This window comes from Actinotalea solisilvae, assembly GCF_016464425.1.
In the GTDB taxonomy this organism is placed as follows: Bacteria; Actinomycetota; Actinomycetes; order Actinomycetales; family Cellulomonadaceae; genus Actinotalea; species Actinotalea solisilvae.
Genome location: NZ_JADDKQ010000006.1, coordinates 113,828 through 171,498, shown reverse-complemented (window position 1 = coordinate 171,498; position 57,671 = coordinate 113,828). Strand labels below are relative to the sequence as shown.

Here is a 57,671-nt window from a genome sequence, read left to right as displayed (position 1 = left end):
TGCCCGTGCCGCCGAACGCCTCGTGCACCGCCTGCGCGGAGTGGGGCAGGAACGGCGAGAGCAGGGTGCGGCAGTCGCTGATGGCCTGGGCGGCGGTGTGCAGCACGGTCCCGAGGCGCTCGCGCTGGTCCGGGCCCTTGAGCTTCCACGGCTCGGTCTCGGACAGGTAGCGGTTGGCCTCGGTGACCAGGCGCATCGCCTCGCTGACGGCCGCGCGCTGGCGGTGCGCGCCGACGAGGTCGCCGACGGTCGTGAACCCCTGCCGGGTCGCGTCGAGCAGCGCGGTGTCGACGGGCTCGGGCGACGCGGCCGGCGGGATCTCGCCGAAGTTCTTGTGGATGAGGTTCGCAGTGCGGTTGACGAGGTTGCCCCAGCCGGCGACGAGCTCGTCGTTGGTCCGGCGCTGGAACTCCGCCCACGTGAAGTCCGTGTCCTGGTTCTCGGGGCCCGCGACCGAGATGAAGTAGCGCAGGGCGTCCGGCTGGTAGCGCGCGAGCATGTCCCGCACGTAGATGACGACGCCGCGCGACGACGAGAACTGCTTGCCCTCCATGGTGAGGAACTCGCTCGAGACGACCTCGGTCGGCAGGTTGAGGTTGCCGAACCGCCCCGGCTGCCCGCCGCGGGAACCGCGGCCGTCGTAGCCGAGCAGCTCGGCCGGCCAGATCTGGGAGTGGAAGGTGATGTTGTCCTTGCCCATGAAGTAGTACGAGCGCGCCTGCTCGTCGTTCCACCAGGCGCGCCAGGCGTCGACGTCGCCCGTGCGCCGGGCCCACTCGACCGACGCCGAGAGGTAGCCGATGACGGCGTCGAACCACACGTAGAGGCGCTTGTTCGGGTTGTCCGACCAGCCGTCGATCGGGACCGGGATGCCCCAGTCGATGTCGCGCGTCATGGCCCGCGGGCGCACGTCGGCGAGCAGGTTGAGCGAGAACTTGAGCACGTTGGGCCGCCACGCGTCGCGCGTGCGCAGCCAGGCCTCGAGCGCGTCGACGAGCGCCGGCAGGTCGAGGAAGAACTGGTTGGACTCGACGAAGGTCGGCGTCTCGCCGTTGATCCGGCTGCGCGGGTTCCTGAGGTCGATCGGGTCGAGCTGGTTGCCGCAGTTGTCGCACTGGTCGCCGCGGGCGCCGTCGTACCCGCAGATCGGGCACGTGCCCTCGATGTAGCGGTCGGGCAGGGTGCGGCCGGTCGAGGGCGAGATCGCGCTCATGGTCGACTTCTCGACCATGTAGCCGTTCTGGTGGACGGTCCGGAACATCTCCTGCGCGACGGCGTGGTGGTTGCGCGTCGTCGTGCGCGTGAAGAGGTCGTAGGAGAGGCCCAGCTTGGTGAGGTCCTCGACGATGACGCGGTTGTAGCGGTCGGCGAGCTCCTGCGCGGTGGCGCCCTCCTTGTCCGCCTGGACCAGGATCGGCGTGCCGTGCTCGTCGGTGCCCGAGACCATCAGCACGTCGTGGCCCGCCATGCGCATGTACCGGCTGAAGACGTCGGAGGGGACGCCGAACCCGGCGACGTGTCCGATGTGGCGGGGGCCGTTGGCGTAGGGCCAGGCGACCGCCGAGAGGATGTGGGCCATGGGGCCAGATCCTAGTGAGCGGACGCGCGCCGGCCCGCCGAGGTCCGCGGACGCCCGGGCGGCGTGAGGACCGCGCGGGCGGCCGGTGCCGGCCTCACCCGGGCGCCGGCGGCAGGAGGCGGACGAGCCGGTCGTCACCTGGGCGCGCCTCGCCGCGGCCGTCGGTGTTCTGCGTGAGGACCCACAGGGCGCCGTCCGGGCCCGCGACGACGTCGCGCAGCCGCCCGAGGTCGAGCGACGCGGTGGGCTCCGCGTCGGGGGTCGCCGCGTCGACGAGGCCGACGGTCCACAGGCGCGCGCCGCGCAGGGCCGCGACGTGCACGGCGTCGCCCGCGACCGCGATCCCGCTCGGCGAGGCCTCGTCGGTGGTCCAGGTGACGAACGGGTCCACGAGGCCCTCGCGACCGCCGACGCCCTCGACGAGCGGCCAGCCGTAGTTGGCACCGGGCTCGATCCGGTTGAGCTCGTCGGTCGTGTCCTGGCCGAGCTCGCTCGCGAGCAGCGTGCCGTCGGGCGTCCACGCCAGGCCCTGGACGTTGCGGTGCCCGAGGCTCCACACCACGCTGCCCGGGTCCGGGTTGCCGGGCGCGGGCTCGCCGTCGGCGGTGAGGCGGAGGATCTTGCCCGCGAGGCTGGTCGGGTCCTGCGCGGAGGCCGGGTCACCCGCGTCGCCCGTGCCGACGTAGAGGCGGCCGTCCGGGCCGAAGGCGAGGCGTCCGCCGTCGTGGTTGCGGGCCGCGGGGATGCCCGTGAGCACGGGCTCGAGCGCGCCGAGCGTCGCGTCCTCCTCGAGGCGCGCGCGCACGACCTCGTTCCCGGCCGCGGTCGTGCGGTAGAGGTAGACCAGCCGGTCCTGGGCGACGTCGGGCGAGACGGCCACGCCCAGCAGCCCACCCTCGCCCTCGGCGCGGGTGGAGGCGACGAGCTCCTCCGCGCCCGGTCCGGTGAGGGCAGCGGCCCCCTCGGCGGTGACGAGCAGCACCTGAGCGGGGTCGCGCAGGGTCACGAGGAACGCCCCGCCGGGGAGGAACGCCAGGCCCCACGGGGTGACGAGGCCCGTGAGCACGTCGGTGGGCTCGGCCGTCGCGGGCGCGAGGGCGGGCCCGGCGGGGAACGCCGCGGCGTCGGCGGACGGGCTCGGGGCCGCGGTCGCGTCGTCGGTCGCGTCGTCGGTCGCGGCACCGCCGGGCGTGTGCAGCGAGGGCTCGGGCGCCGGCGCCGTGCAGGCGCCGAGGCCGGTGAGGAGCGCGACGCCCGCGGCGGCGACCGCGGCCCGCCCCCACCGCCCCGCGCACCCGCCGACGTCCACGTCCCCACCCTCCCCCGCGCCCCGGCCCCCCACAACCGACGCGGCCCGGCCACCCGCCGGCGCCCGGCAGTGCGGAGTGCGGTGCGCGGGGCGCGCGGCGCACGGGGCAGCAGTGACGCATCGTGCGCCGTCGAGCTCCGCCGAGTGCTCTCCCGCCCCATCGGTCACGAGCGCCGCACGACCCGTCGACGGACCGCATCGCGGTCGTCCAGCTGCGCGAGCACGCTGCAGACCTCGAGGACGGCGCGGGCCGTCTCGTGGACGGCGTCGTCGTAGGCGAACCGCAGCACCGGGAGCCCGAGGAGGGTCGCCGTCCGGTCCCGGCGGCGGTCCTCGCGGAACGCGCGACGGTCGCCGTGGTAGGCGAACCCGTCCACCTCGACGAGCAGCACGCCCTCCACGAGCAGGTCCACGCGGCCGACGCCCTCCACCACGACCTGCGGCTCGACGCGCAGGCCTGCTCCCGTCAGACCGAGCCTCAGGAACGTCTCGGGCAGCGACTCGCTCCGCGCGTCGGCGAGGCGCAGGACACGGTCGAACGTCACCTTGCCCGCCCGCGGCCGGTACCGAGCCAGGTCGGTCGGGTCCGCCAGGAGGCGGAGCCGCAGTGCGGCGTCGGTCGCGGCGACGACCTCCCGCAGAGGGAGGCAGCCGACGGCATGCGCCAGTGCGAGCGCCACGGGCGCGACCAGGCGGTGCCGAGTCGTCGGGGCCGTGGCGTCCCAGTGCAGCACCGTCGCAGCGGGGAGCAGGCCTGCCCTGGGCGCCCCGCGCCGGCGAGGGAGGCACACGTGCGGGGCGGGTCTGCTGTCGAGCAGGGGCAGACCGGCGGCCGCGAGCGCCGAGACGCAGGTCACCGCCCCGCCCACCCGGCGGGCCGCGACCACCGCGGGTGCGGTTCCCGGCAGCGCGTAGAGGCCGGTGCCCTGCCGGCTCACAGCACCCGTGTCCACCAGAGCACGGAGCTGCCGGGCGTCGACCGACGTCCGGACGAGCTCCGACCTGCGAAGGCAACCGTCCGCGGCACGCAGGCGTTCCACGAGGTCCACGCCCGCAGGATGTCGACGTCGCGCCGGGGCGTCGGCGACGGACCCCCCGACCTGTGGACGGCCGACATCCGGATCCACCGGGGACGACTGGCCGTCCCGGAGGCGCGCCGGCCCGGCACGGACGTGCGGCGCACGGTGCAGGAGTGAGAGGAGTGGTCCTCTGGTCGGCGCGGACGGCCCCGGCGGCACCGCGAGCACCATGCGCCGCACGTCCGGGCAGGCGCCGCGAGGCGGCGGGCTGGCTCCTAGGGTGGAGGGATGAGCCTCGAGACCTCGTCCGCGCGCAGGGCGCTGCTCGTCGTCGACGTGCAGCCGACGTTCTGCGAGGGGGGTGCGCTGCCGGTCGCCGGCGGGGACGCCGTCGCGCGGGCCATCGCCGAGCACGCGCGCGACCGCCGCGCCGAGTACGCGCTCGTCGTGACCACGCAGGACTGGCACGTCGACCCGGGCCGCCACTTCGCGACGCCGCCCGAGGAGCCGGACTACGTCGACACGTGGCCGCCGCACGGCGTCGCCGGGACGGCGGAGGCCGAGCTGCACCCCGCGCTCGCCGACCTGCGCCCCGACGCGAGCGTCCGCAAGGGCGCGTACCAGGCGGCCTACTCGGGCTTCGAGGGCACCGACGACGACGGCCGCGACCTGGCCACGATCCTGCGCGAGGCGGGCGTCACGGAGGTGGACGTCGTCGGGATCGCCGAGTCACACTGCGTGCGGGCGACGGCGCTCGACGCGATCGGGCTCGGCCTGCGGACGCGCGTCCTCACCGACCTCACCGTGCCGGTCACGCCCGAGCAGGGCGCCGCGGCGCGGGCCGAGCTCGCGGCCGCAGGCGCCGTGCTCGTCCCCTCGACCGCCTGACCCGCACGCCGCTCCCGGGGCGCTCCGCACCATCGCCCCGGCGCCCGACCGCCGGCGCTCCCCGAGCCGGGTGCTCAGGCCGAGAACGCGCGCCCCGTGCCCGCGACCGCCTCGGCGACGGCCGCGGCGAGGGGCTCGACGTCGTCCGCGGCGAGGGGCCCGACCGTGATCCGCACCCCCGGCGCCGACGCGAGCCGGTAGAGCGACCCGGGCGCGACGGCGATGCCGCGGTCACGGAGCGCCGCGACCGTGCGCGTCTCGTCGCGCACGGGGACCCACACGTTCACGCCGGTGCGCCCGGACGCCGGGACGCCGTGGCGCGCGAGCGCCGCCACCAGGGCGCTGCGCCGCGCCGCGTACTCGTCGCGGGCGCGGGCCACCTCGGCCCGGACGGCGGGGTCGGTCCAGAGCTCGACGACGAGGCGCTGGAGCAGCGTCGACACCCAGCCCGCGCCCAGCCGCATGCGGCCCACCACACGCGCGACGGTCGCCTCGTCGCCGGCCAGGACGGCGAGCCGCAGGTCGGGGCCGTAGGGCTTGGACACCGACCGGACGAACGCCCAGGCGTCCGTGGCGCCGGCGAGCGGGCGCAGCGGGACGGGCGAGAGCTCGGCGGCATGGTCGTCCTCGACGAGCAGCGTGGCCGGGTGCCGCGCGAGCACGTCGCGCAGCGCGGCCGCGCGCGCGGCGCCGACGGCGGCACCCGTGGGGTTGTGGGCGCGGGCCGTGACGACGACGGCGCGCGCGCCCCGGTCGAGCGCGCGTCGCAGGCCGTCGGGCGTGGGGCCGTCGTCGTCGACCGGGATTGGCACGGGCTCGAGCCCGAGCGCGGCGACGAGGTCGAGCAGGTTCGCCCAGCCCGGGTCCTCGACCGCGACCCGGTCCCCCGGCCGCAGGTGCGCCGAGAGCAGGCGCTCGATCGCGTCCAGCGCGCCGGACGTCACCGTCAGGCCGGCGTCCGGCACGACGACGCCGTCGGCCGCGAGCCGCGTGCGGGCGAGGTCGCGGAGGGCGGGCAGCACGCCCGCCTCGCGGTACCCGCCCGGCGGGCCGGCGGTGGCGGCGACGCGCGCGAGGGCCGCGGCGTGGTCGGGCAGCAGTCGCGGGTCGGGCGCGCCGGAGGCGAGGTCGAGCGTCCCGTCCGGGACCGCGAGGTCGCGCGACGCCCGGCTGTCGACGGCGGGCCGGTGCCGGACGCGCGTCCCGGCGCGGCCCGCCGTGCTCACCACGCCGCGACGCCGGAGCTCGCCGTACGCCTTCGCCACGGTCGCCGCACTGACGCCGAGGTCGGACGCGAGCGCGCGGACCGTGGGCAGCGCGTGCCCCGGCGCGAGGGCGCCGGTGCGCACGGCCTGCTCGACGTCGGCGGCGATCTCCGCGGACGTCGATCCCGAGTACCGGTATTGTTCTGGCACAGACACGTCTTTGTTATAGCACAAAGGACAGCGAGGAGCATCGTGACCGCGACGACGACGCCCAGCCCCGCCACCGGCACGGCCCGGGCGACCGGGACGACGAGGACCTACGAGCGCACCGCGCGCACGACCGCGACCCGCACGCGGGACCGCATGAGCTACGACCGCGCCGCCGCCCACGCCGTGCTCGACGAGGCCTGGCACTGCGACCTCGCCTTCGTCGTCGACGGCGAGCCGCGCGTGCTGCCCACGCTCCACGTCCGCATCGGCGACGTGCTCTACGTCCACGGCTCGACGGGCGGGCGTCCCCTGCTCGCGGCCCGCGGCGAGGGGCTGCGCGTGTGCGCGTCGGTGACGATCCTCGACGGCATCGTCTACGGCCGCTCCCAGTTCCACCACAGCGCCAACTACCGCTCCGTCGTCGTCCACGGGGTCGCGACGCTCGTGGCCGACGACGACGCCAAGCGCGCCGTGCTGCACGCGCTCGTCGAGCGGACCGGCGCCGGGCGGGCGGCGGACAGCCGGCCGCCCAGCCGGCGGGAGCTCGCCGAGACCGCGGTCCTCGCGCTCCCGCTCGAGGAGGTGTCGGTCCGCGCGCGCACGGGCGGCGTGCGTGACGAGCCCGAGGACCTCGCCCTGCCGCACTGGGCCGGCGTCGTGCCGCTCCGGACCGTGGCGGGTGCGCCCGAGACGGACCCCGACGTCACCGCCCCGGTGCCCGCCTACCTGCGCTGACGCCCACGCGCCGCGGCCGCCTCGGGTGCGGCGGGGACGCGGGGGCCGGCCCGGCCGCGCGGCGCCGTCAGCCCTGGCGGCCCGCGAGCGCGGCCGCGTAGAGCTCGCGCTTGGCGACGCCCGCGGCCTCCGCCACCGCGGCGACGGCGTCCTTGAGGCGCTCGCCGCCGTCCGCGCGCGCGAGCACCTCCGCGACGAGGTCGCGCGTCGAGGCGGGCGCGGCCACCGGTGCGCCGCCCACGACGACGGCGATCTCCCCGCGCACCTCGCGGTCGGACCACGCGACGAGCTCGGCGAGCGACCCGCGCACGACCTCCTCGTACGTCTTGGTCAGCTCGCGGCACACCGCGGCGGGGCGGTCGTCGCCGAACGCGTGCGCCATCGCCGCGAGCGTCGCACCGAGGCGGTGTGGCGCCTCGAAGAAGACCATCGTGCGCCGCTCGCGCTCGAGCTCGGCGAGCACGCGCGACCGCTCGCCGGCCTTGCGCGGGGGGAAGCCCTCGAACGTGAACCGGTCGGTCGGCAGGCCCGAGACGGCGAGCGCGGCGAGGACGGCGCTCGGCCCCGGCGCCGTCGTCACGGGGAGGCCCGCCTCGACCGCGGCGCGCACGAGGCCGAACCCCGGGTCCGACACCGTGGGCATGCCGGCGTCGGACACCACGAGGACCGTCCCGCCCCCGCGCACGACGTCGAGCAGCTCGGCCGCGCGCGACGCCTCGTTGTGCTCGTGGTGGCTGACGACCCGCCCGGTGGGCCGGACGCCCAGGCGCTGCGCGAGCGCCGCGAGCCGCCGCGTGTCCTCCGCGGCGACGACGTCGGCCTCCACGAGCAGGCGGCGCAGGCGCGGGGAGGCGTCCTCGGCGTCGCCGATGGGCGTGGCCGCCAGCACGATCCGGCCCGTCGTCATGCCCGCCAGGCTAGGCCGTCCGGCGGGCGTGCCCGCCACGCAGGGCCGCGTGTCCTAGCCTGACCGCGTGCCGCTCACCGACCGCGCCCCGCGCCCGGTCGCCGAGCGCCACGCCGCACCCGCCGTCCGTACCGGGGTGGGCGCGCTCGAGCGCCTCGGCGGCTGGCCCGCGACGCTCGCGGTCGCCGGCGTGGCCGCGGCGCTCCGCCTCCCGGCGCTCGACCGTCCCCGCGCGCTCGTGTTCGACGAGACGTACTACGTCAAGGACGCCTGGACGCTGCTCCAGCTCGGCTACGAGGGCCAGTGGCCCGCGGACCCCGACCCGGCGTTCGAGGCGGGCGACGTCGACTCCTACCTCACCGAGCCGAGCTACGTCGTGCACCCGCCCGTGGGCAAGTGGGTCATCGCGGCGGGGATGCGCCTGCTCGGCGCGCAGGACCCGGTCGGCTGGCGCCTGGGCACCGTGGTGGCCGGCGTCCTCGCCGTCGTCCTGCTCGTCCGGGTCGGCCGCCGCCTGCTCGGCTCGACCGCGCTCGGCGCGCTCGCCGGGCTGCTCCTCGCGCTCGACGGCACGGCGATCGTCCTCTCGCGCACCGCGCTGCTCGACGGTGTCCTCACCACGCTCGTCCTCGCCGGCGCGGCCGCGCTGCTCGTCGACCGCGACCGTGCGGCGGCACGCCTCGCCGCGGCGACCGGGCCGCCGCGCGCGCCCGCCCGCTGGGGACCGTGGTCCCTGTGGCGACCGTGGCGCGTCGTCGCGGGCGTGATGCTCGGGCTCGCGGTGGGGACCAAGTGGAGCGCGCTGTGGTTCGTCGCGCTGCTCGGCCTCCTCACGGTCGCGTGGGACGCGTCCGCCCGGCGCCGGGCCGGCGTCGTGCTGTGGTGGCAGGGCACCCTGCTGCGCGACACCGTGCCCGCCTTCGTGGCCCTCGTGCCGGTCGCCGCGGTGACGTACGTCGCGACCTGGGCGGGCTGGCTCGGGACGTCGGGCGGCTACGGCCGGTCCTGGGCGGCCGACCACCCGGGCGAGGGCGTGACATGGCTGCCCGAGCCGCTGCGCGCGCTGTGGCAGTACCACCAGCAGATGTGGACGTTCCACACGACGCTCGACGCCGAGCACCCCTACGCCGCGCACCCCGCGGGCTGGCTGCTCCAGCTGCGGCCGACGTCGTTCTTCTACGAGGCGCCCGGCCCGGCGCAGCAGGTGTGCGGCGCGGACCGCTGCTCGCAGGCCGTGACGTCGCTCGGCAACCCGTTCGTCTGGTGGCTGGGCGTCGCCGCGGTCGTCGCGTGCGTGTGGTGGGCCGTGCGGCGCCGGGACGCGCGCGCGGCCGTCGTCGTCGGCGGGGTGGCCGCGGGCTGGCTGCCGTGGTTCGCCTACACCGAGCGCGCGATCTTCACCTTCTACGCCGTCGTCCTGCTCCCGTGGCTCGCGCTCGGCGTGGCGCACGCCGTCGGGCGGCTCCTCGCCTGGGCCGACGACGAGCCGCGGCGCTCGACCGTGCGCACGGGCCTCGTCGCGCTCGCGGTCCTCGTGCTCGCCGCGACGGTGTTCTTCTGGCCGGTGTGGACCGGCCAGGTCGTCACCTTCCGGATGTGGCAGCTGCGCCAGTGGCTGCCGCGCTGGGTGTGAGTCCCGGCGGGTGAGCCGTCAGCGTCCCGCGGACCAGGGCACCTGTGGCGAGCGGTACCACGTGTACCCGCGCTCGTCCCACCGGGCCGTCTGCCGCGGCAGGCGCGCCGCGAACGAGTCCCACCCTCGGGCGTCCGCACGCGACCACGCCACCTCGGCCACCGCGGCGAGCCGCGGCAGCAGGAGGAGGAACAGGTCCTCGGACGTCCGCACGGTCTCCGTCCACAGCGCCGCCTCGACGCCCAGGACCCGGTCCGCGGGGACCCCGGGCAGCACGTCGAGCGGCTCCCACTCGTAGCTGTCCCGCACCTCGACGTGCCCGGCCCACTCGAGGCCGACGGGCGTCGCCGCGTCGTAGCGCATGTCGAGGTAGACCCGGGTCGCGGGCGAGAGCACGACGCGGGCGCCGTGCGCCGCCGCGCGCGTCACCTCCTCCGCGCCCTCCCGCTCGTCCCAGTACTGCACGACGGCGCTCGCGAGCGCCTCCTCCAGCGCGGGACCCTCGCCCGGCGCAGGCGGGCCGTCGAGCGCGGACGCGACCTCCTGCCAGCCCACGACCGTCTTGCCCGCCGCGGCGAGCTCCTCGACCGCGGCGCGCACGAGGGCGCGGTACTCGGCGGGCTCCATGGTGAGGACCTCGTCGCCCCCGACGTGCACCCACGGCCCGGGCGTCATCGCCGCGACGTCGCCCAGCACGTCGTGCAGGAACGGGCGGGTCGCGGGCAGGTCGACGTGCAGGCGGCTGAAGCCGACGTCGATGCCCGTGTAGGCGCGCGCGGGGCGGCCGCTCGGCGTCAGCTCGCCCAGCGCGTGGAGCGCGGCGTTGACGTGCCCGGGCAGGTCGATCTCGGGCACGACCGTCACGTGCCGCGACGCCGCGTAGCCGAGCAGCTGCGCCCAGTCCTGGCTCGAGTAGTACCCGCCCGGGTCCCCGCCCACGGCGGTGAGGCCCGACACCGCGGCGAGCGCGGGCCGCGACGGCACGTCGAGGCGCCAGCCCTGGTCGTCCGTGAGATGCAGGTGCAGCACGTTGAGCTTGAGCGACGCCATGAGGTCGAGGACCCGGAGCAGGTCGGGGACGCCGAAGAAGTGGCGCGCGACGTCGAGGCACAGGCCGCGCCAGGCGAACCGCGGGTGGTCGACGACGAGCTGCGGCGCGACGGTCCACGTCGCGGGCTCCGCGCCGGGCACGGCGCACTGCTGGAGCGTGTGCGCGGCGTGGAGGAGGCCGGCGCCCGAGACGGCGGTGAGCACCGCGCGGTCGGCCGTCACGTCGATCCGGTACGCCTCGTGCGCGAGCGACGCATCGGTGCCCGCGGGCACCCCGACCGTCGCGGCGTCCGCGAGCGCGAGGACGACGGAGCCGGGCGTCCCGTCGTCCTCGTGCAGGACGGCCACGGGCACGTCGCTCAGGCGGTGCAGCCGGCTCGCGGCCATGACCGCGACGGCGACGGCCTCGGTGCTGCCGTCGGTCACGACGCGCACGCCCGGGCCGATGACGAACGGGTCACCGGTGCGGGCCTCGACGTGCGCCGGCACCGGGACCGCGAGGTCACGCGCGGTGCCCGGCTGCTCGCTCTCGGACGACGGCGCCACGACCCCGCCCGTAGGCGTGCCCTCTGCCAACCGGGCTCCTCCCCGACGCGCCGCGGACCCATCGACCCGCGGCTCCCGGCCCCCTGCGGCGCGGTGCAGGAAGCCTAGCCGAGCGCGCCGACAGGCCGGGCGGACGGCGAAGGCCCCGCATCCGGACGGATGCGGGGCCTTCGGTGGTGGAGCTGAGGGGATTCGAACCCCTGACCTTCTCATTGCGAACGAGACGCGCTACCAACTGCGCCACAGCCCCGGAAGCGAGGACAAGATTAGCACCCGTCGAGGGGTGCCACGTCACTCGCCCGACGCGCGGCGCCGTGCCAGCACGGCGTCGAGGTCGAGGCCACCCGTCGCAGGGGCGCGCTCGGCGCGGCTGGCGGACGCGGCGGGGCGCTCGGCCGTGCTGTGGTCGGTCGTGGCCCGCGCAGCGGGGGCCTCGACGTCCGACGGGGCGGGCAGCGGGGCCGGCTCAGGGCGGCGCGCCTCGGGCTTGAGCGTGTACGTCGGGCGCGGCACCGGCACGGGGAGCCACGCGGGACCGGGCGCCGGGGTCTCCGCCTCGCGGCGCGGCGCGGGCGCCGTCGCGCGGGCGGCCGGAGCCGACGCGGCCGCGACGGTCGCCGCGGCCTCGGCGAGGGCGACCGACATGCCTGCCGCCACGGGGACGCGCGGCACGCGTGCCATGACCTCGGTCACCGCGTCGGACGGGCGCACCGCGCGCCCGACGACGCTCGGCGCCCGGCGCGGCGCGGGCAGGCGGTAGGGCTCACCCTCCTCCCACGCGGCGTCGGCGCGCGCCGCGGCGACCACGGCGCGACGACCGGCGACGAGGACGGCGGCCAGCAGGACCGAGGGCACGATCCCGACGGCGACGGGCAGGGTCAGCAGGGGCACGAGCACCCACGCGACCGGGACGGCGACGAGCAGCAGGGCCGTCAGCGCCGCGCGCCGCCGCGCGGACGCGGACCGGCGGGCGAGGTGCGCCGCGCGTCCCGCGTGCTCGGCCGCGGACCGGCGCACCAGGTCGGCGGCGACGCGGTCGCTCAGTCCGTGCGGTCGCTCCATCGGGCTCACTCCTCGTCGTGCGCGCTCGTCGTGTCTCGCCGGGTGCAGCCGGAGCGGCTCGGTGCGTCCGGGGACCGGGGCCACGCCGTGCGACCCCCGCCCCGCCGAGCCGTCCGCCCGACGCCCGGGCGCCCTGCCCGCGCGCGCCGGCCGGAGCACGTGGACCACGCGCAGACGCTCCGAGAAGCGGTCGTCGGCGCGGGCCTCGAGCAGCTGCTGGCGGTGGCGCAGGTGGTGCGGCACCAGGTATGCGATCCAGAGCCCGGCCACGGCGATCACCACGATCCCGGCCTGGTTCACGGCACGACGGTAGGTCCGCGGCGCGCGCCGCGACCGGACGGTGGGCGGCGTGTCGGCCGACGAACTACACCCGTGTGGTTCCGCGGCGCGCGACGGTCAGGGCGTGCGGCTCGCCCGCCACCGCGCGAGGAGCCCCTCGGGCACCTCCTCGGTCGTGACCGCGAAGGTGCGGTGGTCGCACCACTGGCCCTGGATGTGCAGGAACCGCTCACGCACGCCCTCGTCGCGCAGCCCGAGCTTGGCGACGACGCGCAGGCTCGGCTCGTTCTCCGGCCGGATGTTGATCTCGATGCGGTGCAGGCCCACGGGGCCGAAGCAGTGGTCGACGGCCATCGCGACCGCGGTCGGCATGATGCCGCGCCCCGCGACGTGCTGGCTGATCCAGTAGCCGATGCTGCCCGAGCACAGGGAGCCCCGGACGATCGTCGACACGGTGAGCTGCCCGACGAGCTCGCCCCGGTACTCCACGACGAACGGGAGCGCGGACCCCTGCCGGGCCTGCGCCGCGAGCGTCCGGACGAACTCGGGGAAGCTCGGCGGCTGACCCGTGAACGGCTCGGGCGACGTCGCCTCCCACGGCTCGAGCCAGGCCGCGTTGCGCATGCGTGCGGCGAGCCACGCGCGCGCGTCGCGCCGCCGGAGCGGCCGCAGCACGACGTCGCCCTCGCGCAGCACGACGGGCCAGCCCCGTGCCATCAGCCCTCCAGCACGAGGCACGCGAGCGTGTCCCCCGCGCGCACCACGGTCGTGTCCTCGCCGACGACGGCCAGGGCGTTCGCCGTCGCGAGGTCGGTGAGCGCGGGCGCCGCCGGGTCCCCCACGGGAGCCACGACGTACCCCTCCGTCGGCGAGCCGGTGACCGTCGCCGGGACGAACTGGCGCAGGCCACGCGGCGAGGCCCACGACCGCGCCGCCGCGGCGCGCACGGACGGCCGGAAGAGCTCGGGCTGGCCCGCCATCGCGCGCAGCGCCGGCCGGACGAACACCTCGAAGGACACGAGGGCCTCGACCGGGTGGCCGGGGAGGGCGAACACCGGCACCCCCGCGTCGCGGCCCCCGCCGGCGCCGGCGTCGCCCCTGCCGTCACCGCCGTCCCCGCCGTCACTGCCCTCCCGCAGCGTCGACGTGCCCCCGCCCGACGCCGGCCAGAGCGCCTCCTCGTCCGACGGCAGCACCGTGCCGAACCCCTGGCGCCGGCCGGGCGTCATCGCGACCTGGTCGAAGCGCACGGTGCCCAGCGGCGCGAGCACGTCGGTCACCGTGTCCCACGGCCCGTCGCTCAGCCCGCCCGTGAGCAGGAGGAGGTCCGCCCGGACGAGCTGGTCGGCGAGGACCTCGCGCAGCGCGTTGCGGTCGTCGCCCACCGGCCCGACGCGCACGGCCGTCGCTCCCGCCTCCCGCACCGCGGCGGCGAGCGCGTGCGCGTCGGCGTCGTGCACGGTCCCGGGGCGCGCGAGGCGGCCGGGCTCGACGAGCTCGTCCCCCACGGTCACGACGACGACGCGCGGCGCGGGGTGCACGCGCACGCGGCCCCGGCCCACGGCCGCGGCGAGGGACAGGTGCCGGGCCCCGAGCCGCGTGCCCTCCCGCAGGACGACGCTCCCGGCCGCGGCGTCGTGGCCCACCCGCCGGACGTTCTCGCCCGGGTCGGCCCCGCCGCGCACGACGACGCGCGCCCGGCCCCGGTCCGTCCGGGCGAGCGGCACGACCGCGTCGGCCCCCTGCGGGAGCGGGCCGCCGGCCGCGACGAGGACCGTCGCGCCGGGCACGAGCCGCAGCGCCACGGGCGCCGTGACGGGCGCGTCGTCGACGACCGGCAGCGTGACGTCGGGCACGGGGGCGGGGCCGCCGCGCGCGCCGACGTCGGCGGCGCGGACCGCGTAGCCGTCCCGTGCGGCGACCGCGCGCGCCGGCACGTCGGCCGGCGCGGTCACGTCCTCGGCGAGGATGCACCCGTCGGCGTCCGCGAGCACCACGTCCAGCGGGACCACGGGCCGGGCGGCGTCGAGGACCGCGGCCAGGTGCTCGGAGACTGATCTCATAGACCGGCCATCATGTCAGCGTCTGCACGTACTCCGTGAGCCAGGCGCGCAGGTCGGGGCCGAGGTCCGGCCGGTCGGCGGCGATCCGCACGACGGCCTTGAGGTAGTCGAGCCGGTCCCCCGTGTCGTAGCGCCGGCCGCGGAAGACGACGCCGTACACGCCGCCCCCCTGCTCGGCCGGCATGCCGGCGAGCGTCGCGAGCGCGTCGGTGAGCTGGATCTCCCCGCCGCGCCCCGGCTCCGTGCGGTCGAGCACGTCGAACACCGCCGGGCTGAGCACGTAGCGCCCGATGACGGCGAGGTTGCTCGGCGCGTCCGCCGCGTCGGGCTTCTCGACCAGGCCGGTGATCCGGACCTGGTCGGCGTCGTCGCCCTCGAGGGGCTCGACCGCCGCGCACCCGTAGAGGTGCACCTGCTCCGGGTCCACCTCGAGGAGCGCGACGACCGAGCCGCCCGTGCGCTGCTGGAGGGCGATCATCGTCGGCAGGACCGGGTCCCGCTCGTCGATGAGGTCGTCGCCCAGGAGGACCGCGAAGGGCTCGTCGCCGACGTGGTGGCGCGCGCACAGCACCGCGTGGCCGAGGCCCTTGGGCTGGCCCTGGCGCACGAAGTGCACGTTCGCGAGCTCGGTCGAACGGCGGACCTCGGCGAGACGCTTCTCGTCGCCCTTGGCCTCGAGCGCGGTCTCGAGCTCCGGGACGGAGTCGAAGTGGTCGGCGAGCGTGCGCTTCGACCGGCCGGTGATCATGAGGACGTCCTCGAGCCCCGCGGCGACGGCCTCCTCCACCACGTACTGGATGGCGGGCTTGTCGACGACCGGCAGCATCTCCTTCGGGGTGGACTTGGTCGCGGGCAGGAACCTCGTCCCGAGTCCGGCGGCAGGGATGACGGCTTTGCGGATGCTCATGGCGGGAGGCTAGTCCGATCGGGGGACACGGGCGTCTCCGGGAGGTGAACGCCGGGGGTCGGGGGCGCGTGACGTCCGCCACGTCGCGCGGGGCGTCCGGCTGCCCGGACGCCGGGCCCCCCGGCCGGCCCCCGCCCCGCCGTCGCCGCGCCCCGGACCGTCCACGGACCGTCGGTCCGTGACCCCCTGAGGAGTTCTTTGCGATGATGTGACCATGAGCAGCACCGGCCAACCCTTCCCGGACCGCATGGCGCGGCTCAGCCCGGCGGAGCTCAAGGAGCAGCTGCGCCGCGCGATCCGCGCCGAGCGCGACCGCGCGACGCCGCGCGCCCGGGCCCGTGCCGCGGCCGGGTTCGCCCACGTCGTCGGCGACCTCCCGCAGGTGCGCGAGGCGTCCGTGGTCGCGGCCTACGTCGCCCGGCCGGCCGAGCCGGGCACCGTCCCGCTGCTCGAGCGCCTGGCGCGGCGCGGCACGAAGGTCCTCCTGCCGGTGCTCGGCACCGGCCTGCAGCGGGACTGGGCCTGGTTCACCACGGCCGAGGACCTCCGCGTGCGCGCGCCCGGCCGCCCGCCCGAGCCGTCCGGCCCCACCGTGGGCGCCGAGGCGGTCGCCGAGGCCGACGCGGTCATCGCACCCGCGCTCGCGGTCGACACCTCGGGCGCCCGGCTCGGCCAGGGCGGCGGCTGGTACGACCGGGTCCTCACCCACGTCGGCCCCCGCACGCCCGTCGTCGCCATGGTGTTCGACGACGAGGTCTACGACGCCGCGACGCACCCGCTCCCCCACGAGCCCCACGACCACCGCGTCGACATCATCGCCACGCCGACGGGCTGGCAGTGGGTCGAGGGCACCCCGCGCCGGCCCGACGGCGCCTGAGCCGGCCGTCGCAGCGGACCGCGCGGCGGTCGCCGCCGCCCGTCCCGGGACCGAGGTCCCGCGGACCTAGGGCCCTTTCGGGCCCCCTCCGGTGCGGCGGACAGTGGACGCAGAGCCCGGTGCGACCGGGTTCCCGGGCGGCGGAGACACCGCACCCGGCCCGTCCTGGGGAGGTCCTCATGTCGAACACCGCCGTCTCGACCCGCGCCCCCGCCGCACGCGCGACGGTCTACCAGGAGGAGGTCGTCACGAGCGGCCTCGCCCGCAAGGTCCTCGCCGTCGCGCGCATCACGATCGGCTTCACGTTCCTCTGGGCGTTCCTCGACAAGACGTTCGGCCTCGGGTTCGCGACCCCCGCCGAGCGCGCCTGGCTCAACGGCGGCACCCCCGCCCAGGGCTTCATCAAGGGCATCGAGGGACCGTTCGCGGGGTTCTTCCAGGTCTTCGCCAACCCGTTCGGCGACATCCTGTTCATGGTCGGCCTGCTCGGCATCGGCGTCGCGCTCGTGCTGGGCGCCGGGCTGCGCATCGCCGCCGTCACCGGCACGCTGCTCATGCTCTTCATGTACCTCGCCGAGGCGCCGTTCGCGCTCGGCGGCAACAACCCCGTGGTCGACTCGCACTGGCACGAGGCGCTGCTGCTGATCATCGCGGCCGTCACGCTCTCGGGCGACACGTGGGGGGTCGGGCGGACCTGGGGCCGCATGGTCGGCAACAGCTGGCTGCGCTGACCCGTCGCACGACCGGGGCGGGTGCCGTGACGGCACCCGCCCCGGTCGTGCGTCCCGCGCTCGTGCGTCAGGCGCCGCCCTCCGTCAGGCGTCGCCGGCCGTGGGGCGCAGGACCAGCTCGCGCACCGCGGCCTCCGCGACCGCCTCACGGCTGAACGGCCACGGGAACGTCTCCCCCGCGGCCCAGGCGCCGAACTGGTCGGTGTAGTGGACGCTGCCCGGGTGGCCCGACGCGCCCGTGAGGTTGACCCAGGTGGACGCGTCGAGGTCCCCGAGGTCGACGACCATGCGCATCGACGGCGCCGACGTGACGGCGAACGACCCGCTCGCGGCGTCCCACGCGGTCGCGTCCACGATCGACGACCCGCCGCCCACAGGCTGGGGGGTGGGGTTGACCAGCCGCCGGACCAGTGTCGGCACGCCCTCGCCGCCGAGGACGGGGTGCCCCGGGGCCGCCGTGTGCAGCCGCCCCCACTGCCAGTCGCCCGCGTCCTTGCCGAGGTCGACCGTGAGACGCAGGCGCGCCGTCGTGAGCGAGCGGGACAGGATCTCGTCGCGGCTCTCGACGACGTTGACCGTGCGCCGGTCGTCCCACCACGGGTTGTCCGGCTGCTCGAGCAGGCGCACGACCACCTCGAGCCACCGGCTGTCGCCGCTCGGCCACGCCTCCTCGGGCAGGTCGTCCCAGAAGGTCAGCTCGAGGACCGTCGCCCACACGGCGGAGAAGTAGGCCGCGGCCGCCGACTCGGGGACCTGCTCGTGGTCCCAGTCCCGCAGGAGGTCGACGCCCTCCTCGGTGAAGTCGTCGGCCACGGGCGCCTCGAGCAGCGCCGGCACCAGTGCGTCCGCGTAGGGGCTCCACGTGTCGGACTGGAAGCTCGACATGGCTCCCGCGTCGAGCGGGATCCCCGCCGTCACTGCCTCCTCGATGAGGGCGCGGATGCGCTGGGCGCGGTAGCCGTAGTCCCAGTCGCTCGTGAGGAACGGCCCCTGGCCGGCGGCGGTGACCGCCTGGTTCGCGGCGACGACGTAGCCCTCGGCGGGGTTGACGACGGCCGGCAGGCTCGCCGGGTCCACGACGCCCTGCCAGTCGTAGCGCGAGTCCCAGCCGGGGCGGGGCCAGGTGCCGTCGGTGGGGACGGGCGCGTCCGCGACGCGCTGGCGCACGGGGATGCGGCCAGGGGCCTGGTAGCCGATGTCGCCGTCGACGGTCGCGAAGACGATGTTCTGCGACGGCACGTCGAAGAGCGCCGCGGCCTCGGCGACGTCGGCGGCGTCGCGCGCGGTCATCATCGCGATGACCGCGTCGGCCGTGCGGCCCGGCTCGAGCGCGGTCCAGCCCAGCGCGATCTCGGGCACGCCGCGACCGCCCTCGGGCATCGGCGCGGCGACGAGGCGTCCGACGTCGAGCGCGTCGGAGACGATCGGGCCGTGCACGGTCGAGCGGACCTCGATCTCGACCGGCTCGCCGCCGTTGACCTCGATGACCTCGGTGCGCGTGTCGAACGGCACCTGCTCGCCGTCGCGCAGGTAGGTGCCCTCGTCGGGGTCCGTGCGCTCGACGAAGAAGTCCGTGACGTCGGCACCGAGGTTCGTGAGCCCCCAGGCGAGGTCGGCGTTGTGGCCGATGATGACGCCCGGGTACCCGGCGAACGTGAAGCCGGAGACCTCGAAGGGGCAGTCCGGGCCGACCTCGGTGCAGTAGAGACCCATCTGGGCCCAGATCCCCGGGGCCGAGATCGACAGGTGCGGGTCGTTGGCGAGCAGCGGCAGCCCGGACACGGTGTGCTCGCCGGACACGACCCACGAGTTGGAGCCCGTGCCGTCGCCCTCCCCGAGCAGGTGGGGGACGGCCGCGAGCGCGGCCTCGGCCGCGTCGAGCGCCTCCTGGACGCCGGGCGAGAGCAGCACGGTGGGCTCGGTCGCCGCGGCCTGGTCGGCGCCGTCGGCCGCGGGATCGACGGGCGCGGACACCGCGGCGACGGCGCCCACGATCGGCAGGTTCGTCTCCTGCGGGTACCGCGGGAAGAGCTCGTTGACCCGCGCGACGTCGCGCACGGTCGAGTACGTGAGGGCGCGCGCGAGCTCGTCGTCGTAGTTGCCGCGCAGGTCCCAGGCCATGGCCTTGAGCCAGACCAGCGAGTCGATGGGGTCCCACTCCTCGGGCGCCGCGACGTCGACCTGCAGGCCGAGCACCGTGTACTCCACGCCGAGGGCCTCCGCGGGGCGCTCGGCGAGATAGGCGTTGACGCCCTCGGCGTACGCCTCGAAGTACGAGCGCGTCTCGGCGTCGAGGCCCGACCACTCCTCCTCGGCGACGTCGCGCCAGCCGAAGGTGCGGATCACCGTGTCCGCGGCGAGCGCGTCCTCGCTCTCCCCGACGAGCTCGGACAGGCGCCCGGCGGTGACGTGGCGCCGGTAGTCCATCTCGAAGAAGCGGTCCTGCGCGTGGACGTAGCCCTGCGCGCGGAAGAGGTCCTCGGCGGTCGAGGCGTAGAGGCTCGGCACGCCGCGGGCGTCCCGCTGCACCGTCACCTCGGCGTCGAGTCCGGGGAGGTCGGCGCCGCCCGCGTCGTCCGGGAGGGGACGGCGGACCACGGTCGCCACGAGCGCGACGACCACCACGAGGGCGAGCACGACGACGGCCGCGGTACCGACGAGGAGGCGCAGGGCACGACGACGAGGCACGCGGCGAGCCTATCCGCCGAGGGGGGCGCCCCCGGTCCGGGCTCCCGGCGACGCGCCCGGCGCGCACGTCGTACCATTGGCACTCGGATGAGGCGAGTGCCAGCCTCCCGGCGCCCCGGGGCGGGCGCCGGCGGAGCGGCCGTCGCCGCCGACGACCTGGAGGAACCAGTGCCCACCTACTCGTACGCGTGCACGGTCTGCGACCACCGCTTCGACGCGCAGCAGGCCTTCAGCGACGCCGCCCTGACCGAGTGCCCGCAGTGCCAGGGCCGTCTGCGCAAGCTCTTCGGCAACGTCGGGGTCGTCTTCAAGGGCTCGGGCTTCTACCGGACCGACGCGCGCAAGGACGGCAAGAGCCCGGCCGCGTCGGGCTCGTCGTCCGGCGGCACGTCCACGAGCACGGGCTCGACGCCGGCCCCCGCGCCGGCGACCGCGGGTGCGGCCTCGTCCTCGGGCGGCTCGTCGTCGGGCGGCTCCTCGTCGGGCAGCTCCTCCTCGGGCGGCTCGTCCTCGGGCGGCTCGGCGGGCGGGTCCTCGTCCGGCGCGGGCGCGACCGCCGCGCGCTGACCCGCGGGCGGCCGCACCGAGGCACGCCGGCGTCGTCCCCAGGCCGGCGCGGCGTCGCGCCGTCCCCAGGCCGGACGGTCCTCGCGCGGCCAGCCCCGGCGACGCGCCTAGCGTCGCCGGGTGCCCGCCGCCCGACCCCCCCGACTGCTGACCCTGCGCGTCCTCGCGTGGCGCGCGCGGCGAGCGACCGCCCTGCTCGCCGTCGCGGTGCTCGCGCTCGCCGTGGCGCGGACGCTCGCGCCGCCGCCCCCGCCGACCGTCGACGTCGTCGTCCTGGCACGTGACGTCGCGGCAGGGTCCGCCCTCGAGGCCGCGGACGTGCGCGTGCAGGCCGTCCCGCGGTGCTGCGTGCCCGCGGCCGCCCTGACGGCCGAGGACGCCGTGGTCGGACGCACCGTCCTCGTCAGCGCGCCGGCGGGCCTGCCCGTGGTCGACGGGCTGCTCGCGGGGGACCGGTTCGACGTCGACCCGCCCCCGGGCACGGTCGTGGTCCCGGTCCGCCTCGGCGGGGCGACGGCGCCGCTCCTGCGACCCGGCGACCGCGTCGACCTCGTCCCGACGGCTGGGTCGTGGGACGCCACGGTCCCCCGGGACGGGCCCTGCTCCGCCGTGCCCGAGGTCGGCTGCCAGGCGCCCGTGGGGGGCACCACGCCCGTGCTCGCCCGTGGCGCGCTCGTGCTCGAGGTGCCCGAGGCGGCGGCGGGAGGCGCGCTCGGCCTCGCGGCTCCCGCGGGCGAGCCGTCGGCGGTGGTCGCCGTCACGCCCGAGGAGGGCCGCGCCCTGGCGTCGGCGTCCGCCGCCGGCGCCCTCGGCGCGGTGCTCGTGGGGTGATCGCCACGAGCAACGCCCATCGGGGAGGCGCGGTGCGGCGCCGCGCCGCGCCGGACGGAGCCTGGTCGGGCCGCGGCGCGGGTGGGAGGATCCGAGCGCCAGCGTGCCCGTCACCCGGAAGGACCTCTCGTGATCACCGGCTTCAAGAACTTCATCCTGCGCGGCAACGTGGTCGACCTGGCGGTCGCCGTCGTCATCGGCGCGGCCTTCGGCGCGGTCGTCACCGCCCTCGTCGACGGGCTGCTCAACCCGATCGTGGCGCTCATCGTCGGCGACACGGACCTCACGCAGGTCCTCACGTGGGCGGTCGGACCGAACGACACCGTGATCTCGATCGGCCTCATCCTCGACGCGCTGCTCAAGTTCGTGCTCGTGGCGCTCGCGATCTACCTCTTCATCATCGTTCCCATGAACCGCCTCGCCGAGCGCCGCAAGGCGGGCGCGGAGCCCGAGCCGCAGGCGCCGGCCGAGGACGTCCTCCTGCTCCAGGAGATCCGCGACCTGCTCGCCGCGCGTCGCGACGTCTGAGCGGACCCGCCGCCGGGCCCGCCTACCAGTGGGGCGGGACGTCCCGGAGCAGGCGCTCGTCGTTGCCCGGGGGCGTCTCGCCCCAGCCCGTGTCGTCGTCGTCCGCGCTGCGCCGCGGCACGACCGGCTCTGCCGGCCCGGACGTCCCCCCGGGGGCGTCCGGCGTCGGCGGGACGCCGCCCGTCGCGCGGCGGTGACGCCGACGGCGCGGCGCGGCGTCGGCCCCGCCCTCGGCGGAGGGCACCGTGGTCACCGCGACCGCTGCACCGCGCCGTGCACCGCGGCGTCCACGCGCGAGCCGCGCCGGGTCAGACCGAGCTCGGCGCGGAGCGCGGCGGCGAGCTCGTCGGCCGTGCGCGGCACGCCGTCGGAGCGGATCCACGTCATGAGGTCGTCGAGCTGGTCGTCGCTGTAGGCGGCGATCGGCAGGCCGGGCTCGACGTCGGGCCGCGGGCCGCGGCTCCCTTCCGCCGTCGGCACCTCGAAGAGCGGGTCCATGGTCGGCGTCCGGTCCGCGGCCGTCGGCGCGATCCGCTCCGCGACCGGACGCCGCGACGTCGTGCGCACGGGCGCACCCGACGCGCGCGGATGGGCCGCGGCGCGCGCGGCCGGCGCGGGGGCAGTCGCTTCGGGCGCCTCGGGCGCCTCGACGACCGACGTGCCGGCGACCGCCGCGGGCTCCGGCACGGCAGCGCGCTCGGGCAGAGCGGCCGGCTCGGGCAGAGCGGCGGTCTCGGGCACGGCGGCATCGAGCGTCTCGGCGCCCGTACCCGTGTCCGCGTCCGCGGGCTCGTGCTCCGCGACCACCTCGGGCACCGTGACGCGCGGACGCGGGCGCGGGGTGGCCGCGCGGCGGCGCCGGTACGCGTCGGCGACGGCGGCGGCCACGGCGTCGGTCTCGCCCTGCGGGTCGAGGAACGCCGCAGCCGACCAGACCTGGACGACCGTCCAGCCGAGGCGCTCGAGCCGCTCGGGGAGCTGGCGGTCGCGGACGCGCACGCTCGGCTCGCCCACGTACGCCTCGTCGTCGGTGAGGACGGCCACGAGCATGGTGTCGGGCAGGTCGGGGTGGCCGACGACGAGCGGGATGCGCGTGCCCTCGATCCCGTGGTCGAGGTCGACGGTGAGGCCCGTGCGCCACAGGCGCTCGGCGAGGTCGAGCACGAGACGGTCCGGCTCGGGCCCGTGCGGCGCGGGCCGGGGCCGGGTGCCGTCCGGACCCGCGGCGGTGCGCGCGGCCGCGAGGGCGAGCAGCTCGGCGAGCATCCTCGCGCCCGGGGCGCGCAGGCGCTCCGCGTCGAGCTCGTCCGGGCCGAAGCACGAGACGACCGTGAGCCGGCGTCGGACCGCGCCGAGCGCCTCGAGCAGCAGCCCGGCCCCGCCCGGCTCGCTCAGCGCACCGAAGCGGTGGAGCACGCGTCCGTGCGGGGTCCGCCCGAAGCCCAGCGAGAGGACGACGGCCTCGCGGCTGAGCCCCTGCGCCGCGGCGACGTCGACGACCGCGAACGGCTCGGGGTGGTCCGCACGGAAGAACCCGCCGAGCGAGGGGTTGTCGCGTACCTCGGCCATGACGGCGTCGCGGACCGCCTCGGCGTGGACGGGTGACGCCGTGACCACGGCCAGCGACTCCTCGGGCCGGGTCAGCGCGTGCTCGACGACGAGGTCCACCACGTGCTCGACCTCGGCGCGCGTCGCCTCGACCGCGCCCGACGCCGCGGGCATGCCCGAGCCGTCGACGACGTCGAGCCGCAGCAGCGCGGCGACCGAGGGCAGCGGCGTGGCGACGAGCCGGCCCGCGTAGCCGTGGTCGGCGAGGAACTGCGTGAGGTGCGGGTCGCGCCGCGACGAGTCGGCGTGCAGCGGGATGGACGGCAGCACGGCCGCGAGCTCGGTCATCGCGGTGCCCGACGCGCACCGCGTGTCCCCGACGACGACGACCTGGCGCCCGCGGGACAGCGCGGCCACCACCGTCTCGAGCGGCAGGTGGTTCGCGGCGTCGAGGACCACGAGGTCCTCGGTGCGGCGCGGCGGCAGGAGGTGCGGCACGAGCATGGGCGCCGAGACGAGGCACGGGCGCAGGTAGCGGGTCACCGCCGGGTACCGCTCGACGGCGTGACGCAGGCTCGTGAAGCGGTCCTCGACGATCTCGCCGAACAGGGCCTGGGCCTCGTCGTCGGCGGCGCGCAGGCGCGTGCGCAGGTTCTCGCGAGCGGCGGCGCGGTACAGCAGCGCGCGGTCCTGGAGGTGGCGCAGGTCGAGCGTGCGGAACTCGGCGACGAGGCGGGCGAGCGCCGTGCCGTCGTAGCCGGCGAGCGCGGGGTCGAGCGCGAGGACCTGCTCGAGCACGGTGCTCCACCACGCGAGCTCGAGCTCGGCGGTGACCATGACGGCCGGGACCTGGCGCTCGGCGAGGTCGGCGAGCAGCGGCCCGAGGCCCTGCCGGTCGAGCGCGCGCACGAGCGCGGTGCGCTCGGGCAGCGTCGCGAGCGCGGACCGGTCCTGGTGCAGGCGCCGCAGGCGGTCGGTGATCTCGGACCACGGCAGGTCGACGAGCGCGCCGCCGCCCGCCGTCCCCGCGAGCACGGCGCCGGTGGCCTCGAGGTCCGCGCGGACCTGCGCGAAGTCGTGCTCGATCTGCGCGAGGCCCTCGGGGATGCGGGGCCAGCCGCCCGCGGGGCAGTGCGCCTGCCACAGCTCGCGCTGCGCCTGGACGTCGACGAGCGCGGCGTGCAGGTCGGCGACGGGGCGTCCGGGCCGCACCATGTCCTTGGCCTGCCGCCGCAGCCGGCGTCGCAGGCTGCCGCTCATCTCGATGCCGCGCTCCTCGCGCCAGCCCTTCGGCGCGGTCGCGGCGACCAGGTCCGCAGCCGAGCGCTCGAACACGAGCGGCTGGAAGACGTCGAGCGCGTCGCGCACGCCGCCGAGCATCGTGAGCTGCTCGGCCCACTGCGCCGGGGTCCGGGCGGGCGTGAGCCCCGTGGCCTCCGCGACCCGCTCGACCTCGGCCTCGAGCTGGGGCAGCGAGACCTCGAGCAGCCGTCCGATGCGGTCGACGGCGGCCTGCGCGCGGTCCGCGGTGGGCAGGTCCGCGCCGTACCAGGGCGTCGTCCGGGAGCTCGCGGAGAACGCGCCGAGGCCGGCGGCGCGCACCAGGTCCGTGGCCGCCTGCGCGCGCCGCTCCCCCGTGAGCGACTCCGCCACGGGCGGGGTGAGGCGCACGGTGGTCTGCGGCGCGGGCCGCACGGACGTGAGCCGCGCGAGGGCCTGGAGCGCGTCGTACGCGGACGTCCCCCACGGCTCGCGCTGGGCGTGCAGGCCCTCGATGTAGCCGCGCAGCCGGCGCCGCCGGTCGAGCAGCTCGCGCTGGACGATCGCGACCTTCTCGCCGTCGACGGGCACGGGCTCGACCGTCATCGCCGAGAGCAGGCGCCGGGCCGAGCTCGCGCGCCAGCCGGAGTCGGGCGCGACGTCGAGCACGAGCTCCTCGAGACCGAGGCCCGCGAGGCGGTCGGTGAGGGCCTGCGCTGCCCGCCGGTGGCCCGGCACGTAGAGCACCGTGCGTCCGCTCGCCGCGGCGTCCGCGACGACGGCGGCGAGCGTGCCCGCCACGTCGCTGCCCGCGGGCGCGTCGACGAGCAGGTGGTGGCCCGCGGCGACGGCGTCGAGCACGTACTCCTGGACCGGGTCGAGGTCGCCGACGCCGCGCTCCTGGTCGAGCGGGCGGTCGCCGCGCAGCGGGACGGGCAGGGGGTGGCCGAGCGCGTCGATCGCCCGCTGGTCCCCGGCGAGGGCCGCGACCAGCTCGTGCTGGGCGAGCGTGGCCGCGTGCGCGTCGAGGTCGGCCACGAGCGCCTGCTCGGGGTGCACGAACGTGCCCACGAGCAGCCGGTCCTCGAGCCGGAAGCCGTCGAGCACGGCGGCGCCGAGCGACGCCAGCCGCTCGAGCGCGGGCTGGGGGTCGAAGCCCGACGCCATGAACGCGCCGCGCGCGAGCGCGGCGGGGTCGAGCAGCGCGCCGTGGCTGCGCAGCGCGGTCGCGAGCAGCGGGTTGATCTCGAGGGACGGCTCGAGCACGAGGTCGTAGTCGCTCTCGCCGCGCCCGCGCGGGGTCACCGCGACCGGGCGCAGCAGCACGGGGGCGCGCACGGTGCGCGTCGCACCCACGGGGGCCTCGCCCGACGACGCCGGCGCGGCGCGCGTCACCGCGGCGAGGCGGGCGACGTCGTCGGCGTCCGGGGCGGGGGCGGCGTCGTCGGCCGGGACCGGCTCGGTCCACGTCGCGATGCCGATCGCGAGGAACGCCGACGCGATGCCGTAGCGCTGCGCGTGCTGGTCCGCGAGCGCGCCGACGGCGCGCGCCCGCCGCTTCGCGGTGGACAGCGCCGACCCCTCGCGGACGAGGTTCGAGAGGCGGGTGGCACGCCCCGCGAAGAGCTGCGCGATGCCCGACGGGTGGGCGGCGGACAGGTCGAGCTGCGCATCGCCGAGGCGGTCGACGTCGGCGAGGGCGGAGTGGCCGCCCCGGGCGACGAGGCGCGAGCGCCAGTCCTCCCGCAGGCGGTCGACGAGCTGGGCCGTCGTCGGGACCGGCACCGCGACGGGCGCGGGCCGGGACGACGCCTCGGGCGCGGACGGGGTGGACGCGGCGGGGCCGGACCCGGGGCGCTCGCCGTCGGGTCCCGGGGCGTGCCGGCGCTCGGGAGCTGTCACGGCGTCCACGCTAACCGCGGGAGGTCGCGGGCGGCGGCTGCCGCGCCGCTCCGACGCGACGGGACGTAGTCTCACCCGGTCCACGACGTGCGACGGGGCCTGCACGGGCGCCGGGCCGGTGCGGCCTGGGTGCGCCGGGACGCTGCGGTGCAGAGGGGCCGGCCGATCCCCGACAGGGACCTGATCCCGGACATAGAACAGTGCGCACCGCGCAGGGGGCAGGCGATGCGCACTGTCAGGGCCCAGTGTGCCCGTCGCGGCGAGCCGGGTCAATCGGTTCGTTGAACTCTCGACCACCCGGACCACGGCCGCACCCCGCGGGTGCCGGCCGACCCCGCTCAGCCGACCGGCTGCGTGATGTCCCCGCCGCACGTGGCCGGGGACCACAGCCCGAGCCCGGCCGCCGCCGCGCGGTCCTGCGCGTCGCGCAGGACCGTCTGCATCTCGTACGGACCGTCGAAGGTCGCCTCGACGGCGAAGCCCTCCTCGACCATGACCTGGTTGAACAGGAGGCCGTCCGGCAGCCACACGTAGTCGAGCTCGCGCCCGTACCGGTCGACCCGGTCCTGGAGGGGGTCGCCGCGCACGGTCACCTGGGTCCCGGCGAGCAGCTCGGTGGCGCGCGCGCTCGCCTCGGGGCCGAAGCACTGGACGGGCCGGCGCGGGTCGACCGTCTCGGCCGTGTCGATCCCGAGCACGCGGACCTTCGTCTCGCCCTCGGGCCGCAGGATGACGAGGGTGTCGCCGTCGACCACCCGGACCACGGCGAAGGGCCCCTCGACGACCGCCGGCTCCGCCCGGGGCACCGTGACCGACGGCGTGCCCGCCTCGGGCAGGCCGAGGGCCTCCCGCAGCCACGACTCCCTCGCGACGCCGAGGACGACGAGCGCGGCGAGCACGAGCAGGACGGGGACGAGGCCACCGCGCCGCCGACGCCGGCTCACGGCGTCCGCCCCGTCGGCGCGCCGCCCGCCGGCCGCGGTCGGTGCAGGGTCGCGGTGCGGCAGGTGGTCACGCCCCCAGCATCGGTGGTCGCGGGCGACGCCTTGAGCGCGACGCGCCCGGCCGGAGCGCCCGCCGGCGTCGGCTCGCGCGCGCATGACCCCTGACCCATGCTCGTGCGATGGCCACCACCTCCCCGGACCTCACCGCCCTCGTCCTCGTCGGCTCGCTGAAGTCGTCGTCGGACCCGTCCAGCAGCGAGCGGCTCGGCACGCAGGTGCTCGAGGCGCTCGGCGAGCACGGCGTGACCGGCACGGTGGTCCGGCTCGCGGACCACGACGTCAGGCCGGGCGTCGAGGTCGACATGGGCGACGGCGACGCCTGGCCCGCGATCCGCCGCCAGGTGCTCGCCGCGGACATCCTCGTCGTCGCCACGCCCATCTGGATGGGTCAGCCGTCGAGCGTCACCAAGCGCGCGCTCGAGCGCCTCGACGCCGAGCTGTCGGAGACCGACGACCAGGGCCGCATGCTCACGTCGGGCAAGGTCGCCGCGGTCGCCGTCGTGGGCAACGAGGACGGCGCGCACCACACGAGCGCCGAGATCTTCCAGGCCCTCAACGACGTCGGCTTCACGCTCGCCGCCGGCGCGGTGACCTACTGGGTCGGCGAGGCCATGGGCGACGTCGACTACACGGACCTCGAGGAGACGCCCGAGAAGGTCGCCCGGACCACGAAGGCGCTCGCGGCGAGCACCGCGCACCTCGCGCGCCTGCTGCGCCAGTCGCCCTACCCGCCCGCCTGACGCGGCGGCACGTCAGGTGTCGCCCGCAGCGCCCGGCAGGGCCGCGGCGACCGCTCGCGCTGCCGCCTCGCCGCTCCGCCACGCTCCCTCGAGGTACGGCCCGCCGAGGTAGTCGCCTGCGAGCGCGAGCCCGGGAGCGGCCGACGGTGCCCACGCGGGCTGCGGGCGGCGGCGCAGCGACCCGACCTCGAACCGCGGCAGCGCCCGCGACCACCGCCAGACGTCGACGGGCTCCGCCCTCCGCGCCCACTCGCACCCCGCGCGTGCGAGCGCGTCGAGCGCCCGCCCGGCGAGCCCGGCGTCGTCGAGGCCGTCCGCGTCCGCCGCGCCCGCGTCGGAGAGGAAGACCCGGACGAGCCCGGGCGCGCCGACCACGGGCGTGACGGCCGCGAGGGCCGGCGCCCAGCCGTCGCGGAAGAGGAGGGTGGCGCCCGGCGCGTCACCGCCCGGCACGCGGCACACGACGACGGCGGTGCGCGAGTAGCCGACGGAGGCCAGCGCCCGGGCGACGCCCGGCGCGGCGTCGCCGAGCAGCCGTGCGGCGACGTCGGCCGTGGTCGCGCAGACGACGCCGTCGGCGTCGACCCCACCGCCGCCCGCGAGCGCGACGCGCCAGCCCGGTCCGCGCCCGCTCCCCCGACGGTCCAGCGCCACCACCTCGCTGCCGACGCGCACGGCGAGCGGCGCGGCGAGTGCCCCGGTGAGCCGGTCGAGCCCGCCGCTGACGCGGTGCACGGTCCGCGCGCGCAGCGCGACGCGCAGGACGACGAGCAGGAGCGCCTGCGACGTGGTCGGCAGCTCCCAGTAGAGGAGCCCCCGCAGCAGGGGACCGACGAGCGCGGCCGCGACCTCGCGCCCGGCGGGGCCGGCGAGGAGCTCCGCGACGGACGCGTCGTCGAGCGGGGCGGCGCGCGCGAGGTCGTGCGCGTCGAGCAGCCGGTGGTGCCGCACGACCGGCACGGCGAGGGCCGCGAGACCGGCGCACCCCCGGGCCGTGAGCACGCCGGACGTGAGGACCGTTCCGGCGCTCACGGGGTGCGTCCCGCGCGCGTCGACGACGGCGCCGCGCAGCCCCGAGGCGGGCAGGTCGCCGCCGAGGCCGCACGCGCGCGCCGCCGCGAGCACGCGGTCGCAGAACGGCGCGACGAACTGCGCGCCGACGTCGACCGGGACCCCCTCGTGCCGGTGCGTGCGCACGCGGCCGCCCGGCCGGGCCGCTGCCTCGAGCACGACGACGTCCGCCCCGGCCGCGGCCAGGGTGCGCGCGGCGGCGAGGCCCGCGACCCCGGCGCCCACGACGACGACGCGCGCCCCCGCCACGCCCTGCCCCGCGGCGTCGGACGCGCTCACAGGAGTGCCAGGGCGGCGATGCCGGCGAACCACGCGAGCCGCAGGAGGCCGAACGGCCGGCGGAGGTCGCCAGGCTCGCGTCCCCGCACGAGGAGGACGGCCGCCGCGAGCGTCGGGACGCCGGCCCCGACCCCCATGACCAGGAGGTACGCGACCGGGTCCGCGCCGAGGCGCGACGCGAGCAGCGCCGCCGCGACGAACGCCACCCCGCACGCCGCGCCGACCCGCGCGGCGGGGCGCAGGCCGACGGTCGTCGCGAGCGTCCGCAGGCCCGCCGCGCGGTCGCCGTCGCGGTCGAGGCCCGTCTTGACGACCTCGAAGCCCGCCATGAACACCGCGACGAGCAGCTGGGCCGTGAGCGCGCGCGGCCCGACGGCGCCGCCGGCCGCCGCCCCGACGAGGAGCGGGGTGCTCGTGAGGAGCGCGACGACCACGTTGCCGAGGCCGACCGTGCCCTTCAACCAGCGCGAGTACGCCCACGAGAGGCCGACGAGGGCCGCGGCCCCGGCGAGGAAGGCGGCGCCCAGCGCCGCGCCCGCCCCGAGCGACGTGGCGGCCGCGACGAGCGCGACGGCGCGCGCCGCGGGGACCCCCACGGTGCCCGCGGGCAGCGGCCGGTGGGGCTTGCCGAGGCGGTCGACCTCGACGTCGGCGAGGTCGTTGACGACCTGGGCGAAGGCGACCGCGCCGGCGACGAGCGCGACGCCGAGCGCGACCCGGCCCGCGGGACCCGGACCGCCGCCCAGGCGCGCACCCACGACCGTGAGGACGGCGGCCGCGACGACCGACCCCGTGCGGAGCAGCACGGAGTACGCCCGGACGCGGTCGACGAGCGTCGGTGCGGGACGGAGGCCGGCGGACGCGGTCACGCGGGCGCCCCGGACGACCCGACCGCGGGCACCGCGGGGGCCGGGCCGGGCGCCGCCCGGGCCCCGCCCCGCGCACCCCCGGCCAGCGCGCGCAGCCGGTCCCGGACCCAGCCGCTGCCCGCCCAGGGCGCGACGCCGAGCACGACGAGCAGCACGGCGGCCGGCGCGCCCACCGGGACGGCCGCGAACGGCAGGAGCTCCAGGACGAGGATGTGCGCGAGCCCGGCGGCCCACGACACGGTCACCGCGTGCGGCCGGACGAGGGCGAGCACCAGCGCCGCGAGCGCGAGGCCGCCCGCGACGACCACCACGAGCACGCGCACGGGCGACGTGCGGCCGCCGGCGACCAGCGCGCCGAGGACCGCCCCCACGACCGCGAGGTGCAGCACGACGCCGTACGCCACCAGGGCACGCGGCACGCGCACCCGGCCTCCCGCCGCGGTCGCGCCGAGCACGATCGCCGTCGTGCGCGCGCCGTGCCGCTCGTCGTTCGCGAGGTCGCGCCCCGCGCCGACGACGCCGTTGATGAGCACGACGGCAAGGGCGACCGCGAGGGCGACCCACCCGGTGACCGGCGTCGCGCTGCCTGCGAGGGAAGCACCGCACCACACGAGGCAGGCCCACCCCGCGCCCTGGACGGCGTCGGTGACCGGCGGGATCGCGGCCCGCTTGCCCCACACGTCGTAGGCGCCGAGCAGCGCGAGCGCCGCGGCCGCCGCGACGACCGCCTCGGGGCGCGGGGCGGCGACCAGCAGGGTGGCCCCGGCGGCCACGAGCGAGACCGCGAGCGCGGCGCGCGGCGTCACCGTGCCGAGCACGAGCGGGCTCGACGCGCGCCGCGGCTCGGTCCGGTCGAGCGGCAGGTCCACGAGGTCGTTCCACACGTAGACGGCGACGTGCAGCGCCGTGGCCACGACGAGCGCGCGGACGGCCGCCGACGCGGTCGGCGCCGTGGCCGCGCCGGGCGCCACCGTCCTGGGCGACCCGCCGACGTCGGCGGACAGCACGCCGAGGAGGACGAACGCCCAGCTCACGCCGAGCACCGAGCCCCGCGCGAGGCGCAGCGCGGTCCCGACCCCTCGCCCGACCGCACCCCGGAGGCTCACGTCGTCCACCGCACGAGCTCGTACTCCGCGTCGCGCAGCATCGTCATGCCGTCGCGCGTCCAGCGCCGGGCCCACTCGTCGATGGACGGCGCCTCGAGGAAGTGCGTGAAGACCGTCGTGCACAGGCCCTGCCGCATCTTCGGGTAGTGCAGGGACTGGTGGACCCCGTTGGTGAACATGCCGAGGAGCTCGAGCACCGCGCGGCTCCCTCCGACGTCGAGCCGCCCGTAGACCTCGTCGAGGACCCCGCGCTCGCCCCTGCCCAGCAGCCACGCGCGCGTGCGCAGGGGGTGGACGCCCGCGACGAGCACGAGGGCCGGCAGCGCCTGCGGCAGCGTCAGCACGCCGCGCTCGACGAGGCCGCCGAGCGTCCCCAGCACGGCGTCGGGGTGGTAGAGCCCGACCGCGCCGAGGCCGCGCAGGCAGCACTCGCGTGCGGCGTCGTCGGGCGCCTCGGTGAGCACCTTCTCGTGCAGCGTCATGGGCAGGCCCGCCTTGGCGTAGGCGAGGCCGAGCGGGACGTACGCGAGGTGGAGGCCGTGCAGCGGCCCCGCCTCCGTGTGGTCGTCGTGCGTGCCCGCGGTGCACGCCGCAGTCACCTCCTCGAGCAGCGGCACCCAGGCGGGCGGCGTCCCCGGGAGCACGACGGCGTGGGAGAGCAGCAGCCAGCGCCGGGCCCGCGCGTCGGTGCCCTCGAGCAGCCGCCGGACCAGCGGCGCGGTCGTCGCCGGGTGCGCGACGCCGTGCACGCCGAGCGTCAGCGCGGCGAGGATGCGCAGCAGGGTGACGTCCGACGCGAGCAGCGTGCGCAGGTCCGCCTCGAGCGGCACGACGTCGACCGCGGGGTCGAGCGCCGGCACCACGCGCCGCGCCGCGTCGGCCCCGGGCAGCCCCGGGCCGGGGGTGACGTCGCCGTCGGCGAAGATGCCGCCGATGCGCAGCGAGAGCTCGCGCACCACGCCACGCTCGACGAGGACCTTGTCGAGGTGCAGGCGGTCGAGCGTGCCGAGGTGCAGCCGGTCCACGAGGAGGTGCTTCCACAGGTCGCTCGTCAGGTGCGTGACGGCCGGGTCGCTGCACCCGTTGATGTAGTTGGTCACGGTGACCTGGCCGAAGAAGGCGACCACCGCGAGCGAGCGGAGGGGCTCGGTGACCGAGATGCCGTCGATCATCTGGAGGAGCACCTCGCGGATGAGGCGCTGCGGCTCCGCGGTCCCGTTGGCGTAGAGCGCGAAGGCCGCGGCGCTCGCGCGCTCGCCCGCGCCGCCGTCGTCGTCCTGCTCGCGCGGACGGCCCGTGAGCCGGCGCAGCGCCGCGACCGTGGCCGCGCCGCCCGGCGGGCGGGCCGCGAGGATGGCGCAGAAGGCGGCGGCCTGGTGGCTCGCCGACAGCAGGCACGTCGCGTGCAGCGCGATGGCCTGCAGCTCGGTGTCGTCCTCGAGCGCGAGCGCGACGAGGAGGTGCTCGGCGGCGGTCTCGTCGTGCGCGACGTAGCCCGTGAGCACGTCGAACACGGCCCCGCGCAGCACCGGCACGTCGGTCGTCGCGAGGAACCGGACGAGGTCCTCGACGCGCGCCGTGTCCCCGCGCGTGAGGAGGACCCGGACGAGGTCCCGGTACGGCTGGCCGACGAGGACGGCGTCCGGCACCGACGCGGACAGCGCCGCCGTCCACCCCGCGGTGCACAGCCGCGCGGTGAGCGCCGCGAGCAGCGGGTCGTCGTCCGGGCCGCGCGCGAGCAGCTCCTCGAGGTGCGCGGGCGCGTGGACGAGGCCGTAGGTGCCGCCGCGGTCCGGACGCGCGAGCGCGGCGTCGTCGAGCGCGAGCGTCGTCGTCACGACGCGGCGGTGGGCGGCCGCCTCCTGCACGAGGAGCGGGTTCGCCCGACCCGAGGTCAGGGTCGCGCGCCGCAGCATCGCCCCGAGGGACGGGTGGGTGAGGCGCACGCCCTGCTCGTCGGCGACGACGAGCTGCTGGAGCTGGTCGAGGAGGAAGCCGAGCCGCGCCTGGTCCCAGCCGAGCCACGCCTCGAGGGCCGCCCGGGGCACGGGCGCGCGCGCGACCGCGAGCTGGGCGAGCAGCGGCTCGACGTCGGCCGTCCACTGCGCGCGCCACGTGTCGCCGTACTGGCGCTCGAGCACGCGCCGCACGTGCCGCAGGAAGGACTCGTCGAGGTCGCCGGGGAGCACGAGGTCCCGGCCCTCGGCGCCGGGCGTCGCCGCGAGCTCGTCGGCGGCGTGCCGCGCGTAGAGGAAGTTCCCCGCCGCCGCGGCGACGACGCGCTCGACGACGTCGGCGTCGACCGCGACCGCCGCGAGCTGCCGCCCGAGGAAGCCGCGCACGTCGTCGTCGACCTGGGGCCGGCGGGCGGCGCTCGACAGGTCGAGCCGCCGGACGCCCTCGACGTCGGCGAGCGCCCCGAGGAGCTCGGCGTCGTCGGGCCCGGCCAGCAGCAGCCGGACCGGGACGTCGAGTGCCGCGAGGCGCCGCACGAGCGCGAGCGTCGTCGGCTCGGGGCCCGCGCCGGCCTCGTCCAACCCGTCGACGAGGATCGTCGCGGGCCCGCCGCCCGCCTGCCGGAGCGCCGCGCGCAGGGGCGCGAGCAGCACGACGTCGAACAGGTCCCCGACGGGCAGCACGCCGAGCGCGACGGGGTCGCCCGGCGGCGCCACCCAGCCGGGCACCGTCGCCGCGAGCTGCGCCGCGACCTCGCGCACGAAGGCGCGGGGGTCCGTGGACGCCCCGGCGAGCGAGGCCGCGCTCACCTGGACCGCGTGCCACGCCGACCGGACGCGCTCGAGCGTCGCGGCGAGGGCGGCGTCCTCGGGCGGGTCGCCCTGGCCGGCGAGCCACGCGGTCAGGACCGACTTGCCCGTGCCGTGGTCCCCCGTGAGCAGCAGGAGCGGCGAGCCGGTGTCGAGCCACGCGGCGACCTCGCGAGCGACCCACGCGCGCGGCTCGAACCGGGGCGCGGGCGGCACGACGCCCTGCGGCACGTGGTCGCGCACGCGCGTGACCGCGGCCGGCCCGCCGCCGGGCACGACGACGGGCGCGGGGGTCTCGAACAGGCGCGCGCGGCTGCGCGCGTAGAGCACCGGGGTGACCCACTCGGGGCCGCGGACGAGCGCCTGGCGGCCGTACGCGACCGCCTGGTCCACGAGGGCGCCGGCCGCGAGCCGCTGGTAGAGCGCGGCCGCGAAGGCGACGGCGTTGACGTCGGTGATCGGGAACTGCATCGCGACCGCGGCGGGCACGCCGGCCAGGACGAGCTGCTGCGCGACCCCGTTCTTGGGGTGGTGCTGGGGCACCTCGCCCGTCCGGCAGCCGTTGAGGACCGCGAGCCGCAGCGTCGGCGCGGCGACGAGGAGCGTCGCGAGCGTCGTCGCGTCGACCTCGTCCCACGTCCCGTCCGGCTTGTCGAGGGCGAGGACGTGGCCCGTCTCGCCCTCGTCGCCGTGCCCGATGAAGTGCAGCACGTGCCACTCCTCGAGGAGCGCGGCGCGCAGCGCGTCGACGGTGGGCGGCGTGACGCGGCCGACGACGACGTCGTCCCCCAGCGGCGCGAGCGCGGCCTGCAGCGCGGCCACCTCGCCCTCGATGTCGAGGCGGCGCAGGTCGGACGGCGAGGACGCCACGACGAGCACGCGCAGCGGCCCGTCGCGGCGCACCCGGTCGAGGTTGGTCGTGACGTCGGCGAAGCGGACGACGAACTCGTCGGACGTGTGGACGAGGTACCGGGTGTCGTCGCGGAGGAGCTCCCACGGCAGCCGCGCGACCTCGGGCACGGCGTCGAGCCGCAGGCGCAGGCGCAGGAACGCGTCGGACGAGCGGGCGAGCCCCTGGGCCTGCGTGAGCGAGCGCAGCGCGTCGCCCGAGAACACCGAGTCGAAGAGGGCGCGCCCGATGGTCTCCGTCTGCGCGAGGACGTCGAGGTGCTGGCGCCCGCGCGCCCGCAGGTGACGGGTCTGCGCGACGGCCAGCCCGTCGGCGAACGCCGCGAGCACCTCGGGCTGGACCGGGACGGCGAAGGCGTGCTCGACGTGGGTGTCGAGGTCGTCGCACTCCACCTCGACGACGAGCCCGTCCGGGCCGGGCCGCACCCGGACGTCGAGGTCGATGACGGCGCGCTCGCGCGCGGGCGACCGCGGGCCCGCCGCCCCGAGCGTCGTCGTGGTCACGGCGCGGCCCGGTCGTCAGCGTCCGTCGGGCGCGGCCACCGGCAGTGCGGGGGCGCCGTCGGTCGCCGGGACGCCGTCCGTCGGCGCCGCGGGGCCGACCGGGCCGACGGGGGCCAGCGCCTCGGCGAGCAGCGTGAGCGCCTCGGCGTTCTCGAAGTAGGACATGTGGTCGCTCGGGACCTCGACGACGTGCGGCGCGGGCGTCCGGTCGAGCGGGACGGACCGGCCGCTCTCCACGCTCACGGCGATGTCGTTCGGCTGCTCGAGGAAGACGCGGTCGACGACCTCCTCGACGAGCCGCCCGGGGTGCAGGCGGGCGAGCAGCCGCCGGACGAGCCCGCCCTCCGGCGGCACGGGCGGCCCCGCGAAGGACCGGTTGCCCACGATCACGGTGTAGGGCACCCCCGGGTCGGGCGCGGCCGCGAGCGCGCGGACGAGGTCCGAGCCCGGCTCCATCTCGTCGAGCGCGACGTCGACCTTCTCGAGCGCGGTCAGCAGGGTCGTGAGGACCGCGAGCGGCCAGGCCCCCGCCGCCAGGCCGTTGAGGCCGACCGTGAGCGCGACGGTCGCGAACTTCTGCACCGTCGGCCAGGGCGAGCCGGACTGGGGCGTGCCCAGCGTGACGAGCCGGTCCACGACCGCGGCGCCCGTCCCCGGCCCGCCACCGGCGGGCGCGATCTCGACGAAGTGGCGCGAGACCAGCCCACCCATGGAGTGCGCGACGACGTCGAGGCGCTGCGGGCCGCTGCCGTCGAGGCCCACCGCGGCCAGGCGCTCGCCGAGCAGGCGCGCGTTCTCGACGATCGACGTGTTGATGTTCTCGTAGTCGAAGGTGAGGACGACGTCGTACCGGCCGCTGAGCAGCGGCGGCGGCGGGACGAGCGCGGTGTGACCCGAGCTGAGGGCCATGCCGCGCGTGTCGCCGATGATCCCGTGCACGTAGACGACCACGGCCCGGGCCTGCGCCACGGCCCGGCCGATCGCCGCGGTGTCGTCCTCGTACCGCAGCGCCCCGTCCTCGACGACCGCGCGGCGCAGGAGCGGGTGGTCGTAGCCGAGCCCCAGACGCTTCCCGACGAGCTTGCGGAAGAGGATCTTCACCGAGCTCACGAGGTCGCGCTCGCCCACGACCTCGCTCGGCACGAGGACCGGCGTCGTCAGCCGGTCGAGCACGACCTCGGTGCCGGCCCCGTCCGACCGCGCGGCGCCGAGGGGCAGGTAGAACTCGCCGTCCCACGCGAACGGCAGCAGGTGCTCGTCGTCCGCGAGCGGGACGTCGAGGCGCACGCGCAGGGGCTCCTCCGGGGTGACCCGCGCCGCCTGGTCGGCGGCGAGGCCGCGCAGCTCGAGGGTGTCGAGCGTGTCGACGTCGCCGCGGGTCGGGCTCAGCCCGAACGGCGCGCTCCCCTCGGGCGCGTCGCGCAGCACGGCGGGCAGACCCGGGTGGGTGAGGTCGCGCGTCGTCGCGACGCTCGACTGCAGGGAGACCTGGCAGTCCAGCGCCGGGTGCGCCTCGACCGTGACCCCCGGCGCGACCTCGGCCGGGCGTCCCGCCTCGAGGCGCACGCCTGCGGGCGGGCGCTCCACGAGGAGCAGGACGTCGACGGTCGCCCAGTCGGAGCGCGACTCGCCGGCCTTCGGCCGGGGGCGGATGCGCCTCGTCGCCGAGCGCTGCAGCAGGCGGTCGAGGGTCGACGTCGGGTCGTCGAGGTCGCGCACGGCGGGAAGCGCCGCGCGGTTGGTGACGTCGAGGTCGGGCAGGTCGAGGCTGCGCGGGTCGAACTCGTCCGTGCTCACGACCACCTTGAGCAGGTCGTCGAGCTCGTGCACGCCCGCGTGCCACAGCGCGTCCGGCACCTCGCCGACGAGGTCGACGACCTCGCGCGCGCCCGGTGCGAGCTCGACCACGCCCGCGGGCAGCGCGTCGCTGTAGATGCCGTAGGTGCCGGGCAGGTCGACGACGGCGCACCACAGGGAGCGGTCCGTGCGGGTGTTGGTCAGGGTCAGCCGGACCTCGGGTGGCACCTCGTCGCCCGCGGCCGTCCGCCCGTAGCGCACGCGGACGACGCCCTCGGCCGACGCGTGCAGCGCCGGCGTGCCGGACGCGTCGTCTGCGGGGGCGGCCGGCGTCGGCGCGAGGAGCTCGACGTCGACGCGCACCGCGCCGCCCAGCGTGGTCGTCGGGTTGGTCAGGGCCGCCACCCGCGTCCACCGCGCGAGGTGCTCGAGCACGAGCGCGGCGCCCTCGGCCGCGTCGGGGCCGCTGCCCTCGACGGGGGCGACGAGCGCGCGCGACGAGCCCGGCCGGCCCACGCGGTACCCGGTCGGCGTCGCCTCGACCGACAGCTCGGCGTCGGGGTGGGAGGTCTCGCGGACCAGGGTGGGCCGGTCCGAGCCGGGCTCGCCGGCGAGCGCCGTGCGCAGCGCCGCGAGCGCGTCGGCGTCGCCGCTGAGCACCACGGGGACGGGCGTGAGCGGCAGCGCGGTGACGACGGCGCGGTAGGACCGGACCGGGTCGAGCGCGTCGGCGGGCTCGACGCTCACGGTGCAGCGCCCGGCCTCCACCGCGGTGACGCTCGCGGTGGCGAGCGGCTCGGCGCCCGGCTCGGCGTCGGGCGCGAGCACGGCGAGGTGGGTCGTCTCGTCGCCCACGGGCGCGGGGATGCCGTGCAGCCGGCCGCCGTCGAGCACCCAGCCCGCGGGCTCCTCCCGGCTGAGCACGAACGACGCCGGGCGCGGCTCGACGGCGCCCCCGAGGAACGGCCGGTCGAGGTCAGCGGCCGTCGTCGTCTCGAGCTGCGGGTTCTGCTGCCGGACGCGGCTGTGGGCCTGGGCGACGACGAAGCGGTGCAGGTCGCGGTAGGTCGGGGCACCCGCGCCGCTCAGCGCGGTCTCGAGCGCGGCGCTGAGGACGCCCCGGGTGCGCCCGTCGATCCGCAGCTCCTTGGCCGTCTCGGTCGAGCGGCAGGCGGCGAGCAGCACGTGCGGGGCGCGCGGCTGAGCCCACCCGCTCGGGGCGTCGGCGGACCAGCCCCGCTCGGCCACGCCGAGCTCGCCGCCCGCCCGTCCCGCACCGTCCGCTCCCCCGGTCGGGGGGCCCGCGGCGGCGTCCATCGCGGCGACCGCGTCGAGCACGGCGCGGTAGCTCTCGAGCGAGCGGGGCCGGTCGTCCACGGGCGCGCGGCGCTCGCGCTCGGCGTCGTCGTCGATCGCGCGCGTGCCGCTGCCGGAGTGGCAGCAGTCGAGCACGACGAGCACGTGCGGCTCGCGCCGCGCGACGCCGGCGACGAGCGCGCCGAGCTCCTTGTCGGCGAGGTCGTGGCCGCCCGGGGCGCGGCTGTCGTGCAGCACGAGCGTCTCGTCGAGCCGGTCACCCTCGGCGAGCACGAGCTCGTCGGGGACGCGCTGCTGCGAGCCGTGCCCGCTGTAGTAGAACAGCGCGACGTCGTCGGGGCCGGCCTGGCCGAGGTGGTCGCGGAAGGCGGCCGTGAGCCCCTCGCGGGTCGCCTCGGCGTCGAGCAGCACGCGGTCCCGCAGCCGGTCGCCCACGCGCGAGCGCAGGACGTCCCGCAGGGTCGTCACGTCGTTGACGCACCCCCGCAGCCGGGGCACCGGGGCCCGGTAGTCGTCGATGCCGACGAAGAGCGCGTACACCTGACCGGCCATCCCAGCCCCCAGAGCTCCCGGGGGCTCGCCCGACGCCGCCGTCGGCGCCGGTGTGAGCCCAGTCACACTGTGGCGCGCGGCGCGGTCGCCAGGGAAGGGCGGAGGCCGGGTGAATTGCCCCCTTTGTCCACCCGCTCACCCGCCGACAGCGCCGCCCCCTCGTCCGGATGCTCGCGTCCGAACATCGGCGCGTAGCCCCCCGATCTCGACACGGCCGGTCTGCACGGATGCTCGACAGGCCGTCGCACGGCCACCCGCGCCGCCGCGCGGGGCGCGACGAGGCCGCCCCCACCGGCAGGCGGGAGCGGCCTCGTCGTGGTCCTCGTTCAGCGGCCGTTCATCGCCGCCCAGGTGATCGGGCCGACGATGCCGTCGGCGACGAGGCCGTGCGCGGCCTGCCAGGCGCGGACCGCGGCCTTCGTGCGCGGGCCGAACCGGCCGTCGGCGTCCACGCCGACGATGCGCTGGATCACCGCGACCGACGTGCCGCTCGCACCCTGGCGGATGCCCCGGGCGACCTGGGCCGCCGGGATCGTCGCCGAGGGGGCCGCGACGGAGGAGCCGCCGTTGGCCGCCACCACGATCGCGGCCCAGGTGAGCGGACCGACGATGCCGTCGGGGACCAGGCCGTGCGACCGCTGGAAGGCGATCACGGCCGCGCGGGTGCGGCTGCCGAACAGCCCGTCCGGGGTGGCGCCCACGGCGCGCTGGATGATCGCGACGGCCTCGCCGGACGCACCCGAGCGGATGCCGCGGGCCACGACCGACGCCGGGATGGCGGTCGGCGCGAGGACCTGCGGCGCGGCGGGCGCCGCGGGCGCGGCCGGGGCGACCGGTGTGACGGGCGCGGGCGGCGTGCCGGGCGTCGCGGTGCCGGTGACCTCCCACGCGTGGTCGAGCGCGGACCACGTGACGCCGTTGTCGACGACGACGCGGATCGTGTGGGCGCCCACGGCCAGGCCGGCGAGGTCGATCGTCGTGCCGGGCACGTCCACCGGGCTGGCGCTCTGCGCGCCCGGGGGCAGGTCGAGGACGTAGGAGACCTGGACGTCCGACGAGTCGGCGGCGATCTCGAAGTGCGCCGACGTCGACGTCGTGCTCGCGGCGGGCTTCGCGGCGAACGAGATCACCGGCGCGACGACCTGGACGGTGAGCGTGCCGACGCCCGACGTCTCGTCCTGCCCGTCGGACCCCTCGGTCCACGCGCCGGCCTGGAAGGTCAGGGTGAAGGTGCCGGGTCCCCACGGGGAGAACGTCACGACGTGGGTGTCCCAGTCGTACGTCGCGCCGAGCTCCTCGTCGGCCCCGAGCAGGTCGACCCACTCGATCGCGCCCGTGCCGGGGGTGACGAGCGTGTCGAGGTCGAAGGACAGCGCGCCGCGCGCGAGCGTGAGCGACTGGTCGGCCACGCTCGGCGGGACCACGTCGACGGTCGTGTCGACCGTGAAGCTGAGGGACTGCGCGGCCTCGTCGCCCTCGGCGTCCAGCGCGGTGACGACGACGTCGTACGTGCCGTCGAGGAGGCCGTCGAGCGGGTAGGGCTGGCTGAGGTCGAACCACCAGGCCGCGTCGCCGTTGACCTCGACGAGCGCCTCGACAGGCGCGTCCTCGCCGCCGAGCAGGTCGACGATCGCGAGGGAGACGGAGTCGGTGTCGACGGTGCCCGAGGGCCCGACGAGCTCGAACTCGGGTGCGACACCGGGGAGCGCGGCGGCCGGGGCGGCGCCGAGCGCGGTGACGACGGCGCCGGCGACGGCGACCTGCCCCGCGCGGCTGAGGGACGTGCGTGCGGACATGCGGCGGAGCCTTCCGTCGACGGACCGCCCGCGGTCGGGGCCTCTGCACCTCTTATCGACGGCGCGGGCCGGGACTTTCGTCCCGGTCGCCGACCATCATCGACTCGAGGCCCCTCGGCGCCGCGTGCACGCACGAGCACCGCCGGACTTCACCCGGTGGACCTCCGCCGCGCGGCCGGTCACGGTCCCGTGGGCAGGACGCCTCGGGAGCACCGGGGTGGTACGGGCGGGGCGACGACGCTGTCGGCCCGCCCGGTCAGGGGGCCGTGCGGGATGCGGGTTCGGCCGCGCGACGGTCGGCGCCGATGCGGCGCCGCAGCTGGCCGATGCGCAGGCTGCCGACGACCAGCGCGACGAGCCCCACGCCGACGCCCGCGATGAGGAGCGTCAGGGCGAGCGGCGCCGACCCGCGCATGCCGAGGAACACGACCTCGACGGGCTCGGTGTTCTGCATCATGAACACGATGAGCAGCACGAGCACGAGAGCGCCGAGCGAGATGCCGACCCACGCCGCACCCGCGCGCGTGCGGCTCACGGGGAGCCGGACGGGGCCGAGGCGGCTGGGTCGACCGCCGGGCCCGGGCGCCGCACCCGGGGGCGGGGCAGCCGCGGGGACGGCCGGGGCGGGGGCGCTGCGGTCGCGGGTGGCGGACGGGTCGTCCGAGGACGTGCGCTGGACGGGCATGATGCCCTCCCTGAGGTGCCGGGTGGCGGGCCGCGCAGTCGGCGGCCCTTCGTCCCGGGACTGCTCCCAGCCTACGCCTGCGCGGCCCTCAGGGCGCCGTGCTCCCGGCGCGGCCGTAGCTGTCCGACACCCGCACGACGTCGGTCCGCCACCCCGGCCCCGCGGTCGACGCCTCGGCGAAGAGCAGGTCGCTCACCGCGGTGATCCGGTGGAGCACGCCGGCGGGCAGGTGGACGACGTCGCCCGGCCCGAGCGTGCGGGACTCGAGCCGGTCGGGGTCCGGTCCGTGCTCCACGACGGCCTCGCCCCGGACGACGCTGATCGTCTCGTCCTTGCGCACGTGGTGCTGCAGGCTCAGCGAGCAGCCGGCGGTCACGCTGATGAGCTTGCCGACGTAGCCGTGCTCCCCCTCGGCGAAGATCACCTCGTGGCCCCACGGCTTCGCCTGGACCGACGCCCTCGCGAACGTGGCCGCCGGCGGCTCGCCGGTCACCGCGGCACCGCCCGGTGCCGCACGGGTCGCTCGGGTGCGAGCGCGTCGAGCAGGGGGTCGAGCTCGACGGTCGCGATCCGCGCACGGGAGTCGCTGCAGCCGTAGGGCACCACGAGCGTGCGGCCGTGCAGCAGCGCGCCGCACGAGTAGACGGCGTTGGGGACGTAGCCCGAGCGCTCGTCCTCGGCGGGGCTGAGCAGCGGCTCGCGGAGCCGCCCGAGGACCCGCGTGGGGTCGTCGAGGTCGAGGAGCAGCGCGCCGATGCTGTACGTCCGCATCGGTCCGACGCCGTGCGTGAGCACGACCCACCCGCGCTCGGTCTCGACCGGCGGCCCGCAGTTGCCGAGCTGCACGAGGCCCCACGGCTCGTCCGGAGCCTCGACGCGCACCGGGCTGTCCCAGTGCACGAGGTCGTCCGAGGCCGCGACCGCGTTGCTCTCCTGGTCCGCGCGGGACATCGCGAGGAACCGGCCGCCGACCTGACGGGGGAAGATCGCGAGCCCCTTGTCCCGCGCGCCCGGACCGCTGAGCGGAGCGGCGTCGAACCGGCGCAGGTCGGTGCTGCGGAGCAGCTGGAGCGAGATCGCGCGGCCGTCGTAGGCCGTGTAGGTCCCCGCGTAGGTGACCCCGCCGTCCGGGCCGACGAGCCGCAGCATCCGCACGTCCTCGATGCCGTTGCTCTCCGCCGGTGCGCGCGGCATGAGCACGCGCTCGGCCAGGGTCGAGTCGACCGGGTACTCGACGGCCCACGTCCCGGCGGCGATGCGCGCGAAGCGCTCCGCGAGCCGCGCCATCCCCTCGGCGGGGCGCTGGACGCGCAGCCGGGTGAGGGAGCGCTCGAGGTCCTCGACGGTGAACCGGGCTCCCAGCGTGGCGAGCACGGCGTCGTCGTCGGCGTCGAAGGCGTCGTCGCCGAGGTCCTCGAGGTGGCGGGCGACGTCGGCCCGGACGTAGGCCACGGGCGTCGCCGTCGGCAGCACGGCCACGGCCGGCGCGGGGTCGAGCTCGACCGCGCCCGCGGCGTCGACCGTGCCGGTGCGCCACTCGACGCTCGAGAGGTGCCCCTCCCCCACGGCGCGCAGCGTCATGGCGAACCGGAGGGTCCCCGCCGCGAGGCCGGACTGGTCGGGGTGCGCCACGAGCGAGGGGTTGAGGACCGCCGCGCCCTGGAGGGCGTACTCCTTGGTGAAGTAGGCGCCGACGAGGTGCTCGCGGTCGGCCGAGAGCCGCGTGCCGACCGGGAGCCGGTGCGCCAGGAGCGCGGCGTGCGCGCGCCACGTCGCCTCGAGCCCCCGGTGCCGGCGGGTGAACGCCCGTCGCACCGCGTCGAGCTCGGCCACCACCTCGGCGTCGCTCAGCGCGAGGACGCGGGACAGGAGGTCCGCCGACCGCCAGCGTCCCGGGGCGGCGGGCTCCTGGCCGGGCAGGAAGGGCAGGGCCACCACCCGCGTGGGGTCGGGACGCAGCTCGTGGGCGGTCCGGTGGACCCACGCCCGGCCGGGACGGGTCACCGGCGGCCGACCGGGCCCAGCTCGCGGTCGAGCGCGAGGGCGAGCTGCTCCGTCGCGAGCCACGCGAGCGTGGACTCGGCGCCCTGGTTGCGGTTGACGGAGCGGCGCTCGAGGCCGTCGCAGCAGCCGCCGGTCGCGGCGTCGCGCAGCGGCACGCGTGCGTCGTTGTCCCCCTCGAACCACGCCACGCAGCGCGCGAGGAGGTCGCGCCAGCGCCGGTCCCTCGTGGCCGACCACGCGGTGCGCGCGGCCTCGGCGAGGGCGACGACCTCGATCGGCTGCTGGTCGAAGGCGGGCCGGGGGTCGCCGGGCGCGCGCCCGGCGGCGGGCACGACGGACAGGTGCCCGTCGACCGTCTGCTCGTCCTCGAGCCAGCCGAGGAGCACCAGGCCGGCGTGCCGCAGGTCGCCGTCGTGCAGCGCCGCGCCGATCGCGATCATCGCCTCGGGCAGCACCGCGTTGGCGTAGGTGAGCCGCTCGTACGGCCAGGGCCACCGCGCCCCGGGGCCCGCGGAGAGGGGCAGCGCGAGCCGCGCGTCGTGCAGCACGCGGTGCGCCGCCGCGTCGTCGGGCGCCCGGCGCAGCAGCTCGACGGCCCCGAGCGCGGCGTAGGCCATGGCGCGCGGGTGCTCGCACCGGGCGCGCACCGCCCGGGCGGCGCCGAGGCGCGCCCCGGCGACGACGGCCGCGTCCGGCGAGTGCGCGACGGCGGTGCCGAACGCCCACAGCGCGCGGCCCCAGTGGTCGCCGTCGGACTGCGCGTCGAGCCAGCGGCCGTCGGCGTGCCGCCGGTTGTGCATCCGGCCGTCCTCACCCTGCGCGTCGAGCAGGAACGCCAGGGAGGTGCGCGCGAGCGCCAGCAGCGCCGGTGACGGGTCGGGCGTGCGGACGACGACGACGAGGGCGCGCGCCACGTCGTCCACGCACATCCCGTGCTCGGTGCGCGGGGCCGTGAGGAGGGCGTGCTCCCAGAGCCCGGTCGCCGTCGTGAGGTGGAGCAGGTGGTCGAACCGCGGCGCGCCCATCAGACGGCCGAGCGGACGTCGGCGCGCACGAGGGACGAGACGGACACGAGGGAGGCGGCGAGGTCGAGGTAGGCGCGCGACACGGCGGGCCACAGCAGCGTCGCTGCGGCGGAGCGCGACGCCGCCGCCATCCGTCCAGCGACACCGGGCCCGGTGAGCACGTGCTCGAGCGCGTCGGCGAGCGCCGCGGGGTCGCGCCGGGGCACGAGCGCGCCGGCGCCGTCCGCGAGCAGCTCGACGGCGTGCGGGAACCGGGTGCTGATGACCGGTTTGCCCGCCGCGACCGCCTCGGTGAGCACGCCGGACGTGACCTGCTCGAGCGAGTCGTAGGGCAGCAGCACGACGTCGGCGTGGCGCACGACCTCCCGCAGCTCGGGCCCCGAGAGGTAGCGCGCGTCGAACTCCACGCTGTCCGTGAGGCCGAGGCGCCGGGTCAGCTCGACGAGGCCCTCGCGGTAGGCCTCGCCCTCGCGCTCGCGGACGCGGGGGTGCGTCTGGCCCACCACGCGGTACCGCGGGAGCTCGGTGCGGTCGCGGAGGTCGGCGAGCGCGTGCAGCGCCCACTCGATCCCCTTGCCCTCGGAGAGCAGGCCCCACGTCAGGACGACGGGACGTCCGGCGCGGGCGCCCGAGGCGGACCTGTTGTCCACGGCGCCGTGCGGGATCACCGAGACGCGGCGGGGGTCGACGCGCCAGCCCGCGACGAGCCGGTCCTTGGCGGTCCGCGTCATCGTCACGACCGCGTCGGAGTGGTCGACGAGCCGGGCGAGCACGCGCCGCTGGTTGAGCGTGGGGTCGGTGAGCACGGTGTGGGTCACCGTGATCACGGGCACCCGCAGGCGCGCGACGACGTCGAGGACGTCCTGGCCGTCCGGCCCGCCGAAGATGCCGTACTCGTGCTGGACGACGACGACGTCGTAGGTGTCGAGCACCGCGGCCACGGCGGCGGCGTCGCCGCCCGGGAGCCACTGGTGCACCACCGGCGGCCGCAGGGGCTCGGGGGCGTCGACCAGGCGGACGACGCCGACCTCCGCCCCGTCCTCGACGAGCTGGTCGGCGAGCGCCTCGCAGAAGGTCGCGATGCCGCACTGCGTCGAGGGGTAGGTGGACAGGATGCCGATGCGCTGGGCCATGGTCACTTCTTCCACGTCGTCTGCGGCAGGGGGCCGCACGTGCACGGTGGGGGTGGGCCGCGGGTGGGTCGGGCCGGCGGGCGAGGGTGCCGGAGAGATCCGGGCCACGTCGCACCGCACTCCCGACTGTAACAGTGCGATAACGGTCCAGCCCGGGCAGAGCCGGACCGATCGGGACGACCAGGTCACACCCGGGCGTCCGGCGGCGTACGGTCACCGGGACACCGGGAGGTCACCGTCAGGGTCGCCGTGCTCGCCTCGATCGCCCACCGCGTCCCGCCGCGCTCCTACGGGCCGTGGGAGCAGGTCGCGTCCACCCTCGCCGAGGGCCTCGTCGCGCGCGGCCACGACGTGACGCTCTTCGCGACCGCCGACTCGCTGACCTCGGCGCACCTGCACGCCGTGGCGCCGACGGGCTACGAGGAGGACCTTTCGCTCGACGCCAAGGTGCTCGAGGCCCTGCACATCGCCGCGGTCTTCGAGCGCGCCGGGGAGTTCGACGTCGTCAGCAACCAGTTCGACTTCCTGCCGCTCGTCTTCAGCCGGCTGACGACGACGCCGGTGGTCACCACCGTGCACGGCTTCTCCTCCGAGCGCATCGTCCCGGTCTACCGCGCCTACGACGACGTCGTGCACTACGTCGCGATCAGCGACGCCGACCGCCACCCGGACCTCGGCTACGCGGCGACGATCCACCACGGCATCGAGGTCGAGCGCTTCGCCGCGGGCGCCGGGGACGGCGGGTACCTGCTCTTCCTGGGCCGGATCCACCCCGACAAGGGGACGGCGACGGCGATCGAGGTGGCCCGTCGCGCCGGCCTGCCGCTGGTGGTCGCGGGCATCGTCCAGGACGAGGAGTACTTCGCCGACGCCGTCGCGCCCCACCTGGACGGGCACGCCGTCACCTACGCCGGCCCGGTCGGGCCGGCCGAGCGCGAGCGGCTGCTCGGCCGGGCGCTCGCGCTGCTGCACCTCGTCGACTTCGACGAGCCGTTCGGGCTGTCCGTCGTGGAGTCCCTCGTGACCGGCACCCCCGTCGTCGCGCACCCACGGGGCTCGCTGCCCGAGCTCGTGCGGCCCGGGGTCGACGGGTTCCTCGTGACGGACGTCGCGGGCGCGGTCGACGCGGTCCGCGCCGTCGGCGGGCTCGACCGGGCGCGGTGCCGTGCGGACGCGATCGCGCGCTTCTCCGCGGGGCGGATGGTCGCCGACTACGAGCGGCTCTTCGCGGAGGTCGTGGCGTCGCCCTCGCCCGTGCGAGCGTCCGGGCGTACCGCGCCGTCGTGATCGCGTCCCGGTGCACGGACGTTCGCGTCCGGGCGTCCTGGCCGCACGCGGTGGCCCTCCGGCCCTTCCTCGCGCGGCGGGGCGGGTGCAGGCTGGGAGTGGCCCACCGGACGGCCCGGAACCAGGAGGAAGTCATGCGCGCCGACGTCGGAGACCGCCTGCACGTCCACAGCCGGGCGGTCGGGAAGGGACCGCAGATCGCCGAGGTCGTCGCCGTCCAGGGCGCCGACGGCGCGCCGCCGTACCGCGTCCGCTACGAGGACGGCCACGAGGCGGTCGTGTTCCCCGGACCGGACTGCACCATCGAGCACCCGCAGGGGGCGAGCTCCTGAGCACGCCGGGCCCCCCCGGGGCCGCCGGGCCGGACGACCCGACGCCCGCGGACGACGCCGTCGTGCGCGAGCTGCTCGCGCTCGCCGAGCGCTGGCGTGAGGCGATCGTCGCGAACGACGCCGACCGCATGGCCGGGTTCGTCACCGACGACTGGGTGGTCGTGGACGCGTCGGGCGTCTCGCCCGGCACCCGCCTGCTCGGGCTCGTGGCGTCCGGCGCGCTGACGCACTCCGCCATGGCGGCGGTCGGGCCCACCCGGGTGCGCGTCCTGGGCGACACCGCCCTGCTCACCGCGCGACTCACGAGCACGGCCCACCACGAGGGGCACCGGTACGACGCGGACGAGTGGACCACCGACGTCTTCGTCCGGCAGGACGGCCGGTGGCGCTGCGCCCTGACCCACTACTCGGCGCGCGCCTGACGCCCCGAGCCCTCGTCCACCTCGAGCGTGAACGGCGTCCCGCGGTTCGGGACCGCGACCGCGCCGTCGGTCACGGCGACGTCGGCGCCGTCGAGCCGGGCGCGGACGTCCGCGGCGGCCCCGTGCAGGACGACGCGGAGCTCCGTGCGCCGGTGCTCCGGGAACCCGTCGCCCTCCACCGACGCCCGCAGGGTCACCCTCGATCCCGCTCGCTCGAGCTCGAACGTCGTCCGGACGAACGCCCCGTCGAGCGCCGCCGTCGTGACGCCGTCGTCCTCCTGGAGCATCGACGTGACGACGCCGTCGGCCTGGGCGAGGTAGGCGTGCAGCTCGAGGACCGTCGGCGCCGGGTCGGCGGTCGAGGCGGGCGCGTCCGTCCACATCGGCACCACCGCGCCCGCGCGGACGAACACCGGGATGCGGTCCATCGGCGTCGGCGCGAGCACCCAGCGCGGCCCGTGGGCGCGCTCGCCCGTGTGCCGCTCCACCCACTCGCCCGCGGGCAGGTACACGTGCCGGTGGGTCGTGCCCGGCGCGACCACCGGCGCCACGAGCAGGTGCGGCCCGAGCAGGAACTCGTCGTCGAGGTCGCGCACCGCGGCGTCGTCCTGGTGGTCGAGCACGAGCGGCCGCTGCACGGGCAGGCCCGTCTCGGACGCGGTGACGAACGCGCTGTAGAGGTAGGGCAGCAGGCGGTAGCGCAGGCGGATCGCCTCGCGCGCGGCGTCGAGCACGGCGTCGCCGAACGCCCACACGTACTGGTCGACGTTCCCAGCCGCCGAGTGGTTGCGGAAGAACGGGGTCAGGGCGCCGTACTGCATCCACCGGAGGAACAGCTCGCCCTCGGTGCTGCCGAAGAACCCGCCGACGTCGGCGCCGACGAACGCCTGGCCCGAGAGGCCGAAGCCGCAGGCCATGGGGATGCTCAGCCACAGGTGGTCCCACCTGGACTGGTTGTCGCCCATCCAGTGCGCGGCATACCGCTGGATGCCCGGCGAGCCCGCGCGGGTGAGCACGAACGTCCGCAGGTCCGGCATCGCGGCGCGCAGCCCCTCGACGGTGCCCATGGCCATGAGCAGCGCGTACTGGTTGTGGAAACGCTCGTGCGGGTGCCGCCCGCGGTCGAACCGCATGGTCGCCGGGTCGACGTCGCCCGTGGCGGGCTCGTTCATGTCGTTCCAGATCCCCGCGAGGCCCGAGCGGACGTGCTCGGCGTTGAGCCCGCCCCACCACGCGCGCGCCTCGGGCGTCGCGAAGTCCGGGAACGCGGTGCGCCCCGGCCAGACCTGCCCGACGTAGACGTCGCCGCCCTCGGTCCGGCACAGCAGCCCCTGCTCGAGCGCCTCGTCGTAGACGGCGTAGCCCGGCTCGGCCTTGACGCCAGGGTCGATGATCGTGATGACGCGGACGCCGTCCTCGCGCAGCCGCGCGAGCATCCCCTGCGGGTCGGGGAACCGCTCGCGGTCCCACGTGAAGACGCGGTAGCCGTCCATGTAGTCGATGTCGAGCCACAGCGCGTCGCACGGCACGCCGAGCTCGCGGTGGCGCCGCGCGAGCGCCTCGACGGCGTCCTGGTCGTACGCGTGCCAGCGGGACTGGTGGAAGCCCAGCGACCACAGCGGGGGCAGGGGCGTGCGGCCCGTGAGCCACGTGTACGCCTCGAGCACGTCAGGCAGGCGCGGCCCGGCGAACACGTACTCGCACCACTGCCCGCCCGCGGCGTGCACCACGTACTCGTCCGGCGCGGTGAAGTCGTAGGCGACCCGGTACCCGTTGTCGAGGAACGACGACGCGACCGCGCCACCGGGCCACGACTGGTGGTGGAAGAACGGGATCGAGACGTAGTAGGGGTCGAACTCGGTGCTCGCGCTGTCGGCTCGCGGGTCGTCGGCGTGCAGCGTCGCGGCGATCGCGCCCACCGCGTCGGGGTTGAGCACGTCGGTGTTCCACAGCGTGAAGGCGCGGCCGCGGCGGTCGTGCGTGCCCGTCTTCTCACCGAGCCCGTAGATCGCGTCCTCGGGCCGGCACCGACGGCGCAGCACGAACGCGTCGTTGAGCGTCGCGTAGGCCGCGTAGCCGTCGCCGCGCGGCGCCGTCTCGACCACGGGGCTCCCGTCGGTGCGGTGCACGTCGACCCGGAAGGGGTCGAGCCACAGCGAGACGACGAGCGCGGCGGTCCGCAGCCGGACGACGTCGTCCGCGCGCTCGACCTCGAAGGCGGCGTCGCCCGCGAGCGGGTCCACGCACACCGCGTGCGTGGGCGGGTCGTCGAACCGACCGCCCCGGCTCAGCCAGAGCCGCACGACGTCGTCCCGCACGACGTCCACGCGCAGGCGCTCGCCGTGCAGCGACGCGGCCAGGCCGTGCGGGGCGTCCTCGACGGCGTCGACGCGGTCGAAGGCGAGGTAGCGGTCGGTGCGCGGGATCATGCAGGCCCCCTCGGTGCGGCTGCGCCCAGCCTGCCGTGCCCGCGTCCGGGGCGCACGGGGTCCCACCCCCTGGGGTGACGGACCCGGGTGTGCGCGACGCCACACCAGCGACGGGCGCGGCCGTGTCAATTCCCCCGGCCGACCGGCCGAAGTACAGGGCATGACCAGCACCTCGCACCCGACGCCGCCGGCCCGCACGCCCGGACCCGACGCCGGCGCGCAGCTGCGCAGCCGCTACAGCGCGGCCGGACGCTTCCAGGCGCGCGTGCGCCTGCGCACCGAGGAGGTCGCGCGCGCCGCCGCGGAGCGCCCGAGCCTCGCCGTGGCCCCGACGTCGACGACCGCGTCGAGCGCGGCCGCCCGCCACTGACCCGACCGCACAAGGCCGGACGTCACCGCAGCGCACGCGTCGCCCGTCCGCAGCAGCGCCGTCGAACCGAGCGTGCGGCCCTCCCGGCCCGGCTCGAACGGGCAGGCTCGCGCCGAGCGCGGGTTCGCAGGCAGAGTCCCACGCACCGGCACGACGGAGCGCGCCGTCAGGGTCTCCGGTCAGCGGCATGAGCGGACGACGATGTTCCTCCTGCCATGAGTGGCATGAGCGGGTGTTCGGCCGCCGGCTCGTAGTCTCGGTTCCGTGAACCCGCTCGTCGCCGATGAGTTCTTCCGGTCCGATTCACCGGTGGATGTTCAGGCGACCGTCGCTTGGTTGCTCGCCAACGGCTACGGCCTGTCGTCACAAAGCGGCGAAGGTGCGTTCGGCGCGCGGTTCGTGTTCAGGGGACCCGCGGAGGTCCGGATCACGGTGGACCGCTCGCAGTGGCTGCTCGACGTGGCCGTCGAGCCCGGAGCCGACGCGTGGCAGTACGACCTCCTTCTGGCCGCACGCAGCGGCCGAACCTACGGCGAGGTGTTCCCAGCCCGCGCCTCGAGGCAGGCCGACGGCCGTCTGCCCGACCAGCTCCCAGAGGGCGTGAGCTGGCGCCAGACGCTTCCAGACGTCCTCGCCTGGGTACGCGGGCCGGGCGTCGGGGAGGCAGTCGAACGGGCCTCGCGCGAACGGTTCGCCCTCATGCGGCCGGGTCGCTAGGTCTCTGACTGTCCACACCTGGTGGCCGTGGCGCTCAACTTCACGCTCATCGGCATGACCGTGCGCTCTGGTGCTGCAGGTGACTGGACCCCGGCCTCGCTGAGCACGTCACGGCGACCGCAGCCGATGACCGAGATGTCGCATCGCTGGACGGTGAGCCGGACACCCCTGCGCCCGGCTTGCGCCCGCACCGAGGAGGTGGCGCGCGGCGAGTCCGCCGCGCCGTCGCCCGTCCGCAGCAGTGACGGTGAACCTTCGCCGAACACCGTGTGACGGCACGGTCCCCCGTGCCCGGTGGCGCGGACGCGGCCGCCAGGATGGCGCCGTGCCGACCGACCTCGCGCTCCTGCGCCACCTGCTCCCCCGCACCACCGACGCCGGGACGTCGCTCGCGACGACCGTCGGCGAGGCCGCGACGCCGGCCGAGATCATGGACGCCGACCTGCCGCTCGGCCGGCTCGAGCGGGCGTTCCGCACGCCCCACCTGGACTGCGTCGCGCTGCACCGGCCGCCGACGACCGGATCGGCCTCGTGACGCGCACGCGCTTCTTCGGCTCCGTCTCGGGCGAGCTCGGCTTCGGCCGTGCCCTGCTCGCGCGGGGCGTCGCCGCCGACGTCGCGGACTGGTCCCCGCTCGTGCTCGACGCCGCGACGGGTGTCGTCGAGGCCGCGCTGGCCGTGACCGCCCGCGCGGAGGAGAGCCGGTACGACCCGGTGCTCGTGCGGTCGGCGGAGTGGCGGATCGCCGCGCCGTCCGACCTCATCCGCGCCCTGACGTCGCTGCTCGCGGTCCGCACGCTCCAGGACGCCGGGACCGGGCTGGCCAACCTGGCCCACGTCCGCGCCGCGGCGGCCGACCGGCTCGCCCGCTCCGCCGGCTCCGCGCACCGCGTCGCCCTCGTCGTCCTGCGGCTCGAGCCGCTGGGCGGCGCACCCTTCGCACCCTCGGACGACCTCGTGCGACGGGCCGCGACGCACCTGCGGGCGGCCACGCCGCCGGGCTGGGACCTCGGTCGCACGGGCGACGCCGAGTTCGGCCTCGTCGGGACGCTCGTCGGCCCGGTCGCGGCCCCGGACGCGGCCGCGGCGCTCGACCGCGTGCAGGCGTCGCTCGCCGCGACGTTCGCGACGCCGTCGGGGCCCGTCGCGCTCCGCTCGGCGGCCGTCTGCTCGGGCCGCGGGGCGGGCCGCGCGGACGACCTGCTCGACGCCGCCCGGGGCCGGCTCGCGGCGCCGCCGCGGGTGCTCGCGGTGGTGTGACCCGGACGGCTCGCCGGTCCCGGCGGCGGTCCTACACGGGCACACCGACCCGCTCGGCGCTGCGCCGCCACAGCCCGTCGACGAGAGCGTCGTCGAGCGCCTGCGGGGTGGGCGCCGCGTGCCGGCGCAGGTCGTAGTACCCGCCCGGGAGCCATGTGCGGCCCGGCTCGCCGTCGACGAACCACACCAGGTGCGAGCCGCCCTCGTCGGCGGAGGTGAGCAGCAGCCGCCGCAGCGGCGTGCGGTAGACGAGGCGGAACCAGCTCGTGGACGCCGCGCTGAAGTTGGTCGCGACGGTGCCCGGGTGGAACGCGACCGCGGCGACGCCGTCGTGGGCGTGCCGCGCGTGCAGGCCACGCGTGAAGAGGATGTTGGCGAGCTTGCTCGTGCCGTAGGCGCGGTTCGCCGAGTAGCCGCGCTCGGCGTCGAGGTCGTCGAGGTCAATCCGGCCGAAGCGGTGCGCCGCGCTCGACGTGGTCACCACGGTCGAGGTCCCCGCGGCGCGGAGCCGGTCGAGCAGGAGCGACGTGAGCAGGAAGGGCGCGAGGTGGTTCACCTGGAAGGTCGTCTCGTGGCCGTCGCGCGTCAGGGTGCGCCGCCCGAAGATGCCGCCCGCGTTGTTGACGAGGACGTCGATCTGGTCCACCCGGTCCTCGAGATGCGCGGCGAGCTCGCGGACGTCGTCGAGCCGGGCGAAGTCGGCGACGAGGTGCTCGGCGCCGAGGGCGCGCGCCACGGCCGCCGTCTTCTCGGGCGACCGACCCACGACGACGACGCGCTCACCGCGTCCGGCGAGCTCCCGGGCCGCGGCCGCGCCGATGCCGTCGCTCGCCCCGGTGATGACGATCGTCCTGCGCCGCACGGCGTCCTCCTGCCCGGACGCGCGGTCGCGCGTCACGGCGGCCAGTGTCGCGTGGCCCCGCCGACGGCGCCCACCGAGCACCACCCCGATGACTTCCGAGGTGGGCACCGGTCTGATGGGATCGTGTCGCCGCACGGCGCGGCCCGACGACTGGGAGGTCACCCATGGCGACGATCATCTCCACGCTCTTCATCTCGCTCGACGGCGTGGCAGAGATCGACCCCGACTGGCACTTCCCGTACTTCGACGAGCGCATGGGCGAGGCCGTCGGCGAGGACTACGAGGACGTCGACGTCCTCCTCCTCGGCCGCGTGACCTACGACAGCTTCGCCGGGGCGTGGCCGGACCGGGAGGCCGCGGGCGGCGAGGACGCCGCCTTCGCGGCGCAGCTCGGCGACGTGCGCAAGGTCGTCGCGACCCGCGGCAGCCAGGACCTCGGCTGGCGCAACGTCGAGCGCATCGACGGAGAGCTCGTCGACGCGGTGCGCGCGATCGCTGCGGACCCGGGCGTCGGCAAGATCCTGGTGGCGGGCTCGATCTCCGTCGTGCGCCAGCTGCTCGCGGCCGGGCTGCTCGACGAGCTGCGGCTCCTCGTGCACCCGGTCGCGGCCCGCAAGGGCGAGCGCCTCTTCGACGAGGGCGAGCCGATCTACCCGCTGCGCCTCGTCAGCTCCGAGGCCCTGCCGACCGGCGTGCTGCGGCTCGTCTACGCACCCGCCACCCTGCCGGCGGCGGCGACCTACGACGACGTCACGGGCGACCTTCCCGGCGCCTCCGGGTCCTGACCGGCCACGAACCCACCCACGACGCGCGTGAACGCACCCGGGTCGTCGAGCCACGGGTAGTGCCCGGCACGGGCCAGCACGTGCAGGGAGCCATGGCGGGCCAGGTCCGCGAGCAGCGCGAGCCGCTGCGGTGGGGAGTTCACGTCCTCGGCGCCGGCGAGGACGAGCACCGGCGCGTCGAGGGAGGCGAGGGCCGCGCGGGTGCCGTCGGGGTCGAGCGCGCCGGGGTCCGCGAAGGCCCGGGAGAGCGCGTCGTCGCGCTCGTCGGCCCCCGCCTCGTGGTGGCGACGCGCGGCGTCGTCCCAGCGGCCGTAGAAGAAGGGCGTGACGGCCTCCTCGTCCTCGGGCGTCCCGCGCCCCGACGCGACCGCGTCCAGCGCGGCCGACGCGGCGGCGAACCACGGCTCTCCCGCGCGCCGGTCCGCCGTCGCGCGCCGGTCCGCGTCGGAGACCTCGATGCCGACGGCACGCAGGCTGGGCGTCACGAGCACGAGGCGGCGCACGCGCTCGGGGTGCCGCGTCGCCCAGAGGAGCGCGAGCGTCGCGCCCGCGGAGTGGCCGAGCACGTCCATCCGGTCCAGCCCTCGGTCGACGCGCAGCGCCTCGACGTCGTCGACGAGGCGGTCCGCCCGGTAGCCCGACGCGTCGGCGGACGGCGCGGAGTCCCCGGTGCCGCGCAGGTCGAGCAGGAGGAGCCGGCGCTGCGCGGTGAGGCCGCCGAGGTCGCCGAGGTACCGCGAGGCGCGCATGGGGCCGCCGGGGAGGCACAGGAGCGGCTCGCCGGTGCCGCGCTCGTGGACGGCGAGGAGCGTGCCGTCGGACGCGCGGAGCGTCGCCGTCGCGGCGGCGGCGGGCCCGCGCTCAGCCGGCGGCACGGGGTCCGCCGACGGGCTGGTCCTGGGGCAACCGGTACACCGAGACGTGCGACCGGGAGTCCGCCGTGAACGGCGACCCGTCCCAGTCCGCCCACCGGTCCTCGAGGACGAGCCCCGCGAGCCGCGCCATGAGGTCCAGCTCGGACGGCCACACGTAGCGGTGCGCGCTGCGGAACAGCTGCGCGTCCGTCCCGTCGCCGAAGCGCACGTGGTGGGACACGACGCGCTGCGCGAGCACGTCGTAGGTGTCGATGCCGAGGTAGCCGGGCTCGCTGTGCCACACGGTCGCCTCGCGGCCCGGCGGCAGGGCACGCAGCTCGGGCACCCAGAGCTCGACGACGAAGCACCCGCCCGGGGTGAGGTGGCGCGCGGCGTTGCGGAAGCACGCGACCTGCCCGTCCTGCGTGAGCAGGTTGGAGATCGTGTTGTAGACGAGGTAGACGAGGCTGAACTCGCCCGGCGCCCTGGCGCTCGCCATGTCGCCCACGACGACGGGGACCGCGTCCTCGTCGACCTTCGTCCGGAGCTGCTCGACCATGGCCGGCGAGAGCTCGATGCCGCTCACCGGGACGCCGCGCTCGGCCAGCGGGACGGCGACGCGGCCCGTGCCGACGGCGAGCTCGAGGGCGCGGCCCCCGCCCGCGAGGGCGGCGAGCCGGTCGACGGTCGGGCCGAGCACCTCGGGCGCGAACATGCCGGTGCCCGGGGTGTCGTACGTCCGGGCCGTGGCGCGGTCCCAGGGGTCCTCGATCGACATGACGACACCCTCGGTGCCCGATCCCGCCCCGTCCAGCGGTTTCGGCGACAGCCCGCTCCCGGACGCGCGGACGGCGGCGCCCGGCGTGCGAAGATCGCGCTCACCGCGAGGACGTGCCCGCCACGCCCCACCCGGCGCGCGCCAGCCTCCGCGGCCCACCCGAGGAGGTCCATGACCGCGGTCCGCCTGATGCGGCGGCGTGCCCGCGCGCACCTCGCGCTGCTCGCGCTCGTGGTGCTCCAGGTCATGCTCACGACGGCGGCCGTGGCGGGCATCACCGGGTACGTCTCGGTCGCGGAGCGGGACAGCGTGGTCGCCACGCTCGCGGCGGCGCCGCCCGAGGGTTCCGCGCTCCGCCTCGGCGTGCGGCTCGCGGACGAGCCGGAGGAGCAGACGGTCGCGGCCGACGCCCTCGTCGAGAGCCACCTGGGTGGGCGGCCCGTCGTCGTGCACACCTCCCTGGCCACGGACCCCCTGGCCGTCACCGCGGGCGCGTCCGGCGACCTCGGGGACGTCGTGCTCTGGGCGGACGAGGACCTGCCCGGCGCGGCGACGCTCGCCGACGGCGCCTGGCCCGACGACGCCGCCGCGGCCGGCACGGCCGCCGACCCGGTCCCGGCCGCGCTCGACGTCGACGCGGCAGCGCGGCTCGGCGTCGGGCCGGGCGACACCCTGGGCGTCACGGTGGGCGACGCGCCGGCCAGGACCGTGGTCGCGCGGGTCACCGGCACGTGGCGGGCCGGCGCGCCCGACGTGCGGTGGGCCGGCGACCCGCTCGTCGCGGGGCCGCTCGACGACGACGACCCGCCCGGCCTCCTCGTCCCCCGCACCGTCCTGGAGACGCTCGGCGCGCCGCTGGTCGAGCGGCGGCACGTCGCACCCGACCCGACGACGGTGCTCCCCCGCGACCTGCCGGGCCTGCGCGCCGACCTCGCCGCGACGGCCGAGGCGTTCGAGGACGACGAAGGCGTCGACGTGGACGGCGTACGCGTGGACGGCGACCTCGACGCGACCCTGGCGGGCCTGCCCGTCCGCCTCGGCGGGGTCCGCGGCGTCACGACGGCGGCCGCGCTGCTCGTGGTCGTCACCGGGCTCATCGCCTTCAGCCAGGTCGCGCGGCTGCTCGCCGACCTGCGGCTCGCCGAGACGGTCCTCCTGCGCTCGCGCGGCACCTCCGTCGCGCAGGTCACCGCCGCCTCCCTGGTCGAGGCGGTCGCCGTCGCCTCGGCCGGCGCGGTGGCCGGGACGGCCGCGGCCGCGGCCGCCCTGTCCTCGCGCGGCGGCGTGCCCGTCGCCGAGCTCGCGCTCGTGGGGCTCGTCGCGGCGCTGACGGCGACCCTGGTCCTCGCCGGCCAGGCGCGGGCGCACGCCGTCGAGGTCGTGCGGCGCGGGCGGTCCGACGCCGCGGGGCGGGCACGACGCTCGGCACGCGCGGGCGGGCTCGCGCTCGCCGCCGTCGGCGCGCTGCTCGCGGGCTGGCAGCTCGACCGCTACGGCTCACCCGTGTTCACGGGCGTCGACGGGCAGGTCCACGTCGACCCGCTCGCCGCCGCGGCCGTCGCGCTCGGGCTGCTCGTCGTGGCGCTCGCCGCCGTCGTGGCGCTCGCACCGGCGACGTCGGTCGGCGCGGCACGGGCGCAGCGCCGGCGGGACCTCCTGCCGGTCCTCACGCTGCGCGAGCTCACGCGGCACACG

General features: G+C 77.1%; 49 protein-coding genes and 1 tRNA gene (2 of these 50 running past the window's edge). 20 read left to right on the top strand and 30 right to left on the bottom strand.

What is annotated here, in order from left to right; all coding sequences use genetic code 11:
- The 3 genes from metG to JIG38_RS06740 all read right to left on the bottom strand — a co-directional run.
- Positions 1-1,579: the 5' portion of a methionine--tRNA ligase gene (metG, locus tag JIG38_RS06750; RefSeq protein ID WP_199422991.1), read on the bottom strand. 224 nt of this gene lie to the left of the window's left edge; the window shows 1,579 of its 1,803 coding nt (coding positions 1-1,579); it begins with the start codon at positions 1,577-1,579; the stop codon falls past the left edge of the window.
- Between the two features lie 94 nt (positions 1,580-1,673).
- Positions 1,674-2,888, bottom strand: a complete 1,215-nt coding sequence (locus tag JIG38_RS06745; protein WP_307844648.1) for a PQQ-dependent sugar dehydrogenase — start codon at positions 2,886-2,888, stop codon at positions 1,674-1,676.
- A gap of 164 nt (positions 2,889-3,052) precedes the next feature.
- On the bottom strand, positions 3,053-3,826 hold the full coding sequence (locus tag JIG38_RS06740) for a putative endonuclease domain-containing protein (protein WP_199422990.1): 774 nt from the start codon (positions 3,824-3,826) through the stop codon (positions 3,053-3,055).
- A gap of 120 nt (positions 3,827-3,946) precedes the next feature.
- Here JIG38_RS06740 and JIG38_RS06735 point away from each other — a divergent pair, with 120 nt between their 5' ends.
- Entirely contained in the window at positions 3,947-4,084 is a 138-nt protein-coding gene (locus JIG38_RS06735) for a hypothetical protein (protein ID WP_199422989.1), read from the top strand.
- Positions 4,085-4,195: 111 nt separating this feature from the next.
- Complete coding sequence (locus JIG38_RS06730) at positions 4,196-4,795, top strand: isochorismatase family protein (protein ID WP_199422988.1); 600 nt, start codon at positions 4,196-4,198, stop codon at positions 4,793-4,795.
- A gap of 74 nt (positions 4,796-4,869) precedes the next feature.
- On the opposite strand, the gene JIG38_RS06725 is transcribed toward JIG38_RS06730, so the two are convergent.
- Positions 4,870-6,210 carry an aminotransferase class I/II-fold pyridoxal phosphate-dependent enzyme gene (locus tag JIG38_RS06725; RefSeq protein WP_199422987.1) on the bottom strand — a complete coding sequence of 447 codons (1,341 nt, stop codon included), beginning with the start codon at positions 6,208-6,210 and terminating at the stop codon, positions 4,870-4,872.
- A 42-nt stretch (positions 6,211-6,252) separates the two neighbouring features.
- On the opposite strand from JIG38_RS06725, the gene JIG38_RS06720 reads away from it, so the two are divergent.
- A complete protein-coding gene (locus tag JIG38_RS06720; protein WP_199422986.1) occupies positions 6,253-6,945 on the top strand; it encodes a pyridoxamine 5'-phosphate oxidase family protein in 693 nt (230 codons plus the stop codon).
- A gap of 67 nt (positions 6,946-7,012) precedes the next feature.
- Here JIG38_RS06720 and rsmI read toward each other — a convergent pair whose 3' ends face one another.
- The gene (gene rsmI / locus JIG38_RS06715) at positions 7,013-7,852 is read right to left on the bottom strand and encodes a 16S rRNA (cytidine(1402)-2'-O)-methyltransferase (protein ID WP_199422985.1); all 840 of its coding nucleotides are present in this window, start codon (positions 7,850-7,852) and stop codon (positions 7,013-7,015) included.
- 67 nt (positions 7,853-7,919) lie between these two features.
- On the opposite strand from rsmI, the gene JIG38_RS20940 reads away from it, so the two are divergent.
- On the top strand, positions 7,920-9,485 hold the full coding sequence (locus tag JIG38_RS20940) for a dolichyl-phosphate-mannose--protein mannosyltransferase (protein ID WP_199422984.1): 1,566 nt from the start codon (positions 7,920-7,922) through the stop codon (positions 9,483-9,485).
- Positions 9,486-9,503: 18 nt separating this feature from the next.
- Here the strand turns inward: JIG38_RS20940 and JIG38_RS06705 are convergent, their stop codons facing one another.
- The 6 genes from JIG38_RS06705 to galU all read right to left on the bottom strand — a co-directional run bounded on the left by JIG38_RS06705 (position 9,504) and on the right by galU (position 15,392).
- The gene (locus tag JIG38_RS06705) at positions 9,504-11,111 is read right to left on the bottom strand and encodes a beta-N-acetylhexosaminidase (RefSeq protein ID WP_233404560.1); all 1,608 of its coding nucleotides are present in this window, start codon (positions 11,109-11,111) and stop codon (positions 9,504-9,506) included.
- 144 nt (positions 11,112-11,255) lie between these two features.
- Positions 11,256-11,331 (bottom strand) — tRNA-Ala (locus JIG38_RS06700).
- Between the two features lie 41 nt (positions 11,332-11,372).
- The gene (locus tag JIG38_RS06695; RefSeq protein ID WP_199422983.1) at positions 11,373-12,443 is read right to left on the bottom strand and encodes a hypothetical protein; all 1,071 of its coding nucleotides are present in this window, start codon (positions 12,441-12,443) and stop codon (positions 11,373-11,375) included.
- Positions 12,444-12,539: 96 nt separating this feature from the next.
- Positions 12,540-13,139 carry a GNAT family N-acetyltransferase gene (locus JIG38_RS06690; RefSeq protein WP_199422982.1) on the bottom strand — a complete coding sequence of 200 codons (600 nt, stop codon included), beginning with the start codon at positions 13,137-13,139 and terminating at the stop codon, positions 12,540-12,542.
- The gene (locus tag JIG38_RS06685; protein WP_199422981.1) at positions 13,139-14,485 is read right to left on the bottom strand and encodes a molybdopterin molybdotransferase MoeA; all 1,347 of its coding nucleotides are present in this window, start codon (positions 14,483-14,485) and stop codon (positions 13,139-13,141) included. Before JIG38_RS06685 ends, JIG38_RS06690 begins: the two co-directional genes overlap by 1 nt.
- A gap of 10 nt (positions 14,486-14,495) precedes the next feature.
- A complete protein-coding gene (gene galU, locus JIG38_RS06680) occupies positions 14,496-15,392 on the bottom strand; it encodes a UTP--glucose-1-phosphate uridylyltransferase GalU (protein ID WP_199422980.1) in 897 nt (298 codons plus the stop codon).
- 214 nt (positions 15,393-15,606) lie between these two features.
- On the opposite strand from galU, the gene JIG38_RS06675 reads away from it, so the two are divergent.
- Positions 15,607-16,269: a 5-formyltetrahydrofolate cyclo-ligase gene (locus JIG38_RS06675; RefSeq protein ID WP_199422979.1), complete on the top strand. Its 663-nt coding sequence runs from the start codon at positions 15,607-15,609 to the stop codon at positions 16,267-16,269.
- Between the two features lie 179 nt (positions 16,270-16,448).
- Positions 16,449-17,000, top strand: coding sequence for a DoxX family protein (locus JIG38_RS06670; RefSeq protein ID WP_199422978.1), 552 nt, complete (start codon positions 16,449-16,451; stop codon positions 16,998-17,000).
- Positions 17,001-17,084: 84 nt separating this feature from the next.
- Here JIG38_RS06670 and JIG38_RS06665 read toward each other — a convergent pair whose 3' ends face one another.
- Positions 17,085-19,688: a penicillin acylase family protein gene (locus JIG38_RS06665; RefSeq protein WP_199422977.1), complete on the bottom strand. Its 2,604-nt coding sequence runs from the start codon at positions 19,686-19,688 to the stop codon at positions 17,085-17,087.
- A gap of 168 nt (positions 19,689-19,856) precedes the next feature.
- On the opposite strand from JIG38_RS06665, the gene JIG38_RS06660 reads away from it, so the two are divergent.
- From JIG38_RS06660 to mscL, 3 genes are all read left to right on the top strand, one after another.
- Entirely contained in the window at positions 19,857-20,255 is a 399-nt protein-coding gene (locus JIG38_RS06660; RefSeq protein ID WP_199422976.1) for an FmdB family zinc ribbon protein, read from the top strand.
- A gap of 120 nt (positions 20,256-20,375) precedes the next feature.
- The gene (locus JIG38_RS06655; protein WP_199422975.1) at positions 20,376-21,086 is read left to right on the top strand and encodes an SAF domain-containing protein; all 711 of its coding nucleotides are present in this window, start codon (positions 20,376-20,378) and stop codon (positions 21,084-21,086) included.
- Between the two features lie 129 nt (positions 21,087-21,215).
- Positions 21,216-21,614 (top strand): large conductance mechanosensitive channel protein MscL, encoded by a 399-nt coding sequence (gene mscL / locus JIG38_RS06650; RefSeq protein WP_199422974.1) that lies wholly within the window; start codon positions 21,216-21,218, stop codon positions 21,612-21,614.
- Between the two features lie 22 nt (positions 21,615-21,636).
- On the opposite strand, the gene JIG38_RS06645 is transcribed toward mscL, so the two are convergent.
- From JIG38_RS06645 to JIG38_RS06635, 3 genes are all read right to left on the bottom strand, one after another.
- The gene (locus JIG38_RS06645; protein ID WP_199422973.1) at positions 21,637-21,867 is read right to left on the bottom strand and encodes a hypothetical protein; all 231 of its coding nucleotides are present in this window, start codon (positions 21,865-21,867) and stop codon (positions 21,637-21,639) included.
- Positions 21,864-26,324, bottom strand: a complete 4,461-nt coding sequence (locus JIG38_RS20935) for a PDDEXK-like endonuclease domain-containing protein (protein ID WP_199422972.1) — start codon at positions 26,322-26,324, stop codon at positions 21,864-21,866. Before JIG38_RS20935 ends, JIG38_RS06645 begins: the two co-directional genes overlap by 4 nt.
- A gap of 338 nt (positions 26,325-26,662) precedes the next feature.
- A complete protein-coding gene (locus JIG38_RS06635; RefSeq protein ID WP_199422971.1) occupies positions 26,663-27,268 on the bottom strand; it encodes a thermonuclease family protein in 606 nt (201 codons plus the stop codon).
- A 179-nt stretch (positions 27,269-27,447) separates the two neighbouring features.
- Here JIG38_RS06635 and JIG38_RS06630 point away from each other — a divergent pair, with 179 nt between their 5' ends.
- A complete protein-coding gene (locus JIG38_RS06630; RefSeq protein ID WP_199422970.1) occupies positions 27,448-28,068 on the top strand; it encodes a flavodoxin family protein in 621 nt (206 codons plus the stop codon).
- Positions 28,069-28,080: 12 nt separating this feature from the next.
- Here the strand turns inward: JIG38_RS06630 and JIG38_RS06625 are convergent, their stop codons facing one another.
- The 11 genes from JIG38_RS06625 to JIG38_RS06575 all read right to left on the bottom strand — a co-directional run bounded on the left by JIG38_RS06625 (position 28,081) and on the right by JIG38_RS06575 (position 45,880).
- Positions 28,081-29,418: an FAD-dependent oxidoreductase gene (locus JIG38_RS06625; protein WP_199422969.1), complete on the bottom strand. Its 1,338-nt coding sequence runs from the start codon at positions 29,416-29,418 to the stop codon at positions 28,081-28,083.
- Entirely contained in the window at positions 29,415-30,287 is an 873-nt protein-coding gene (locus JIG38_RS06620) for a UbiA family prenyltransferase (RefSeq protein ID WP_199422968.1), read from the bottom strand. Before JIG38_RS06620 ends, JIG38_RS06625 begins: the two co-directional genes overlap by 4 nt.
- A complete protein-coding gene (locus JIG38_RS06615) occupies positions 30,284-31,402 on the bottom strand; it encodes a UbiA family prenyltransferase (protein ID WP_199422967.1) in 1,119 nt (372 codons plus the stop codon). The genes JIG38_RS06620 and JIG38_RS06615 overlap by 4 nt, the downstream gene beginning before the upstream one ends.
- Positions 31,390-35,571: a CHAT domain-containing protein gene (locus tag JIG38_RS06610; RefSeq protein ID WP_199422966.1), complete on the bottom strand. Its 4,182-nt coding sequence runs from the start codon at positions 35,569-35,571 to the stop codon at positions 31,390-31,392. The genes JIG38_RS06615 and JIG38_RS06610 overlap by 13 nt, the downstream gene beginning before the upstream one ends.
- 15 nt (positions 35,572-35,586) lie before the next feature.
- Positions 35,587-39,237 (bottom strand): DUF7379 domain-containing protein, encoded by a 3,651-nt coding sequence (locus JIG38_RS06605; RefSeq protein ID WP_199422965.1) that lies wholly within the window; start codon positions 39,235-39,237, stop codon positions 35,587-35,589.
- Between the two features lie 326 nt (positions 39,238-39,563).
- Complete coding sequence (locus JIG38_RS06600) at positions 39,564-41,033, bottom strand: peptidoglycan-binding protein (protein WP_199422964.1); 1,470 nt, start codon at positions 41,031-41,033, stop codon at positions 39,564-39,566.
- Between the two features lie 256 nt (positions 41,034-41,289).
- Positions 41,290-41,718, bottom strand: coding sequence for a LapA family protein (locus tag JIG38_RS06595; protein ID WP_199422963.1), 429 nt, complete (start codon positions 41,716-41,718; stop codon positions 41,290-41,292).
- An 88-nt stretch (positions 41,719-41,806) separates the two neighbouring features.
- Entirely contained in the window at positions 41,807-42,211 is a 405-nt protein-coding gene (locus tag JIG38_RS06590) for a cupin domain-containing protein (RefSeq protein WP_199422962.1), read from the bottom strand.
- Positions 42,208-43,656: a glycoside hydrolase family 130 protein gene (locus tag JIG38_RS06585; RefSeq protein ID WP_199422961.1), complete on the bottom strand. Its 1,449-nt coding sequence runs from the start codon at positions 43,654-43,656 to the stop codon at positions 42,208-42,210. The genes JIG38_RS06590 and JIG38_RS06585 overlap by 4 nt, the downstream gene beginning before the upstream one ends.
- A 62-nt stretch (positions 43,657-43,718) precedes the next feature.
- Positions 43,719-44,747, bottom strand: coding sequence for a glycosyltransferase (locus JIG38_RS06580; protein ID WP_199422960.1), 1,029 nt, complete (start codon positions 44,745-44,747; stop codon positions 43,719-43,721).
- The gene (locus JIG38_RS06575) at positions 44,747-45,880 is read right to left on the bottom strand and encodes a glycosyltransferase (protein WP_199422959.1); all 1,134 of its coding nucleotides are present in this window, start codon (positions 45,878-45,880) and stop codon (positions 44,747-44,749) included. Before JIG38_RS06575 ends, JIG38_RS06580 begins: the two co-directional genes overlap by 1 nt.
- A 249-nt stretch (positions 45,881-46,129) precedes the next feature.
- Between JIG38_RS06575 and JIG38_RS20655 the strand changes: the two genes are divergently transcribed.
- The 3 genes from JIG38_RS20655 (at position 46,130) to JIG38_RS06560 (ending at position 47,921) form a co-directional block, all read left to right on the top strand.
- Positions 46,130-47,167: a glycosyltransferase family 4 protein gene (locus JIG38_RS20655; protein WP_199422958.1), complete on the top strand. Its 1,038-nt coding sequence runs from the start codon at positions 46,130-46,132 to the stop codon at positions 47,165-47,167.
- A gap of 134 nt (positions 47,168-47,301) precedes the next feature.
- The gene (locus JIG38_RS06565; protein WP_199422957.1) at positions 47,302-47,499 is read left to right on the top strand and encodes a DUF1918 domain-containing protein; all 198 of its coding nucleotides are present in this window, start codon (positions 47,302-47,304) and stop codon (positions 47,497-47,499) included.
- Positions 47,500-47,561: 62 nt separating this feature from the next.
- On the top strand, positions 47,562-47,921 hold the full coding sequence (locus JIG38_RS06560) for a nuclear transport factor 2 family protein (RefSeq protein ID WP_199422956.1): 360 nt from the start codon (positions 47,562-47,564) through the stop codon (positions 47,919-47,921).
- Here the strand turns inward: JIG38_RS06560 and JIG38_RS06555 are convergent.
- A complete protein-coding gene (locus JIG38_RS06555) occupies positions 47,903-50,350 on the bottom strand; it encodes a glycoside hydrolase family 31 protein (RefSeq protein ID WP_199422955.1) in 2,448 nt (815 codons plus the stop codon). The two genes, JIG38_RS06560 and JIG38_RS06555, sit on opposite strands and share 19 nt — an antisense overlap.
- A gap of 160 nt (positions 50,351-50,510) precedes the next feature.
- Between JIG38_RS06555 and JIG38_RS06550 the strand changes: the two genes are divergently transcribed.
- The 5 genes from JIG38_RS06550 (at position 50,511) to JIG38_RS06530 (ending at position 52,697) form a co-directional block, all read left to right on the top strand.
- On the top strand, positions 50,511-50,720 hold the full coding sequence (locus JIG38_RS06550) for a hypothetical protein (protein WP_199422954.1): 210 nt from the start codon (positions 50,511-50,513) through the stop codon (positions 50,718-50,720).
- 264 nt (positions 50,721-50,984) lie between these two features.
- Positions 50,985-51,437: a hypothetical protein gene (locus JIG38_RS06545; RefSeq protein ID WP_199422953.1), complete on the top strand. Its 453-nt coding sequence runs from the start codon at positions 50,985-50,987 to the stop codon at positions 51,435-51,437.
- A gap of 27 nt (positions 51,438-51,464) precedes the next feature.
- Positions 51,465-51,710, top strand: a complete 246-nt coding sequence (locus tag JIG38_RS06540) for a hypothetical protein (RefSeq protein ID WP_199422952.1) — start codon at positions 51,465-51,467, stop codon at positions 51,708-51,710.
- Between the two features lie 52 nt (positions 51,711-51,762).
- The gene (locus JIG38_RS06535) at positions 51,763-51,972 is read left to right on the top strand and encodes a hypothetical protein (protein WP_199422951.1); all 210 of its coding nucleotides are present in this window, start codon (positions 51,763-51,765) and stop codon (positions 51,970-51,972) included.
- Positions 51,969-52,697: a hypothetical protein gene (locus JIG38_RS06530; protein ID WP_199422950.1), complete on the top strand. Its 729-nt coding sequence runs from the start codon at positions 51,969-51,971 to the stop codon at positions 52,695-52,697. The genes JIG38_RS06535 and JIG38_RS06530 overlap by 4 nt, the downstream gene beginning before the upstream one ends.
- 31 nt (positions 52,698-52,728) lie before the next feature.
- Here JIG38_RS06530 and JIG38_RS06525 read toward each other — a convergent pair whose 3' ends face one another.
- Complete coding sequence (locus tag JIG38_RS06525; protein ID WP_307844643.1) at positions 52,729-53,595, bottom strand: SDR family NAD(P)-dependent oxidoreductase; 867 nt, start codon at positions 53,593-53,595, stop codon at positions 52,729-52,731.
- 128 nt (positions 53,596-53,723) lie between these two features.
- On the opposite strand from JIG38_RS06525, the gene JIG38_RS06520 reads away from it, so the two are divergent.
- Positions 53,724-54,344, top strand: a complete 621-nt coding sequence (locus JIG38_RS06520; RefSeq protein WP_199422949.1) for a dihydrofolate reductase family protein — start codon at positions 53,724-53,726, stop codon at positions 54,342-54,344.
- Here the strand turns inward: JIG38_RS06520 and JIG38_RS06515 are convergent.
- Both JIG38_RS06515 and JIG38_RS06510 read right to left on the bottom strand, forming a co-directional pair.
- Positions 54,299-55,219 (bottom strand): alpha/beta fold hydrolase, encoded by a 921-nt coding sequence (locus JIG38_RS06515; protein WP_307844642.1) that lies wholly within the window; start codon positions 55,217-55,219, stop codon positions 54,299-54,301. The genes JIG38_RS06520 and JIG38_RS06515 overlap by 46 nt on opposite strands.
- On the bottom strand, positions 55,206-55,976 hold the full coding sequence (locus JIG38_RS06510) for a class I SAM-dependent DNA methyltransferase (protein WP_199422948.1): 771 nt from the start codon (positions 55,974-55,976) through the stop codon (positions 55,206-55,208). The genes JIG38_RS06515 and JIG38_RS06510 overlap by 14 nt, the downstream gene beginning before the upstream one ends.
- Positions 55,977-56,147: 171 nt before the next feature.
- Between JIG38_RS06510 and JIG38_RS06505 the strand changes: the two genes are divergently transcribed.
- A protein-coding gene (locus JIG38_RS06505; RefSeq protein WP_199422947.1) for a hypothetical protein crosses the window boundary here: on the top strand, positions 56,148-57,671 show its 5' portion. 1,722 nt of this gene lie beyond the right edge of the window; 1,524 of the gene's 3,246 nt are visible here — the first part of the coding sequence; its start codon is at positions 56,148-56,150; its stop codon lies off the right edge, out of view.

Coding starts and splice junctions, on each gene's coding strand:
- JIG38_RS06630 (WP_199422970.1), top strand. CDS start 27,448: ATGGCCACCACCTCCCCGGACCTCACCGCCCTCGTCCTCGTCGGCTCG.
- JIG38_RS06675 (WP_199422979.1), top strand. CDS start 15,607: ATGAGCAGCACCGGCCAACCCTTCCCGGACCGCATGGCGCGGCTCAGC.
- JIG38_RS06510 (WP_199422948.1), bottom strand. CDS start 55,976: ATGTCGATCGAGGACCCCTGGGACCGCGCCACGGCCCGGACGTACGAC.
- JIG38_RS06690 (WP_199422982.1), bottom strand. CDS start 13,139: ATGGCACGGGGCTGGCCCGTCGTGCTGCGCGAGGGCGACGTCGTGCTG.
- JIG38_RS06685 (WP_199422981.1), bottom strand. CDS start 14,485: ATGAGATCAGTCTCCGAGCACCTGGCCGCGGTCCTCGACGCCGCCCGG.
- JIG38_RS06605 (WP_199422965.1), bottom strand. CDS start 39,237: ATGGCCGGTCAGGTGTACGCGCTCTTCGTCGGCATCGACGACTACCGG.
- JIG38_RS06735 (WP_199422989.1), top strand. CDS start 3,947: ATGTCGACGTCGCGCCGGGGCGTCGGCGACGGACCCCCCGACCTGTGG.
- JIG38_RS06555 (WP_199422955.1), bottom strand. CDS start 50,350: ATGATCCCGCGCACCGACCGCTACCTCGCCTTCGACCGCGTCGACGCC.
- JIG38_RS06575 (WP_199422959.1), bottom strand. CDS start 45,880: ATGGCCCAGCGCATCGGCATCCTGTCCACCTACCCCTCGACGCAGTGC.
- JIG38_RS06730 (WP_199422988.1), top strand. CDS start 4,196: ATGAGCCTCGAGACCTCGTCCGCGCGCAGGGCGCTGCTCGTCGTCGAC.
- rsmI (WP_199422985.1), bottom strand. CDS start 7,852: ATGACGACGGGCCGGATCGTGCTGGCGGCCACGCCCATCGGCGACGCC.
- galU (WP_199422980.1), bottom strand. CDS start 15,392: ATGAGCATCCGCAAAGCCGTCATCCCTGCCGCCGGACTCGGGACGAGG.
- JIG38_RS06670 (WP_199422978.1), top strand. CDS start 16,449: ATGTCGAACACCGCCGTCTCGACCCGCGCCCCCGCCGCACGCGCGACG.
- JIG38_RS06550 (WP_199422954.1), top strand. CDS start 50,511: ATGACCAGCACCTCGCACCCGACGCCGCCGGCCCGCACGCCCGGACCC.
- JIG38_RS06600 (WP_199422964.1), bottom strand. CDS start 41,033: ATGTCCGCACGCACGTCCCTCAGCCGCGCGGGGCAGGTCGCCGTCGCC.
- JIG38_RS06520 (WP_199422949.1), top strand. CDS start 53,724: ATGGCGACGATCATCTCCACGCTCTTCATCTCGCTCGACGGCGTGGCA.
- JIG38_RS06580 (WP_199422960.1), bottom strand. CDS start 44,747: ATGGGCGCGCCGCGGTTCGACCACCTGCTCCACCTCACGACGGCGACC.
- JIG38_RS06595 (WP_199422963.1), bottom strand. CDS start 41,718: ATGCCCGTCCAGCGCACGTCCTCGGACGACCCGTCCGCCACCCGCGAC.
- JIG38_RS06565 (WP_199422957.1), top strand. CDS start 47,302: ATGCGCGCCGACGTCGGAGACCGCCTGCACGTCCACAGCCGGGCGGTC.